The following is a 54,619-nucleotide window of genomic DNA, read 5'->3' as shown; positions in this document are numbered from 1 at the left end:
ATCCCCCCGCCGTGTCGTCGCCAGCCAGACCTGCGACTGGCAGCCATGGATGCGGCGGTCCTCGGTGCGCAGTGCATCAGGAAACGGCGGCAGGCTGCGGCCCATGTCGATCAGGTACTGGTAGCGGTCCATCCAGTTGTCGAAGGCCTGGAATTCGTCGATCAGCTCGCGCTCGGCCTGCTCGATCTCGTTCATGTTGGCATGGTCCGTCGGTGGCGATCAGCCGGAGCGGCGCCAGCGCGTGCCGTCCGGGCCATCCTCGATGCTGATGCCGGCCGCGGTCAGCTCGCCGCGGATGCGGTCCGCGGCGGCGAAGTCGCGGCGGGCACGGGCATCGCGCCGGGCAGCGAGCAGGCGCTCGACATCGGCATTGCTGAGCGCGGCTGCCGTGGCACCGGTGAACCAGGCTTCCGGCTGGGCGCCGAGCAGCCCGAGCAGCTCGCCGCTGGCGCGCAGGCTTGCGGCCAGCCGGCGCCGCTGCGCCTCGTCCCCGCTGCGGTTGGCGTCACGCGACAGGTCGAACAGCGCGGCGAGCGCCCGTGGCGTATTGAGGTCATCCTCCAGCGCGGCGAGGAAGGAGGCGTCGGGTTGCGCCTGCGGCCACTCGTCCTGCCAGCCCGCCACGTCACGCAGCGTGCCGTAGAGCCGGTCGAGGTTGCGCCGTGCCTGGCCCAGCAGCTCGCCGCTCCAGTCGAGCGGCTGGCGGTAATGCGCGGCGAGCAGCGCCAGGCGCACCGCCTCGCCGGGCGCCTGCTCCAGCAGCTCGCGCACCAGCAGCACGTTGCCCAGCGACTTCGACATCTTCTCGTGGTTCACGTTGAGGAAGCCGTTGTGCATCCAGTAGCGGCTGAAGGTGGCGCCCTGGTGCGCGCAGGTGCTCTGCGCCAGCTCGTTCTCGTGGTGCGGGAAAATCAGGTCGTTGCCGCCGCCGTGGATGTCGATGGTCTCGCCGAGGTGACGCGCCGCCATCGCCGAGCATTCGATGTGCCAGCCCGGCCGGCCGCGGCCCCAGGGGCTGTCCCAGCCCGGCTGCCCGGGATCCGAGGGCTTCCACAGCACGAAGTCGCCCGCACCCTCCTTGTAGGGAGCCACCTCGACGCGCGCGCCGGCGAGCAGCTCGCGCTGGCCGCGGCGCGAGAGCTGGCCGTAGCCCGGGAAGGACTTCACGCGGAACAGCACATGGCCCTCGGCGGCGTAGGCGTGGCCGCCGGCGAGCAGCGTGCCGATCATGGCCTGCATGTCGCCGATGTGGGCGGTGGCCGCCGGTTCCACGTCCGGAGGCAGCACGCCGAGCGCGGCCATGTCCTGGTGGTAGGCGGCGGCGAAGCGGCTGCTGATGTCGCCGATGCCGCAGCCGGCGGCGATGGCGGCGGCGTTGATCTTGTCGTCCACGTCGGTGATGTTGCGGGCGTAGACCAGCCGGTAGTGCCGGCGCAGCAGCCGCGCCAGCACGTCGAAGACCACCGCCGGGCGGGCGTTGCCGATATGCGGGTAGTTGTAGACCGTCGGGCCGCAGACGTAGAGGGTGACCCGCTCCGGGTTGCCCGGGACGAAGGTCTCCTTGCTCCGGGTCAGCGTGTTGTAGAAGGTGAGGGCCATGGCTGCGGCGCGGCCTGCGGGACTGCGGAATGGGCCCGCTATAATAGCAGCCGCCCCCCGGGGGCCGCCGGCCCGGCGGTCCCCGCCGGCGCCAGACGCGGGAACACCATGGACACCAGCAGGATTTTCGGGACGCGCCGCACCATCGAGCAGGTGGAGGAAGGCCATGAGCTCGCGCCGCGCTTCGACGCGGACGGGCTGATCCCCGCCGTCACCACCGACCACGCCACGGGCGAGCTGCTGATGGTCGGCTACATGAACCGCGAGGCGCTGGCCCGTACCATCGAGACCGGCGAGGCCCATTACTTCAGCCGCAGCCGCCAGGTGCTGTGGCACAAGGGTGGCACCAGCGGCCTGGTGCAGAAGGTCAGGGCATTGCTGATCGACGACGACCAGGACTGCGTCTGGCTGCGCGTGGAGACCGCCGGCGGCGCCAACTGCCATGTCGGCTACCGTTCCTGTTTCTACCGCGAGATACCGGTCGGTGCCGCTGCCGGCGATGCCAGCGGCCCGCTGCCCCTGACCTTCACCACCACCGAGAAGGTCTTCGATCCGAAGGACGTCTACGGGGACGCGCCCAACCCGACCAAGCTCTGATCAGGCGGGAGGCAGCGTGAAGCGCGGCTTTCCTCCGCCGCTCACTGCAGCAGGCTGAGCCGCCGGGTCACGTTGCCGACCATGTCGGCGGCGAGGCTGTCACGCAGCTGGTCCGCCTCGGCGCGCTTGCCGAGCACCGCGGTCTCGTCGTAGTTGTAGGACCGGCTGAGCGAGAGCTGCTGCGGTGGCAGCGCCTCCCTGCCACCCATGTCGACCGCGTAGCGCAGGATGTAGTAGACCTCGTACTCCACCGGCGTGTTGCGCGCCGAGACCGAGAGCACGCGCTGGCTGGTCTCGTCGTGCAGGATGCGGATCACGCCACCCGCCTCCGCCGGATTCGACGTCACCCGCAGGCCGCCGTCGCGCAGCGCCGCCTTCAGCTTGCGATAGAAGGGCGTGTAGTGATCGTCCGCCTGGATGTAGGTGACCGACAGGGCCGGCGGGTAGCTCAGGTCGCCGCGCAGGTGGAAGCCGCAGCCAGCGTTCAGGACGCTGCCGAGGACCACCAGCATCGACCAGGCGCCGCGGCGCCAGCGTCGTTCAGACCACCACATTGACGAGCTTCCCCGGCACGACGATGACCCGCCGCACCGGCTTGTCGCCGACGTGGCGGATGACATCGGCATGGGCCAGCGCGGCCTCGCGGACGGCCGCCTCGGCCGCCCCGGACGGGATGCCGATGCGGCCCCGCACCTTGCCGTTCACCTGGATCACCATCTCGATCGTGTCGGCGGCGAGCGCGTCCGCGTCGACCGCCGGCCAGCGCTCGTCGACCACCGCCCCGTCATGGCCCAGAACCCGCCACAGGCGGTGGCAGATGTGCGGGACCATGGGCGAGAGCATCAGCACCACGCCTTCCAGGACCTCCTGCACCACGGCGCGGTCGGCCGGCGTGGCGGGCTGGAAGCGGGCGAGCTCGTTGAGCAGCTCCATGTTGGCGGCAATGGCGGTGTTGAAGGTATAGCGGCGGCCGACGTCGTCGCTCACCTTGGCGATGGCCTGGTGCAGGCTGCGCCGCAGGGCCTTCTGCGCATCGCCCAGGGCGGCATGGTCGGCCGCATCCGTGGGCCCGCCGGCGGCGTGCTGGTGCACCGCACGCCACAGGCGCTTGAGGAACCGGAACGCCCCCTGCACGCCCTCGTCGGACCACTCCAGCGACTGCTCAGGCGGCGCGGCGAACATGATGAACAGCCGGGCGGTATCCGCACCGAACTCCTCCACCAGCCGGTTGGGGTCCACGCCGTTGGCCTTGGACTTGGACATGGTGCCGATGCCGCCGGACTCCACCGGCTGGCCGTCCGCCAGCAGCGTCGCGGCAATGCGCCGGCCGCGCTCGTCGTTCTCGACACGGACATCCGCCGGGTTGAAATACTCGATGCGCCCGGAAGCCGGCCGGCGGAAGAAGATCTCGTTGAGCACCATGCCCTGCGTCAGCAGGTTGGTGAAGGGCTCGTCGAGCTTCACCAGGCCGAGGTCGCGCATCACCCGCGTCCAGAAGCGCGAGTACAGCAGGTGCAGGATGGCGTGCTCGATGCCGCCGATGTACTGGTCCACCGGCAGCCAGTACGCCGCGCGCCCGTCGATCATGCGCTGGTGCTGGTCGGCACTGGCGTAGCGCAGGAAATACCAGGACGAGTCCACGAAGGTGTCCATGGTGTCGGTCTCGCGCCGCGCCGGCCCGCCGCACTTCGGGCAGGCGCAGTCGCGGAACGCCGCGAGCTTCGCCAGCGGGTTGCCGCTGCCATCCGGCACCAGGTCCTCGGGCAGGACCACCGGCAGCTGCTCGTCCGGCACCGCCACTTCGCCGCAGGCCGGGCAATGCACCAGCGGGATCGGGCAACCCCAGTAGCGCTGCCGCGAGATGCCCCAGTCGCGCAGGCGCCAGTGGGTGCGGCGCCTGCCGGTGGCCTGACCTTCCAGGTGGCGGGCGATGGCGTCGAAGGCGGCACGGAAGCCGAGGCCGTCGAAGGGTCCGGAATTGATGAGCACGCCGTGCTCGGTGTAGGCGGCACTCTCCAGGTCGGGTAGCGAGCCGTCCGCCGGCCGGATGACCTCGTGGATGGCCAGGCCATAGCGCCGGGCGAACTCCCAGTCGCGCTGGTCGTGGGCCGGCACCGACATGACCGCGCCGGTGCCGTAGGTCATGAGCACGAAATTGGCGACCCAGACCGGCAGGCGCTGCCCGGTCAATGGATGGATGGCGTGGAAACCGGTGGGCATGCCGCGCTTCTCGGCGGTCTCCATGGCGGCTTCCGTGACGGCCTGATGGCGGCACTCGTCGATGAATACGCGCAGCTCGACATTGTCCTGCGCGGCAGCCAGCGCCAGCGGGTGCTCGGCGGCGATGGCCATGTAGGTGACGCCATGGAGCGTGTCCGGCCGCGTGGTGAAGATGGTGAGACGCTCGTCGCGATCCTCGACGGGGAAGTCGATCTCCAGGCCCTCGGAGCGGCCGATCCAGTTGGCCTGCATGGTGCGCACCCGCTCGGGCCAGCCGGCGAGGCCGCCGAGCGCCTGCAGCAGCTCATCGGCGTAGGCGGTGATGCGCAGGTAGTACATCGGGATCTCGCGCTTCTCCACCAGCGCGCCGGTGCGCCAGCCGCGCCCGTCCACCACCTGCTCGTTGGCGAGCACGGTCTGGTCGACGGGGTCCCAGTTGACGACACCGGTGGTCTTGTAGGCGATGCCCCGCTCGCGCATGCGCAGGAACAGCCACTGGTTCCAGCGGTAATAGTCGGGCCTGCAGGTGGCGAGTTCGCGGTCCCAGTCGATGGCGAGCCCGAGGGACTTCAGCTGCCGGCGCATGTAGTCGATGTTGTCGTAGGTCCATCTGGCCGGCGGCACGCCGTTGGCCATGGCGGCGTTCTCCGCGGGCAGCCCGAAGGCGTCCCAGCCCATGGGCTGCAGCACGTTCCTGCCGCGCATGCGCTGGTAGCGGCTGATGACGTCGCCGATGGTGTAGTTGCGCACATGCCCCATGTGCAGCCGGCCGCTGGGGTACGGGAACATGGAGAGGCAATAGAACTTTTCCTTCGCGGCGTCTTCGGTGGCGCGGAAGGAGTGGTGTGCGTCCCAGTAGGCCTGGGCTTCGGCTTCGACCTCGGCGGGCCGGTAGGGTACTTCAGTCACGGGAGTCGTCGTCGGCATCGGCAGGCGGGACAGGATACACCAGCGGGCTGGGGGGCTGGCTTTGCCCGGGGCGGAGCGCCTGGCGGGCGCGCCTGGCGGGCGCGCCTGGCGTGAGCGCTTGGCGGGCGCCCTTGCGGCGGGGGCCTCCGAAGTCGCTCCCCGATACTCGCCTGGTTCGGAGGCCCCCGCCTCCGGGCGCTTCCAGCGCCGTGGGGAATCGGCGCCGGGTGGATCAGGCGGCTCTGCGGCGGGTGGTCAGCGCGGCGGCGATGCCGGCGAGGGCGAGGAGGATCACGGGGTAGTTGCCGGTGCGGACGTAGGGCGTGGCGCCTTCGTAGGGTTGCGCCTCGCCGTCCAGGACAGCGGGCTCGAACTGCGGTGCCACGGCGCGCAGCCGGCCGCGCTGGTCGATGATGGCGGTGATGCCGGTGTTGGTGCTGCGGACCAGGTAGCGGCCGGTTTCCAGCGCGCGCATGCGCGCGATCTGCAGGTGCTGGTGCGGCGCGATGGTGTCACCGAACCAGGCATCGTTGCTGACGCTGACGAGCAGCCGTGCCTCGGGCAGGAAATCGAGCTGCTCGGCGCCGTAGGCATCCTCGTAACAGATGGTGGGTGCCAGCGGCACGCCTGCGGCGAGCAGCGGACGTTGCTGGCGGCCACCGGCCTCGAGGTCGTCGAAGGGCAGGTTGGCCATGCGCATCCAGCTGCGCACGAACGACGGCACCGGAAAGAACTCGCCGAAGGGAACCAGATGCCGCTTGTGGTAGACGCCGGCCTCCGCACCCAGCGCCAGCAGCGAGTTGCGGTATTCGTCGCGCGCCGCATCGTGGGTCAGGATGCCGACCAGCAGCTGGGTGTGCAGGCCGGCAGCCAGTCCGCGCAGGGCCTGCAGGTATTCCGCGACACGGTCATCCGGCGCGGGGATGGCGGCTTCCGGCCAGATCACCAGGTCTCGGCCGGACAGCGGCGCGGTCATGTCGTAGTAGCGCTCCATGGTGGCCCGGCGTTCGCCCGGCAGCCACTTGAGCAGCTGCGGGACGGCGCCCTGCACCAGGCTCACCCGCAGCGGCGCACCGGCCGGCGTCGTCCAGTGATGGCCCGAGAGCAGCCAGGTGGCGAGCGTCAGCACCAGCAGCACTGCCGAGGCCGCGGTCCGGTCCCGCGTGCCGTCGCGAAACAGCGTCAGCACCGCGCCCGCCATCACGCCCGCCACCAGCGTCACCGCGTAGACGCCGCCGACGGGCGCCCAGGCGGCGAGGCGGCCGTCGACCATGGCGTAGCCGATGCTCAGCCAGGGAAAGCCGGTGAACACCCAGCCACGCAGCCACTCGGCCAGCAGCCACGACGCCGGCATCAGCACGCAGGCATCGAATGCCATCGAGCCCGTCGCCCAGCGTGCCGCCAGGTAACCGCTGGCCGCATACCAGGCGGCCATCAGCGCGACCAGGCCGGCGAGCAGCAGCACCGCCACCGGCAACGGCGTGCCGCCGACCAGCCGCACGCTGACGTAGAGCCACCAGGTCCCCGCGCCGAAGGCGCAGGCGCCGAACAGGAAGCCGCGCCGGGCCGCCTCGGCCGGCGCCGTGTCCCAGGTCGCGAACAAGCCGAGCATGGCCAGCGGCGCCAGCCAGTACCAGCCGAAGGGGGCGAATGCCAGTGGCAGCATCAGGCCGGCGAGCGCGGCGCCGAGGCGGCCGCGCGCCGTGGTGGAGCGGGACGGGCGCAACAGCAAGGCGCGGCGCCCCGTCAGTCCGCTGCGGGCGGTTCGGGCGTGACTTCCAGGGTGTGCAGCCGGCGGCGGTCGGCCTGCAGCACCCTGAAGCGGAAACCCTGGCAGCTCACCACCTCACCGCGGCGGGGAAGGCGGCCGAGTTCGTACATCACCAGGCCGCCGACCGTGTCGTAGTCCTCGTCGCTGATGCTGCAGCCGAAGTAGCGGTTGAAGTCCTCGACGCGGGTCAGGGCCAGCACCTGGAAGCGGTTGCCGTCCTGCTTCTGGATGGGTTCGGCCTCCTGGGCGTCGTACTCGTCGCCGATCTCGCCGACGATCTCCTCGAGCACGTCCTCGATGGTGAGCAGGCCAGCAGTGGCACCGTACTCGTCGACGACGATGGCGAGGTGGTTGCGGTTGATGCGGAACTCCTTGAGCAGCGTGTTCAGCCGCTTGCTCTCCGGGATGACGATGGCCGGGCGGATGAAGCGGCGCAGGTCGAATTCCTGCTCCGGTGTCTCCACGAAGTAATGCAGGATGTCCTTGGCGAGCAGCACGCCAACCACCTCGTCGCGGTCCTCGCCGATGACCGGATAGCGCGAATGGCCGCTGTCGACGATGGCGTGCAGGATCTCCGCCTTGGGGGCATCGCGTTCCAGCACCACCATCTGCGAGCGCGGCACCATGACGTCGCGCACCTGGGTCTCGGCCACCTCCAGGACACCCTGCAGCATCGCCACCTCGTCGGGATCGAGCACCGCGTTCCAGCGCCCCTCCCTGAGGATGTCGACGATGTCCTGGCGCGTCGCGGGCTCGCCCGTCATCAGGCGGCGCAGCCGGCCGTAAAGGGTGGGTTCCTCGTCCTCGGCCTCCGGGGCCGGCTGGTGTTCGTCTGTCATGCTCGTTTGCGTTTCCTGGCGGCGGCCGCGGGCACCGGTGCCTGGCGGTACGGGTCGGGAAACCCGAGCCGGCGCAGGATCCTCACCTCGCGATCCTCCATTTTACGGGCTGCGGCCGGCTTGTCGTGATCATGGCCCAGCAGGTGCAGGGTGCCGTGCACCACCAGGTGCGCCAGGTGGGCCCGCGGCGCCTTGCCCTGCTCGCGCGCTTCCCTCAGCACCAGGGGCAGGCAGATCACCAGGTCACCGAGTTCCGCAGCCGCAGCCTCGGCGGAAGCCGGGAATGCCAGCACGTTGGTGGCCCCGTCCCTGCCGCGGAAGCGCTGGTTCAGCCGCCTGCCCTCTCGCCAGCCGACCAGGCGCAGGGTGACCACGCGCCGCGGGCCGGCCCCGGCCGCCGCCGCCCAGCCCGCCAGGTCCGAGCCGCGCGGCAGTGCCGCCGCGCGGGTGGCCATCTGGAACTCGATGGCCGCCGGGCCCTCAGGCCGGCGGCGTACCGGGCTGCGGGTCATCGCTGCCGTTCCCGGGTCCGTCCCCGGCCTTCTCCGCCGCCTCGTAGGCCTCGACGATGCGCTGCACCAGCGCGTGGCGCACCACGTCGCGCGGGGAGAAAAAGGTGAAGCTCACGCCCTGGACACCCTGCAGCACCTGCATGACGTGGCGCAGGCCGGAGAGCTGGCGGCGCGGCAGGTCCACCTGGGTGACATCGCCGGTCACCACCGCCCGCGAGCCGAAGCCCATGCGCGTCAGGAACATCTTCATCTGCTCGACGCTGGTGTTCTGCGCCTCGTCGAGGAGGATGAAGCTCTCGTTGAGCGAGCGGCCGCGCATGTAGGCGAGCGGCGCCACCTCGATGATGTTGCGCTCCACCAGGCGGGCTACCCGGTCGAAACCCAGCATCTCGTAGAGGGCGTCGTACATCGGCCGCAGATAGGGATCCACCTTCTGCGCCAGGTCGCCGGGCAGGAAGCCCAGCCGCTCGCCCGCCTCCACCGCCGGACGCACCAGCACGATGCGGCGCACCCGCTCCTGCTCCAGCGCCTCGACGGCGCTCGCCACCGCGAGATAAGTCTTGCCGGTCCCCGCGGGGCCGATGCCGAAGCACAGGTCGTTGTCGCGGATGCTGGAAATGTAGGCACGCTGGTTGGGGCCGCGCGGCCGGATGTGGCTGCGGCGGGTGCGCAGCGCCTCGCCCTCCGCCGCGCCTGCCGCCCCGCCACCGGCCTCCTCCAGGTGCTCGTTCACCGCCGACTCCTGCAGGAAGACGTGCAGGCGCTGCGGATCGATGCGTTCGCTGCCCGCCATGACGAACAGTTCACGCAACAGCCTGGCGCCGAGGCGTGCGGCCTCCGCCGGGCCCATCACCCGGAAATGGTTGCCGCGGTTGCTGATCTGCACGCCGAGCCGCTGCTCGAGCTGGCGCAGGTGCTCGTCGCGCTGGCCACAGAGATTGGCGAGCACGCGGTTGTCGGCCGGCTCGAGCAGCAGCTCCTCGGTGGCGATGACGGCGTTCAAGCGGCCGCCACGCCGGCCACCAGCCGGCCGCGCAGGGAATTGGGCAGCGCCTCGGTGACGATCACGTCGACGAAGCGGCCGACCAGGCGTGGGTCGCCGTCGAAGTTGACCCAGCGGTTGTTCTCGCTGCGCCCGGCGAGCTGGCGCGGATCCTTCCGCGACGGGCCCTGCACCAGCACGCGCTGCCGGCCGCCGACCATGCCGGCGCTGATGGCCCGGGCCTGGGCATTGACCAGCGCCTGGAGCGCCTCCAGCCGGCGGTGCTTGATCTCGTCCGGCACCTGCCCGGGCATGTCCGCTGCCGGGGTGCCGGGCCGCGGGCTGTAGATGAAGCTGAAGGACTGGTCGAAGCCGACATCGGCGATGAGCGCCATGGTGGCCTCGAAATCCGCATCGGTCTCGCCGGGGAAGCCGACGATGAAATCGCTGGAGACACTGATGCCCGGGCGCACCGCGCGCAGCGCCGCGATCTTCTGCCGGTACTCCAGGCCGCTGTAGCCGCGGCGCATCAGGGCGAGGATGCGATCCGAGCCGCTCTGCACCGGGAGGTGCAGGAAGGTGGCGAGCTGCGGCACCTCGGCATAGGCCTGGATCAGGCGCTCGCCGAAATTCAGCGGATGGGAGGTGGTGAAGCGGATGCGCCCGATGCCATGGATGGCCGCCACCCGCCCGATGAGCGTCGCCAGGTCCGCCTTGCGCCCCGCGGCATCGATGCCACGGTAGGCGTTGACGTTCTGCCCCAGCAGGTTGACCTCGAGCACGCCCTGCCGGGCGAGGGTGCCGACCTCGCGCACCACGTCCTCCAGGGGCCGGCTGACTTCCCGGCCACGCGTGTAGGGCACCACGCAGAAGCTGCAGCGGCGGCTGCAGCCCTCCATGACGGAGACGAACGCGCTCGGGCCCTCGGCGCGCGGCTCGGGCAGGCAGTCGAATTTCTCGATCTCGGGGAAGCTGACGTCCACCTGCGGCAGGCCGCGGTCACGCAAGCCGTCGATCATCGCCGGCAGGCGGTGCAGCGTCTGCGGACCGAACACGAGGTCGACGAACGGCGCACGCGCCAGCAGCGCTTCGCCTTCCTGGCTGGCGACGCAGCCGCCGACGCCGATGACCACCTCCGGCCGCAGCGCCTTGAGCTCGCGCCAGACGCCCAGGTGGGAGAACACCTTCTCCTGGGCCTTCTCGCGAATGGAACAGGTATTGAGCAGCAGGACATCCGCCTCGGCGGGGTCCGCGGTGGGCAGCAGTCCGTGGCTCTCGCGCAGTACGTCCGCCATGCGGGCGGTGTCGTACTCGTTCATCTGGCAGCCGAAGGTCTTGATGTAGAGCTTGCCTGGCATGGGCGGGGCGCGACCGTCCCTCCGCTCAGAACGGGATGTCGTCATCGAGCTCCGCCGCGGGCTCGGCGGCCCGCGCCCTGGAGGCCGGCCGCTCGCGCGGCTCGGCGCCCGGCTCCATGCCGCCACCCATGCCGCCGCCCTTGCCGCCCAGCATCTGCATCTCGTTGGCGACGATCTCCGTCGAGTAGCGGTCCTGGCCCTGCTTGTCCTGCCACTTGCGCGTGCGCAGGCGGCCCTCGATGTACACCTGCGAGCCCTTGCGCAGGTACTCACCGGCGATTTCCGCCAGCCGACCGAACATGGCCACGCTGTGCCACTCGGTGCGCTCCTGCTGCTGCCCGGTTTCCTTGTCCTTGAACACCTCGCTGGTGGCGATGCGCAGGTTGGTGACCGCCGAACCGCTCGGCATGTACTTGGTTTCCGGATCCTGGCCGAGATTGCCGATCAGGATGACCTTGTTAATGCCTCTCGCCATGGGAGGATCCTCTTTAACGTGTTGATTTATATCAAGGTTGCAAGGGCTGACCACAGGCAAGCCGGAACCTCTCGGCTATTCTAGGGCCCGCCCCCGGAAAACACATCCTCGAATTCGCGGCGATGGCCCGGATTGGTCCGGCCCCCACGCTTGGGACCGCGCTGCCAGCCGCCCTATAGTGAGCGGTTTCCCCCCAGCCGAAGCCGCCATGACCCAGTTCCTCAGCATCCGCGGTGCGCGCACCCACAACCTCAGGAATGTCGACGTCGACATCCCCCGGGACCGCCTTGTCGTCATCACCGGTCTGTCGGGCTCGGGCAAGTCCTCGCTGGCTTTCGACACCATTTACGCCGAAGGCCAGCGGCGCTACGTGGAGTCGCTGTCGGCCTACGCCCGGCAGTTCCTGTCCATGATGGAGAAGCCCGACCTCGACCACATCGAGGGCCTGTCGCCGGCCATATCCATCGAGCAGAAGTCCACCTCCCACAACCCGCGCTCGACGGTGGGCACGGTGACGGAAATCTACGACTACCTGCGCCTGCTCTACGCCCGTGCCGGCGTGCCCCGCTGCCCGGACCATGGCACGGACCTGGCGGCGCAGACCGTGAGCCAGATGGTGGACCAGGTGCTGGCATTGCCCGAGGGCATGCGCCTGATGCTGCTGGCGCCCGTGGTGGATGACCGCAAGGGCGAGCACACGCAGCTGATCGCCGACCTGCGTGCACGCGGCTTCGTGCGCGCACGCATCGATGGCGTGGTGCACGAGCTCGATGCGCTGCCGAAGCTCGACCGGCGGCGCAAGCACAGCATCGAGGTGGTCGTGGACCGCTTGCGCGTCAGGCCGGACATCGCCACCCGGCTGGCGGAGTCCTTCGAGACGGCACTGGGCCTCTCGGGCGGCGTCGCCAGGACCGCGCCCCTGGAAGGCGGCGGGCCCGAGACGGTGTACTCGGCACGCTTCGCCTGCCCGACCTGCAACTACAGCGTGCCCGAGCTGGAGCCGCGCCTGTTCTCCTTCAACAACCCGGCGGGCGCCTGCCCGGCCTGCGACGGCCTAGGCGTGCGGGAATTCTTCGACGCCGAGCGTGTCGTCCACCACCGGCAGCTGTCGGTCGCCGGTGGCGCCATCCGCGGCTGGGACCGCCGCAACACGTACTACTTCCAGATGATGCAATCGCTGGCGGCGCACTATCGCTTCGACCTCGAAGTGCCGTTCGAGGAACTCCCGGAACGCATCCAGCGCCTGCTCCTCCAGGGCAGCAAGGGCGAGGAAATCCAGTTCCGCTACACCACCGGGCGCGGCACCACCGTCACCCGCCGCCACGCCTTCGAGGGCATCCTGCCGAACCTGGAGCGCCGCTACCGCGAGACCGAATCGGCCGTGGTGCGCGACGAGCTGGCCCGCTATCTCAGCTTCCAGCCCTGCCCCGACTGTGGCGGCACCCGGCTCAACGCCGCGGCACGCAACGTGTTCGTCGCCGGGCGTTCGCTGCCGGACGTCGCCGGGCTGTCGGTCAGCCAGGCGCTGGCCTTCTTCGATGGCCTGTCGCTCGGCGGCTGGCGGGGCGAGATCGCCACGCGCATCGTGCGCGAGATCGGCAGCCGGGTGCGTTTCCTGGCCGACGTGGGCCTGGAGTACCTGACGCTCGACCGCAGTGCCGAGACGCTCTCCGGGGGCGAGGCGCAGCGCATCCGCCTGGCCAGCCAGATCGGCTCGGGGCTGGTCGGCGTCCTGTATATCCTCGATGAGCCGTCCATCGGCCTGCACCAGCGGGACAACCAGCGCCTGCTCGGCACCCTCACCCATCTGCGCGACGTGGGCAACACGGTCATCGTGGTCGAGCACGACGAGGAAGCCATCCGCGCCGCCGACCACGTCATCGATCTCGGCCCCGGCGCCGGCACGCATGGCGGCGAGGTCATCGCCCAGGGCACGCCCGACGAGGTCATGCGCTCGCCGCGCTCGCTCACCGGCCAGTACCTCGCCGGCCGGCTGGGCATCCCGCTGCCGCAACAGCGCCAGCCGCCCGACCCGCAACTCGCCCTGACGCTGCGCGGTGCCCGGGGCAACAACCTGCGCGGCGTCACGGTGGCGATCCCGGTCGGCCTGATGACCTGCGTCACCGGCGTGTCGGGATCCGGCAAGTCGACGCTGGTGAACGACACCCTGTACCGGCATGCGGCGGAGCGGCTCAACGGCACCAGCCACGACGCCGCGCCCTGCGATGGCATCGACGGGCTGGAGCACATCGACCGTGTCATCGACATCGACCAGAGCCCGATCGGCCGCACCCCGCGCTCCAACCCGGCCACCTACACCGGCCTGTTCACGCCGATGCGCGAGCTCTATGCGGCAACCCAGGAAGCCCGCTCCCGCGGCTACGACGCCGGCCGCTTCAGCTTCAACGTCAAGGGCGGGCGATGCGAGGCCTGCCAGGGCGACGGCGTGATCCGCGTGGAAATGCATTTCCTGGCCGACGTGTACGTGCCCTGCGATGTCTGCCAGGGACGGCGCTACAACCGCGAGACACTGGAGATCCGCTACAAGGGACGCAGCATCAGCGAGGCGCTGGACATGACCGTCGAGGAGGCGCTCGGCTTCTTCGCCAACATCCCGGCCATTGCCGCCCGGCTCCAGACCCTTGCGGACGTCGGCCTGGGCTACCTGCGGCTTGGCCAGAATGCCACCACCCTGTCGGGTGGCGAGGCCCAGCGGGTGAAACTCGCCAGGGAACTGGCCAAGCGCGCCACCGGCAGGACGCTCTACATCCTCGACGAGCCGACCACCGGCCTGCACTTCCAGGATGTCGCGCAGCTGCTGGCCGTGCTGCTGCGCCTGCGCGAGCAGGGCAATACGGTGGTGGTGATCGAACACAACCTGGACGTGGTCAAGACCGCCGACTGGATCATCGACCTCGGCCCGGAGGGTGGCGATGGTGGCGGCGAGGTGGTGGCCATCGGCACACCGGAGTCGGTGGCCGCCAACCCGGGGTCGCACACCGGTCACTTCCTGGCGCCGGTGCTGGCACGCAGCCGCAGCGCCTGAACCGGCAGCGCCAGCGGGGCGGCAACAGAAAGGGCCGGGATCCTGCGATCCCGGCCCTTCCGGTGAACGTCCCGGGCAGAGGAGCGCAACGGCGCGCGCCAACCTGTCCCGGATTGTCCCTCTTCGCTTACTGCTGGGGCTTGGCAGCCTCGGCAGCGCTGTCTGCAGCCTGGCCGGCCGCATCGGCGGCAGCGCCGGCAGCCTCGCCCGCGGCATCAGCGGCAGCGCCGGCAGCCTGGCCGGCCGCATCAGCGGCAGCGCCGGCAGCCTCGCCCGCGGCCTGCGCGGCATCACCAGCGGCCTGCGCCGCCTCGCCCGCCTTGTCCGCAGCGTTCTGCATGGACTCGGCAGCCTTGTCCATCTGGGTTTCACCCGCCGGCTTGCCGCCACCGCAGCCCGCCAGCAGGAACACGGCGGCACCCAGCGCCGCCAGCAATTTCAGCATCCGCATATCAGCCCCCTGTTGGGTAAGTAAACCCGCTTAATATAGCGTCTGGCCGCCCGCAAGGAAATGCATGCAGCGCTGCGGCGTGCGCGAAAAACCCCTACGGCACCGGTACGCCGAGAGGCCGGATTCCCACCGCCCGGCGCACCGCGGACAGCAGGGGCGCCGCCATGGCCCGGGCTCGGCCGGCACCGGCACGCAGGATGGCCTCGACATCGCCCGGCGCCGCGACCAGCCGCTCGTACTCGGCCCGCGGGCCGGCGAGGTGGGCGTCCAGGTAGGCGAAAAGCTCCTCCTTGAGCTGGCCCCAGCCGGTGCCCTCGGCAAAGCGGCGCTTCATCGCCTCCGTCTCCGCCGGCGTGGCGAAGGCCCGGTAGATGTCGAACAGCGTCGAGCCTTCCGTGTCCTTGGGCTGGCCCGGCTCCAGCGAATTCGTCCTGATGCGCATGACGAGCTTGCGCAATTGCTTCTGCGGGGCGAACAGCGGGATGGTGTTGTCGTAGCTCTTGCTCATCTTGCGTCCGTCGAGGCCCTGCAGGATGGCCGTGCCCGCACCGATGTCGGCCTCGGGCAGCACGAAGTGCTCGCCGTAGTGGTGATTGAAGCGCTGGGCGATGTCCCGTGCCATCTCCACGTGCTGTTTCTGGTCCTGGCCGACCGGCACCCGGCTGGCACGGAACAGCAGGATGTCCGCCGCCATCAGCACCGGATAACAGAACAGCGCCATGGTGATGCCGCGATCCGGATCCGGCGAACCGGCCTCCTCGTTGGCCTGCACCGCGGCCTTGTAGGCGTGGGCGCGGTTCATGAGACCCTTGGCGGTGACCGACATCAGGATCCAGTTGAGCTCGGCGATCTCCGGCACGTCGGATTGCCGGTAGAACAGCGCCCTGTCTGCATCGAGACCCAGCGCCAGCCAGGTCGCGGCCACCTCCAGGCTCGAGCGGTGCACGGCATCGGGCTGCTGGGCCTTCACCAGCGCGTGGAGGTCGGCGAGGAAATAGACGGACTGCACGTCGTCACGCCTGCTGGCCGCCACGGCGGGCCGGATGGCGCCGACGTAGTTGCCCAGGTGCGGCGTGCCGGTGGTGGTGATGCCGGTGAGGACGATCTCTTTCTGCATGGTTCACGCGCGGCCGGGTCAGGCATCCGGCCGCATCCTGCGCGGTATCATGCCCGACCATGAGCCGTGATTTAAGCACTCAGCCCAGCTCACCGGCCTATGCCGCCCACGTCGCCGGCCTGTGTGCCCGCTACGAGGCGGCGGCGGCGCGTGGCGGCTTCGATGCCATCGCCGTGGGCAGCGGCCAGCTGGAATACCGTTTCCAGGACGACCAGGCCCACCCCTTCGTGGCCAGCGCGCATTTCCTGCAATGGGTGCCCCTCGGGGCGCATCCCGGTTCCGCGGTGCTGTTCGAGCCCGGCCGCCGCCCGGTGCTGGTGGTGCTGCAGCCCGAGGACTACTGGCACCAGCCGCCGGCGCTGCCGGCCGAGGAGTTCGCGCGGGAGTTCGAGTTGCGCGTGATCCGCGACCCCGGGGACCTGGCGGCCCTGCTGCCGGGCGCCGGCCAGCGGCTCGCCCTGCTGGGCCCGGAGGCGCAATGGGACGGACTCGGGCCCGTGGTCGAGGCGGCGGCGCGCAACCCGCCGGTGGTCGTCAATCATCTCCACTACCACCGCGCGACGAAGTCGTCGTGGGAGCTGGCCTGCATGCGCGGAGCGGCGGCCATCGCCGCGCCCGGCCACCAGGCCGCGCTGCGCGCCTTCCGCGCCGGCGCGAGCGAGTACGACATCCTCGCCGCCTTCCTCGCCGGCTGCCGGCAGACGGAACCCGAGCTGCCCTATGGCGCCATCGTCGCGCTGAACGGACATGGCGCCACCCTGCACTACCAGCATCGCGACCGGCAACCGCTGGCGGCGCGCGATGTCCACAGCCTGCTGATCGACGCAGGCTGCGCCTTCAACGGCTACGCCTGCGACATCACCCGCAGCCATGCCTTCCGCGACGACGAGTTCGCCGCGATGATCGCCGGCCTGGATGATCTCCAGCAGCAGCTCTGCGCCGCCGTGCGCCCCGGCCTGGCCTTCGCCGACCTGCATCGCTGCGCGCACCAGGGCGTGGCCGACCTGCTGCAAAGCTGGGGCCTGGTGCGGATGGCGCAGGAGGACATGATCCGCGAGCAGGTGACCTTCGCCTTCTTCCCCCACGGCCTGGGGCACCTGCTCGGCCTGCAGGTGCACGACGTCGGTGGCCACATGGCCGACGAGGCGGGCAACGCCCTGCAGGCGCCGCCCGACTTCCCGCGCCTGCGCTTCCTCCGCCGCCTGGAACCTGGCCAGGTGGTCACCATCGAGCCGGGCATCTACTTCATCGGGCCGCTGCTCGAGCGCCTGCGCGCCAGCCCGGCCGGCAGCCGCGTGGACTGGGATCGCATTGCCGGGCTCATGAAATACGGCGGCATCCGCATCGAGGACGATGTGCTGGTGACGGCCGGGGAGCCGGAAAACCTGACGCGGCCGCTGCTGGGCGACTGAGCCGGCGTGGCACCCTGCCGCATGACTGCGGCCCGGTCTCTGGGTTACGCTGCCGGGCTGATCCGCAACCCCCCAGAAGGCCCGCTCTTGTCCCCAGCTCCTGCCATCACCGCATCCGGGACCCGCCTCGCATTCCTCACTGCCGCCTTCCTGGCCCTCGCCGCCTGCGGTGGCAAGCCCGATACGGGATCCGCTCCGACAGGCCGGGCTGGTGCGCCCGCGCAACCCGGGCAGGCAGGACAACCGGGCGGTGCGCCGCGTGGTGGCCCGCCGGGTGCCGGCGCGCCGGGCCGCCCGGCGGCTGTCGCGGTGCTGGCAACCCGGGTGGCGCCGCGCGACTTCTTGGACCGCACCACGGCGCTGGGCACCGCGAAGGCGGCGGAGTCCATCGAGGTCACCTCGCGGATCTCCAGCACGGTGAGCGCGATCCACTTCCGCGAAGGGCAGGATGTGGCTGCCGGCACCCTGCTGGTCCAGCTCGACAACCGCGAGATCGGCGCCGCGCTGGCGCTGGCGGAGGCCTCGCTCCGGCAGAGCCGCAGCCAGTACGAGCGCAGCCTGCCGCTGGCGAAGACCGGCGTGCTGTCCACCTCGCAGATCGAGGAGCTGGAAGCCAAGATGAAGATGGACCAGGCGCAGGCGCAGTCCGCCCGCGCCCGGATGGCCGACACCTCCATCCGCGCCCCCTTCGCCGGCACCGTGGGCCTGCGCCGCGTCAGCATCGGCGACCTGGTGGGCCCCGATACCGTCATCACCACGCTGGACGACACCCGCGAGATCCGCCTCGAGTTCTCGGTGCCGGAGATCTTCCTCGGGGAAATCAGCACCGGCATGGCCATCCGTGCCCGCAGCAGCGTCTATCCCGAGCGCGACTTCACCGGCCGTGTCAGCAGCATCGACTCGCGGGTGGATCCCGCCACCCGGGCCGTTACCGTGGTTGCCGACATTCCCAATGGCGACCGGCGCCTGAAGCCCGGCATGTTCCTCACCGTCGCGCTGGAACGCTCGCGCAAGGACGTGCTGATGGTGCCGGAGGAAGCGCTGAGCCCGCGCCAGGGCAAGCAGTACGTGTATCTGGTGCAGGAGGGCCGCGCCCTCGAACGGCAGGTGGAGATCGGCGCGCGTTCACCCGGCCTCGTGGAGATCCGCGAGGGACTGGCCAGCGGCGACGTGATCGTCACCGAGGGCATCCAGCGGCTGCGTGACGGCCTGCCGGTCGAAGTCCTCCAGGGCGGCTGAGGCCAGGCACCATGTGGCTTTCCGACACCTCGGTCCAGCGCCCGGTCTTCGCCGCAGTCATCAGCCTGCTGCTCATCATCCTCGGACTGCTGGCGCTGGAACGCCTGCCGGTGCGCGAGTACCCCGACGTCAACCCGACCGTGGTCTCGGTGGATACCTTCTACCGCGGCGCCTCGGCCGAGGTCGTCGAGCGCCAGATCACCCAGATCCTCGAGGATGAGGTCGCCGGCATCGCCGGCGTGCAGAAGCTCACCTCCAGCAGCCAGGACGAGCGCGCCACCATCACGCTCGAGTTCGCCCTGGACCGTGATCCGGACGGAGCTGCCAACGATGTGCGCGAGCGGGTCTCCCGGGCCGTCAGCAAACTGCCCGACGAGGCCGACCCGCCGCAGATCACGAAGCAGGACTCCAACATGGACTCCACCATGTACGTCAACGTCTCGAGCAGCAGCCGCTCGATCATGGAGATCACCGACTTCGTGCGCCGCTACCTGGAGGACAAGCTGTCGGTGGTCGACGGCGTGGCCATGGTGCGCATGACTGGCACCCGGCAGTACGCCATGCGCATCTGGCTGGACCGCGAGGCCCTCGCCGCACGCCGCCTCACCGTGCAGGACGTCGAGGCGGCGCTGCGCAACGAGAACGTGGAGATCCCCTCGGGACGCATCGAATCCCAGCAGCGGGAGTTCACCCTGCGCACCGACACCGGCATGAAAACTGCCGCCGATTTTGCCTCGCTGGTGATCGGCCGCAGCCAGGACAACCGCGTGGTGCGCCTCGGCGAGGTGGCCGAGGTACGCCTCGACGCGGAGGACGACCGCTACGTGTCCCGTTCCGACGGCGTCCCCGGCATCAGCCTCGGCATCGTGCCCCAGTCCAAGGCCAACGTGCTGGCGGTGAATCAGGGGGTGATCGACGAGGTCGAGCGCCTCAAGGCCACGCTGCCCGACGACATCCATGTCGACGTCAACGTCGACTTCTCCATCTTCATCCGCGAGCAGCTCAAGGAAGTGCTGGAGACACTGGCCGTCGCCCTCGGCATGGTGCTGGTGGTGATCTTCGCCTTCCTCGGCTCGCTGCGCGCCACGCTCATCCCGGCCGTGACCATCCCGGTGGCGATCATCGCCTCGTTCATCGTCATGGCCATCATGGGTTACTCGGTGAATACGCTGACCCTGCTGGGTACGGTGCTGGCCATCGGCCTGGTGGTGGACGACGCCATCGTGGTGCTGGAGAACATCGTCCGGCGCATGGAACTCGGGCAACCGCCACTGCTGGCAGCCATCGACGGCAGCCGCGAGATCGGCTTCGCGGTGGTGGCGACCACCGCGGTGCTGGTGGCCGTGTTCGTGCCCATCTCCTTCATGCCCGGCAACGTCGGCCGGCTGTTCACCGAGTTCGGCATCACGCTGGCCGCGGCGATCGCCTTTTCCGGGCTGGTCTCCCTCACCCTGGTGCCGATGATGGCGTCGAAGATGTTCGCCGCCGGCATCCGGCGCCGGCGCCTGGCGGATGGCATCGACCGCTTCTTCAAGCAGGTCTCGGCCCGCTACCGCCGGGCACTGGAACCTGTGGTGCGTCGGCCCTGGATCGCCATCGCCGCGCTCGTCGGCACCGCCGTCGTCGGCGCGCTGCTGTTCCTGCGGCTGCCCTCCGAGTACGCCCCCACCGAGGACCGCGGCATGGTGGTGATGATGCTGCGCGGCCCGGAAGGAGCCACACCGAACTACATGGACCGCCAGCTGCGCCTGGTGGAGCGCACGCTGGCACCCTACGTCGAGGCGGGCATCGCCAAGCGGGTCGTGTCCCGCACCGGCATGTGGGGCGCCGGTGGTGACGTCAGCTCGGGTTTCATCTACATGCCGCTCAACGACTGGAGCAAGCGCTCGGTGTCGTCGCCGCAGATCGCGCAGGAACTGCGCCGCAAGTTCGATCGCATCCCCGGGGTCACTGTGCAGGTATTCCTGCCACCGAGCCTCGGCGTGCGCGGTGGCGGCCAGCCGCTGCAGGTGGTGCTGGGCGGCACCAGCTACGAGGAACTGGTGCAGTGGCGCGACAAGGTCATGGACCGGGTGCGGCGCGAGAATCCGCGCATCGTCGGGCTGCGCTCGGATTTCTTCGAGCAGAAGCCGAAGATCCGCGTCTCCGTGGACCGCGAGCGGGCCTCCGATCTCGGAGTCTCCGTCACCGCCGTCGGCCGCACGCTGGAGACCATGCTGGGTTCGCGCATCGTCACCACCTTCGTCGACCGGGGCGAGGAGTACAACGTGGTCCTGCAGGCGCGGCCCGAGGACCGGGCGAGCCCATCGGACCTGGGCGACATCTACGCCCGTTCGGCAGCCTCTGGCCAGCTCATCCCGCTGGCAAGCCTGGTGACGCTGGAGGAGACCGCCGGCCCGCGCGAGTTCAAGCGCTTCAACCGGCTGCGGGCCATCACGCTGATTGGCGGGCTGGCGCCCGGCTATTCGCTCGGCGACGCCCTGAAGTACATGGACAGCATCATCGCCGAGGAGCTGCCGCCCGAGGCCAGGGTGGACTACGATGGCGAATCGCGCGAATTCAAGAGCACGGGCAACGCCATCTACTTCACTTTCCTGCTGGCGCTGGTGATCTGCTTCCTGGTGCTCTCGGCGCAGTTCGAGAGCTTCCGCCACCCGCTGATCATCATGCTCACCGTGCCCATGGCCATTGCCGGCGGCCTGTTCGGCCTGTGGCTGACGGGCTCATCCATCAATGTCTACAGCCAGATCGGCGCGGTGATGCTCATCGGCCTGGCCGCGAAGAATGGCATCCTCATCGTGGAGTTTGCCAACCAGCTGCGTGATCGTGGCGTGGAGTTCACCGAGGCGATCATCTCCTCGGCTGCCATCCGCCTGCGGCCGGTCGTCATGACCAGCCTCTGCACCGCCTTCGGCGCCATGCCACTGCTCCTGGCCCGTGGCGCCGGCGCCGAAGCCCGCCAGACACTGGGTGCCGAGGTGTTCTTCGGCGTGCTGGTCTCGGTGTTCCTCACGCTGTTCCTGATTCCGGCGGTCTATGCGCTGCTGGCCCGCCAGACGCAGTCGCCGGAGCACATCGCACGGCAGGTCGAGGAACTGAAGAAGGCGGCCGGCAACACGGCGTAGGCCGCCACGAGAGCGGCTCAACCGCCCTCAACCATCCTCCTGCCGGTTCCGGAGGTAGGCCAGCACGTAGGCGTCGAGTTCGGCACGATCACGCACCCAGGACCATGGCTCGCCGGGCCTGGCCACGACGTCCTTCTGCAGATCGAGGCCGTAGGGCAGCAGGCCATCGATACGCGAGCGGTACTGACGGTCCGCCAGCTCGCCATGGAACAGGTGCAGGAGGGTCCCGTCACCGCACGCGACCCTGGGCCAGCCATGCCACGGGATCGCCGCGGCCCACTCGCGGTAGCCCGCCCCGCCATAGAAGTCCCAACCCACCGACTGGTGGTTGCCGATGAGCGCCTCGGCCTGCCCGGCGATGCCGTAGGCGAAGAACAGGTCGCCGCCGCCGAGAACGCAGCGGTCGTACCAGCCGATGCGGGCCATGAGTTCGCGGCGTGCGGCCCAGGCATGGCCGTAGGCCGGGCGGGCCATGATCTGGTAGCGACCGGATCCCGGCGCGGGTTCGAAGCGCCGCCCGAGGTCGAGCTCCGCCGTGCGCTCGCCGAGCGCAGAGTGGACGTCGAGGAACGAAGGGCGCCTGTCGAGCGTGGACGGCGACAACTGCTCCTCCGGCCGGCCACCAGCCGTGACCCGGCAGGTCGCAGCCTGGTCGAGGTACGCGACCTGCCGGAACGGCTGCACGATATCGCTGGTCTCGAGCTGGCTGCGGGTACGCTCCTGCCAGCCGGGATCGGCAAACACCACGTCGCAATCCAGCCAGGCCACGTGGCGTACATGGGCCGGCAACGCCGCCAGCGCAATGCCGAGCAGGCGCTCCTTCTGCCACATGTGATCGCCTCCCGGGATCTGCACCAGGACATCCGCGTCCGTGGCGCCGAGCGAGAAACGGCCGGCGGGATCCCACTCCACGGTCAGCAGCGGCGCAGCCAGCTCGCGGCGGAATGCCCGGTAGTTATCGAGGCGCGATGACCAGCGCACCGGGTTGTAGTACGCGGTGATTGCCCAGAAGTCGGAGTCGCGGGCCCTCATGCGCCATCCCGCGACGTCGCTGCGCGCAGTTCGAGCCATTCGAGGCGCGAGCAGGCGTCGCTGCCGTCACCGGCGGCGAGATCGGCAACACCGAAGGCCCTCACGCGGTCGAGGCTGACGGCAGCCACGGGTTCTCCGATGATGACGGCGCCGATATCGAGGTGGTGCCAGGCGACGCTGTGCAGATCGAGCGCGAATTCCCGCCAGCCGTCCGTCGCGCCGTGGGCCTGCCTCGACACCAGCCAGCCCTGCGTCTCGTGCTCCAGCACAAGGCGCAGGCGGTGGCTGCCGGACTGCCGGGCGCGCCAGCACACGGCTGCCCCACCGCCAAGGTCGGGCAGATCCGTGGCAGGCCGGAAGCTCACCGCCCAGGCGCCGCGGCAGGTGCCGGACCACAGGTACCAGGGATCATCGGCCAGCTCGTCGTGGTGGCTCTTCTTGAGGTCCATGCCACCCGGGCCGTGGAGCGCGAGCGCCAGGCCAGCCGTGGCAAGCTGCTCCTGCGTGAGCGGCCGTGCCGCAGGGGTCTTCGCCCAGCTGACGCGATACAGGCAGTCGCTGCCCACCAGCCCGGATGGTTGCGGCTCATCGCCGGCGCTGCGCCCGTTGGCGGTCATGCAGCGCAGCCGGCCCTGTCAGGGCCGCTCCTGCCGACCCTCGATCAGCGGCTCGTCGTCACTGCCTCCGCAGCGGCGCATCAGCGTCAGGCCGGTGCCGAATGGCAGGTCGAGGAGCTGCAGCGAGGGGTCGCGCTTCAGCTCGTCGATGTAGCGCGACACGCTGACTTCGTATGTCGCCTGCTCGCCGTACAGGGTGGACCGCCGGCTCAGCATGCTGTCATGGAACATGACGATGGCCCGCGGAGCCAGGCGCGCCGCGAAGGCCTCGTAGTCGAAGCGTGCCTGCTCGGCCGTGTGGTAACCGTCGATGAACAGCAGTCCCACCCCATGGAGCGCGGCGTAGGCGGGTGTCCGCACGAAGGCCTGCGTGGTCGCGAGATGGTGCTCGATGTTCGCCAGCCCGAAGCCCTGGAACCACTCTGCGCTGCGGGTGCCGTCGCGCCAGAAATCGTCCACCAGCGAGGGATCGATGAAGATGACCCGGCCCGGGCGCCGGTTCTCCTGGCAGGCCCGCGCGATGACCAGCGGCACGAAGCCCCGCCACGAGCCGATGACCACCGCCCGCGCCGGCTGCAGCAGCCGCGCCAGGCCGTAGTAGATCCAGCCGAGCCCGAGGTTGAGGTCTTCCTCGTGCTGGTTGTGACCCATGCGCAGCAGCTCGGGGTGCGCGTAGAGCCGGGCGATCCAGCCGCCGAGATCTTCCTGTTGCTGCGGGCCAATACCCATCGTCGATGAGTATGCCGGAACCGCGGAAGCCGCTATTTGGCCGCTTCAGCCTTCGGCTTCGCCGGCTGGTCCATCAGCATGACGAGCGCCATCGGCGCGGAGTCGCCGGCGCGATAGCCCATCTTGAGGATGCGCAGGTAGCCACCCGGCCGGTTCTTGAACCGGGGGCCCAGCTCATTGAAGAGCTTGGTGACGCCGTCGCGATCACGCAGCCGGTCGAAGGCCAGCCGGCGGCGGGACACGGCATCTTCCTTGGCCAGCGTGATCAGCGGCTCGACCACCCGGCGCAGCTCCTTCGCCTTCGGCACGGTGGTGCGCACCGTCTCGTGGCGGATCAGCGATGCCGCCATGTTGCGGTACATCGCCGTGCGGTGGCTGCTCTTGCGGCCGAGGATGCGGCCAGCCTTCTTGTGTCGCATGCTTGCTCTTTCCTGCCTGCGAAGTGCGCTGCTCAGGCAGCCTTTTCGTCGTGGACCAGGCCCGCGGGCGGCCAGCCCTCGACGCGCATGCCCAGCGAAAGGCCGTGGCTCTCCAGCACTTCCTTGATTTCCGTGAGTGACTTCTTGCCGAGGTTCGGCGTGCGCAGCAGCTCGACTTCGGTGCGCTGCACGAGGTCGCCGATGTAGTTGATGTTCTCGGCCTTGAGGCAGTTGGCCGAGCGCACCGTCAGCTCCAGCTCGTCCACCGGGCGCAGGAGGATCGGGTCGATCTGGGTCTCGGTCGCGGCGGTGCTCGCCTCGTCCTTGCCCCGCAGTTCGACGAAGACCTCCAGCTGGTCGGTGAGGATGTTGCCGGCGCGGCGCACGGCCTCTTCGGCATCGATGGTGCCGTTGGTCTCGACATCCAGGATCAGCTTGTCCAGGTCGGTGCGCTGCTCGACCCGCGCTGCCTCGACGTTGTAGCTGACACGACGGATCGGACTGAAGGAGGCGTCGAGCTGCAGGCGGCCGATGGGACCGGAGGCCTGCCCTTCGAAATTGAGCCGCTGGGTCGCGGGACGATAGCCGCGGCCGCGCTCGATGGTGAGCATCATCCGCAGCTCGCCGGCACTGGTCAGGTTGGCGATGACCAGCTCGGGATTGACGATCTCGACATCGTGGTCCACCGCGATGTCGCCGGCACGGACCGGGCCCGGTCCCTTCTTGGCGAGGGTCAGCTCGGCACGGTCGCGGCTGTGCATGCGGATCGCCAGCAGCTTGAGGTTGAGCAGGATCTCGACCACGTCTTCCTGCACGCCCTCGATGGCCGTGTACTCGTGGAGCACGCCGTCGATTTCCACCTCGGTGACCGCCGCCCCAGGCATGCTGGAGAGCAGGATACGGCGCAGCGCGTTGCCCAGGGTATGCCCGAAGCCGCGCTCGAACGGCTCGATGACGATGCGCGCACGGGTGGCGCTCTCGGGCTTGACCCCGACGCTGCGCGGCTTCAGGAACTCACTGATCTTGTCCGGCATGAACAGATGCCTCCCGCTTACTTGGAATAGAGCTCGACGACGAGGTTCTCGTTGATGTCGGGCAGGATGTCTTCTCGGGCAGGCACCTGCTTGAGGATGCCGACCATCTTCTTCTCATCGACGCTGACCCATTCCGGGAAGCCGACCTGGCTGGCGATGGACAGGGCGCTCTGGATGCGGGTCTGCTTCTTGGCCTTCTCCCTGATCTCCACGGTGTCGCCGGCAGCGACCTGGTAGGAGGGGATGTTGACCACCTTGTTGTTGACCAGCACCGCACAGTGGCTGACCAGCTGGCGTGCCTCGGCGCGCGTCGCGGCAAATCCCATGCGATACACGCAGTTGTCGAGGCGGCCCTCGAGGATCTTCAACAGGTTCTGGCCCGTGGATCCCTTCATCTGCGTGGCCTTCCGGTAGTAGGTGCGGAACTGCCGCTCGAGGATGCCGTACATGCGCCGCAGCTTCTGCTTCTCGCGCAGCTGCAGGCCGTAATCCGACAGCCTGCCCTTGCGGGCACCCTGGGCGGCGCCCGGGGGCGATTCGAGCTTGCACTTCTGCTCGAGCGGCTTGATGCCGCTCTTCAGGAAGAGGTCGGTGCCCTCCCGGCGGGAAAGCTTGCAGGTGGGTCCAAGATATCTGGCCATGCGTAACTACCTTCTAGACGCGCCGCTTCTTGGGCGGGCGGCAGCCGTTGTGCGGGATCGGGGTGACGTCCTCGATGTTCGTGATCTTGAAGCCGACGGAGTTGAGCGAACGCACGGCCGACTCGCGGCCGGGGCCGGGACCCTGCACCCTGACTTCCAGCGACTTCACACCGTGCTCCAGTGCCGCAACGCCCGCCTTCTCCGCCGCCACCTGGGCCGCGAAGGGCGTGCTCTTGCGCGAGCCGCGGAAGCCGCAGCCCCCAGCGGATGCCCAGGACAGTACATTACCCTGGCGATCGCTGATGGTGACGATCGTGTTGTTGAAGGAGGCATGCACGTGGGCGATGCCGTCCACGACGTGCTTCCTGGTCTTCTTGCGCGCCTTCTGCGGCGTGACTGGCTGCTGGTTGCTCATGTTGTGTCGCGACTCCGCCTGCAGGCTTTACTTCTTGATGGCGCGCCGCGGCCCCTTGCGGGTGCGGGCATTGGTACGGGTGCGCTGGCCACGCAAGGGCAGGCCCTTGCGATGGCGCAGCCCGCGGTAGGTGCCGAGATCCATGAGGCGCTTGATGCTCATGGACACCTGCCGGCGCAGGTCACCCTCCACCGGGAATCGGCCGATTTCCACGCGCAGACGCTCGACCTCCGGCTCGGTGAGGTCCTTGACCTTGGCTTCCGGGGGGATGCCCGTGGCCTCGCAAAGCCTGGCGGCGCGGCTGCGGCCGATGCCGTAGATGCTGGTCAGGGCGATGACCACGTGCTTGTTCGCCGGAATATTGATGCCCGCTATACGCGCCATCGATGGGTTCTCCGTTGTCTCCGATAACTGCCGGGATCAGCCCTGGCGCTGCTTGTGCCGCGGATCCGAGCAGATGACCCGGACCCTGCCGTTGCGCCGGATCACCTTGCAGTTCCTGCAGATCCGCTTGATTGACGGCCGAACTTTCATGTCGAACTCCTGCTTCTCTCCATGGTGACAGGCCGCCTCAGCGGACCTGCCCGGCGCGGCCGTAACCGCGCAGATTGGCCTTCTCCAGAAGGCCCTTGTACTGGTGCGACATCATGTGGGCCTGCAATTGCGCCATGAAATCCATGGTTGCCACGACGATGATGAGCAGCGAGGTACCACCGAAATAGAACGGTACCTTCCAGTAGGTGATCATGAACTGGGGCAGCAGGCAGACGGCGGCGATGTACAGCGCACCCCAGAAGGTGAGGCGCGTCAGCACCTTGTCGATGTACTCGGCGGTCTGCTGGCCGGGCCGGATGCCTGGCAGGAAGGCACCGGAGCGCTTGAGGTTGTCGGCGGTCTCGCGCGAATCGAACACCAGCGCCGTGTAGAAGAAGCAGAAGAACAGGATCAGGATGCCGTACAGCAGGTCGTACATCAGCTGTCCGGGCGACAGCTCCGCGGCGATGATCTGCAGCCAGCCCATGTTCTGGCTGGTACCGAACCAGCTGGCGATCGTGGCCGGGAAGAGGATGATGCTGGAGGCGAAAATCGGCGGAATGACGCCGGACATGTTGATCTTGAACGGCAGATGGGTCGCCTGCGCGGCGTACATGCGGCGGCCCTGCTGCCGCTTGGCGTAGTGCACCGGAATGCGGCGCTGGCCGCGCTCCATGAAGACGACCGCCGCGGTGACCGCCAGCACCAGCGCGATCAGCACCAGCACCAGCAGGACGGACAGCTCGCCGGTGTTGACGAGTTCCAGGGTGCTGCCGATGGCGGACGGCACGCCGGCGACGATGCTCGCCAGGATGATCATGGTGATGCCATTGCCCACGCCGCGCTCCGTGATCTGCTCACCGAGCCACATGAGGAACATGGTGCCGGTCACCAGGGTGACGGTCGCCGTGAAGATGAAGTTGAAGCCGGGGCTGATGGCCAGGCCCTGGTTCTGCAGCGCCACGGCAGCACCCACCGACTGCACGAGCGCCAGCACCACGGTGCCGTAGCGCGTCCACTGCATGATCTTGCGCCGCCCCGCCTCGCCTTCCTTCTTGACCAGGTTCAGCGACGGCACCACCGCGCTCGCCATCTGCAGGATGATGGACGCGGAGATGTAAGGCATCACGCCGAGCGCAAACATGCTCATCCGCTCCAGCGCACCGCCGGAGAACATGTTGAACATCGAGAGGATGGTGCCGGCCTGCTGCTGGAAGAACCGGGCCATCGCCTGCGGATCGATCCCGGGCACGGGGATGAAGGTGCCGATTCGATAGACGACCAGCGCTCCGGCCAGAAACAGCAGGCGCTGCCGCAGCTCGGCAAAGCGCGTCGCTTCCGATAGCGCTGCAGCCGGATTGACCAGACCGCCTTTTGCCACGACTTTGCCTCGCCTTGCCCTTGGTGCAGCCCTTGGACCGGGCCGCCCTCAATTCATTCCTGGATGGAGCCGCCGGCGGCCTCGATCGCCTTGCGGGCACCGGCCGTCAGGCCGAGGCCGCGCACGCGCACGGGCTTCGCCAGGGTCCCTGAAAGCACGACCTTTGCACGCAGCGCTTGCTGGTGCACGATTCCGGCACGCTTCAGCGCATCGAGGTCGATCACATCATCGGCCGGAATCGCCAGCTCGTGCAGGCGCACCTCGGCGGTCTCGGCCGCCTTGGCCGAGATGAAGCCGATCTTCGGCAGCCTGCGCTGCAGCGGCATCTGGCCGCCCTCGAAGCCGACCTTGTGGTAGCCGCCCGCCCGCGCACGCTGGCCCTTGTGACCGCGGCCGCAGGTCTTGCCCTGGCCGGCGGAACTGCCGCGGCCCAGGCGCTTGGGCGCCTTGCGGCTGCCCGGCTTCATGTCATTCAGACGCATCAGGCCTCCTCGACCCGCAGGAGATACGACACCCTGCCGATCATGCCCCGGTTCTCCGGCGTATCAGCCACCACCACGGACTGGCGGATCGTGCGCAGCCCCAGGCCGGTGACGCAGGCCCGGTGCGCGGCGATGCGGCCGAACGGGCTCTTCACCAGCGTGACCTTGAGCTTCTTGGCGGCAGCCATGGTTTCAACCCCGGATTTCGCTGAGGGACTTGCCGCGCTTGGCGGCGATCATCTCGGGCGAGCGCGAGTCCTGCAGCGCATTGATGGTAGCCCGCACCACATTGATCGGGTTGCGCGAGCCGTAGATCTTTGCCAGGACGTTGCGCACGCCGGCACATTCCAGTACCGCGCGCATGGCACCACCGGCGATGATGCCGGTACCCTCGAAGGCAGGCTGCATGTAGACGCGGGTCGCTCCATGGGAGCCCGTGAGCGCGCTATGCAGCGTGTCCTTGTGCAGATCCACGCGCCGCATGTTCTTGCGGGCCGCCTGCATGGCCTTCTGGATGGCGTTGGGTACTTCGCGCGCCTTGCCATAGCCGAATGCGACCTGGCCCTTGCCATCGCCGACCACCGTCAGCGCGGTGAAACCGAACTGGCGGCCGCCCTTGACGACCTTGGCGACCCGATTCACCGCCACCAGCTTCTCCATGAAGTCATCGGGAGAAGTGGACGGCCCCTGATCAAATCTTGCCATGCTGCATCACCCTGTTAGAACTCGAGGCCCGCCTCGCGGGCTGCATCGGCCAGCGCCTTGACGCGGCCATGGAAGCGGAAACCCGACCTGTCGAAGGCCACGCGGGTCACACCGGCCGCCTTGGCCTTCTCGGCAATGGCCTTGCCGACCGCAGCCGCGGCCGCGATGTTGCCAGTACCCTTCAGCCCGGCCCTGACCTGCTCCTGCACCGTGGAGGCCGCTGCCACCACCGTGCCGCCATCCGGCCCGATCACCTGGGCATAGATGTGGCGCGGCGTCCGGTGCACGGAAAGGCGTGCCACCGCCAGGCTGCGGATCTGGGCGCGCACCTTGCGGGCGCGGCGCATTCTGGCTTCAGTCTTTCTCATGACATATTCCGTTCAGTACCGATGGGCGTGCGCTACTTCTTCTTCGCTTCCTTGAGCACGACCTTCTCTCCAGCGAAGCGTACGCCCTTGCCCTTGTAAGGCTCAGGGGCGCGGTAACGGCGGATCTCGGCCGCCACCTGGCCAACCTTCTGCCGATCAATCCCCTTGATGACGATTTCCGTCTGGCTCGGCGTTTCCACCGTGATGCCCTCGGGCACCGGATAGGCCACCGGATGCGAGAAGCCCAGCGTCAGGTTCAGCTTCCTGCCCTGTGCCTGGGCGCGATAGCCGACGCCGACCAGCTCCAGCTTGCGCTCGAAGCCCTTGGTGACGCCGGTGACCATGTTGGCGAGCAGCGCCCGAGTGGTACCGGAGACCACGCGAGCGGTGGGTGCCGTCGAGACGGTTCCCACCCGCGCCTTGCCGTCGGCGACGTTGACCTGCACCTGCGGATTCAGCGCCATGGTCAGCTCGCCCTTGGGTCCCTTGACCTTGACTGAACTGGCGGCGGCGGTGACCTCCACTCCCTTGGGCAGTTCGACCGGGTTCTTTCCGACTCTAGACATGGCGTTGATCCGTTTGACGGCTCTGGTTTGCGACCAGGTGGCTTATGAAACGATGCAGATGACTTCGCCGCCGAAGCCCCTGGCGCGGGCGACGCGATCGCTCATGACGCCCGCAGGAGTCGAAACGATCGCCACGCCGAGACCGCCCATCACGCTGGGCAGCTTGTCCTTGCGGCGGTAGTTGCGCAGCCCCGGCCGGCTGATCCGGCGCAGGTGCTCGATCACCGGCTTGCCATCGAAATACTTGAGCTCCACGGTCAGCTCGCGCTTGTTGCCCGGCTTGTCGGTCACCTGGAAGCCAGCGATGTAGCCTTCATCGCGCAGCACGGCGGCGATGGCCTCCTTGCGATGCGACGATGGCATGGTGACGCTCGGCAACCCGGCGGTCTGGCCGTTGCGGATGCGAGTCAGCATGTCGGCAATGGGATCGGTCATGCTCATGGCTTGCTCCTGTCCCCTTACCAGCTGGCCTTGGTGAGGCCGGGAATGTTGCCGGCCATGGCCTGCTCCCGCAGCTTGTTGCGGGCGAGGCCAAACTTGCGGAAGTAACCCTTGGGCCGGCCGGTCACAGCGCAGCGATTGCGCAGGCGGATCGGGTTGGCATCACGCGGCAGCGCCTGCAGCCGGGCCAATGCGTCCTGGCGCTCCTCGTCGCTGCTCGCCGGGCTCTGGATGATGGCCTTGAGCTCGGTGCGCTTCTTCGCGTAGCGCTTCACCGTGCGGAGCCGATGCTCCTCACGCAGAACCATGGATTTCTTTGCCATTTGTAGCCGCTCGCCTTGCCGTACTAGGGGGTCACTTGCGGAAGGGAAAATTGAATGCCTCGAGCAGCGCCCGCGCATGGGCGTCGCTCATGGCCGTGGTCGTGATGGTCACATCCAGCCCGCGTACCGCATCCACCTGGCTGAAGTCGATCTCCGGGAAGATGATCTGCTCCTGGATGCCGAGGCTGTAGTTTCCCTGGCCGTCGAACGAACGCGGGTTCAGCCCGCGGAAATCGCGGATGCGGGGAATCGCCACGTTGATCAGGCGATCCAGGAACTCGTACATGCGGCGCTGGCGCAGGGTTACCTTGCAGCCGATCAGCTGCCCCTGGCGGATCTTGAAAGTGGCGACGGACTTGCGGGCCTTGGTGGCCACCGGCTTCTGGCCGGAGATCATCATCAGGTCCTGCATGGCCTTGTCGACGATCTTCTTGTCGTTGATGGCCTCGCCCACGCCCATGTTGAGGGTGATCTTGGTGATGCGCGGCACTTCCTGCGCATTCGTCAGCCCGAGCTGCTGCTGGAGCTTGCCGATCACTTCCTGCTGGTAATACTGCTGCAACCTGGCCATGACTTGCGCTCTGCTCCGCGGACTAGATGTCCACGACCTCGTTGTTCGACCGGAATACCCGCACGCGGCGGCCGTTCTCCAGGGCCTTCACACCGACGCGGTCGCCCTTCTTGGTGACCGGGTTGAAGAGCATGACGTTGGAGAGGTGCAACGGCGCCTCCCGCTCGACGATGCCACCGGGCACATTCTTCGCCGGATTCGGCTTCTGGTGCTTCTTCACGACGTTGACGTTCTCGACGGCAACACGGTCGCCTTCCACGCGCAGGACGGTGCCGCGGCGGCCCTTGTCCTTGCCGGAAATCACGATGACCTCGTCGCCCTTCCTGATGTTCTTCATGTCCGTCCTGCCTGCCCCGCCCCTACAGCACTTCCGGCGCGAGGGAGATGATCTTCATGAAATTCTCTGTGCGCAGCTCGCGGGTCACGGGCCCGAAGATGCGTGTGCCGACGGGCTCCAGCTTGCTGGTCAACAGCACCGCCGCGTTGTCGTCGAAGCGGATCAGCGAGCCATCCGGCCGCCGCACGCCCTTGGTCGTCCGCACCACGACAGCGCTGTAGACCTCACCCTTCTTGACGCGCCCCTTGGGGATGGCGTCCTTGATGCTGACCTTGATGATGTCACCGACGCCCGCATAACGGCGCTTGGACCCGCCCAGCACCTTGATGCACATCAGGCGCCGTGCGCCGCTGTTGTCGGCGGCGTTGAGCATTGTCCGCATCTGAATCATGGTCGTTTCCCGGCAATCCGTTTGGTTCTACTGGCCCAGACCGTGCCCGTCACTCGGACTCGGCGCGCTGCAGGATCTCCGCCACCCGCCACGACTTGTGCCGCGAGATGGGTCGACACTCGACGATGGACACCAGGTCCCCCTCGCGGCAGGCGCCGGCCTCGTCATGCGCCAGCAGCCTGGTCGTGCGGCGGACGTACTTGCCGAACACGGGATGGCGCACCATGCGCTCGATCGCCACGGCGACCGTCTTCTGCATCTTGTTGCTGACGACACGGCCGGTCATGGCCCGGCCACCTGCGGCTTCCTTCTGCTCGCTCATGCTTTCGTCCCTGCTGCCTGGCCGGCCAGCTCACGTTCACGCAACACCGTCTTCACGCGGGCGATATCGCGCCGCACCCGCGCCACCTGGTCGGCCTTGGCCTGCTGGCCAGTGGCCTGCTGCACCCTCAGGTTGAACTGCTCGCGACGCAGAGCGAGCAGCTGCTCGACGAGTTCTGCGCTGCCCTTCTCGCGGATTTCCCTGGCGCTCATCAGATCACCTGCCGGGTCACGACAACCGTCGCCAGGGGCAGCTTGGCCGCAGCCAGCTTGAATGCCTCCCGGGCGATCTCCTCGGTGACACCGTCCATCTCGTAAAGGATCTTCCCGGGCTGCACCCGGGCAGCCCAGTACTCCACGTTGCCCTTGCCCTTGCCCTGCCGGACTTCGAGCGGCTTCTGGGTGATCGGCTTGTCGGGGAACACCCGGATCCAGACCTTGCCACCACGCTTGATGAAGCGCGTCATGGCGCGCCGCGCGGCCTCGATCTGGCGGGCCGTCAGCAGGCCACGCTCCGTGACCTTCAGGCCAAAGTCGCCGAAGGCGACGCTGCTGCCACGGTGGGCAAGACCGCGGTTGCGTCCCTTGAACTGCTTGCGGAACTTGGTGCGCTTGGGCTGCATCATGGCGTGCTGATCCGCTAGTTGGCCGCAGCCTGCTCGGCGGCAGGCTCGGCGGCGGCGACGGTCTCGGCCTTGTCGAAGACCTCACCGCGGAAAATCCAGACCTTGACACCGATGACCCCGTAGGTGGTACGGGCCTCGGCAAGGCCGTAGTCGATGTCAGCACGGAAGGTATGCAGGGGAACACGCCCCTCCCGGTACCACTCCGAGCGGGCGATCTCCGAGCCATTCAGGCGGCCCGACACGCGGATCTTCACGCCCAGGGCGCCCAGGCGCATGGTATTGGTGACCGCGCGCTTCATGGCACGGCGGAACATGACCCGGCGCTCGAGCTGCTGCGCAATGCCCTCGGCGACGAGGAAGGCGTCGAGCTCGGGCTTGCGGATCTCGGCGATGTTGAGGCGCACGTCTGTGGTGGGCATGCGCAGCATGCGCGCCACGCCTACTCGCAGGCTCTCGATATCCTCGCCCTTCTTGCCGATCACCACGCCCGGCCGTGCGGTATGGATGGTGATGTGGGCCTTGCGGGCCGGGCGCTCGATCTGGATCAGGCTCACCGAGGCCTCGGTCAGGCGCTGGCGCAGATACTTGCGGATGCGGAAGTCGGCATCCAGGTACGCCGGGAAGATCCGCGAATCGGCATACCACTTCGATGCCCAGTCACGGGTGATGCCCAGGCGGATTCCGATCGGGTTGACTTTGTGACCCATTACAAGAATTCCTTACTTGTCGGCGACCTGGACGGTGATGTGGCTGTTGCGCTTGGTGATGCGATTGCCACGGCCCTTGGCGCGTGCGTGAAACCGCTTCAGCGTGGGAGCCTCGTCTACCATGATGCAGGCAACCTTCAATTCGTCGATGTCTGCGCCGTGGTTGTGCTCGGCATTGGCGACAGCGGCCTCCAACACCTTCTTCACCATGCGGGCGCCCTTCTTCGGCATGAATTCCAGCGTCTGCAGCGCCTTGCCAACCGGGGCGCCGCGGACGGCGTCGGCCACCAGCCGGCACTTCTGCGGCGAGATGCGTGCATTGCGCAATGTTGAGGTTACCTGCATGACGACTAGCCTCCGGCAGCCTCGGCGGGCTTGGCCTTGCGGTCGCCGGAGTGGCCCTTGAAGGTCCGCGTCGCGGCGAATTCGCCCAGCTTGTGGCCGACCATGTTCTCGGTCACCAGCACGGGCACGTGGTCGCGCCCGTTGTGCACGGCGAGCGTGAGACCGATCATTTCCGGCAGGATCATCGAACGCCGCGACCAGGTCTTGATCGGGCGACGGCTGTTGGTCTGCACCGCCTGCCGGACCTTGGCAGCGAGGTGAGCGTCCACGAAGGGACCCTTTTTTACGGAACGTGGCACCTGTCAGGCCTCCAAGCGGCGCTGCTGAACGTTTACTTCTTGCGACGATCCCGGACGATCATCCGGTTCGTGCGCTTGTTGTTGCGGGTCTTGTAGCCCTTGGTGGGCTGGCCCCACGGAGACACCGGGTGACGGCCGCCCGAGGTCTTGCCCTCGCCGCCGCCGAGCGGATGGTCCACCGGGTTCATGGCCACGCCACGAACGGTCGGGCGGACACCGCGCCAGCGGCTGGCACCGGCCTTGCCGAGGCTCTCCAGGTTGTGCTCGCCATGGCCAACCTCGCCGATGGTGGCGCGGCACTCCACATGCACCTTGCGCATCTCGCCGGAGCGCATGCGGATGGTGGCGTAGGCGCCCTCGCGGGCGACGATCTGCACGCCACAGCCGGCAGCCCGGGCAAGCTGGGCGCCCTTGCCCGGCTTCAGCTCCAGGCAGTGGATCAGCGTGCCAACCGGGATGTTGCGCAACGGCAGGCTGTTGCCGGTCTTGATGGCGGCATCCCGTCCCGACATGACCACATCGCCAGCAGCCAGACCTTTCGGAGCCACGATGTAGCGACGCTCGCCGTCGGCATACAGCAGCAGCGCCAGGTGGGCGGAGCGGTTCGGATCGTACTCCAGGCGCTCGACGCGTCCCTGGACGCCATCCTTGTCGCGCAGGAAATCGATCATGCGATAGCGTCGCTTGTGACCACCGCCACGGTGGCGCGTGGTGATGCGGCCATGGTTGTTGCGGCCGGTTCCGGTATCCAGCTTCGCGACGAGCCCCGCGAAAGGCTTGCCCTTGTGGAGCTCCGGAGTGGTCACGCGGACTGCGAAGCGGCGTCCGGGCGAGGTGGGCTTGAATTGCTGCAGAGGCATGGCGTTTCCCTACTCGGCCGTCACTCGTTGCCCATGAAACTGATGTCGCTGCCTTCGGCAAGGCTGACGTAAGCCTTCTTCCAGTCCTGGCGGCGCCCCGGGGTGCGGCCAAACCGCTTCACCTTCCCCATGACGTTGACCACCTGGACGCCCTCGACCTTGACCTCGAAGAGCATTTCCACGGCGCGGCGAATCTCCGCCTTCGTGGCATCGCGCCGCACGCGGAAGACGACCTGCTTGTCACGATCCCCGGCAACGGTGGCCTTCTCGGACAGGTGCGGGCCAATGACCACGGACATCAGCCGTTCCTTGGCATGGGCGGCACTCATGAAAGGCGCTCCTCGATGCTGCGCACGGCCGCGGCAGTGGCCAGCACCTTGTCGAAACGGACCAGGCTCAGGGGATCCACCTCGCTGGCAGCGAGGACATCCACACCGGGGATGTTGCGGGCCGCCAGGCACAGCTTCTCGTCGTGCTTGTCCACGAGGATGAGCACCTGCACCAGGCCGAGGCCCTTCAGTCGGGCTGCCAGCTCGCGCGTCTTCGGCTGGTCGAGGCTGAGGCCGTCGATCACCATCAGGCGATCGTCGCGTACCAGCTCGGACAGCACGCTGCGCAGGGCGGCACGGTACATCTTGCGGTTGACCTTCTGCGCGAAATCACGGGGCCGGGCAGCAAAGGCACGCCCGCCACCCACCCAGATGGGCCCACGGGTGGTGCCGGCACGGGCCTGGCCCGTGCCCTTCTGGCGCCAGGGCTTGGCGCCGCCGCCACGCACTTCCGCGCGGGTCTTCTGCGCCTTGGTACCGGCCCTGGCGGCCGCGCGGTACGCCGTCAGCACCTGGTGCACCAGGGCTTCGTTGAAGGGCGCGCCGAAGTTCTGGTCGGAGACCTCGATCCCGGCGGTACCGCCTTGAATTGCAAGCTTCATCGTCTCACCTAAGCCTTGGCCTGTGCATTGGCACTGGCCGCCTTGCGGTTCTTGACGGTGGGAGTCACCACCAGGCGCCCGTCGCGGTGGCCGGGCACCGAGCCGCGGACCAGCACGAGGCCGCGGTCAGCATCGACGCGCACGACTTCCAGGCTCTGGACGGTACGATGGGCGGCACCCAGATGACCTGACATGCGCTTGCCGGGGAAGACACGGCCGGGGAACTGGCGCTGGCCAATGGAGCCCGGTGCACGGTGGGACACCGAGTTGCCGTGGCTGGCGTCCTGCGCCCTGAAGTGATGGCGCTTGATGGTGCCGGCGTAGCCCTTGCCGATCGTGGTGCCCGCGACATCCACGTACTGGCCCGGCTGGAATCGGTCCGCCTTGAGTTCAGCCCCTGGCTGGAGGTTGGCCAGCTCGGCCGCAGTGGCCCGGAATTCCCAGAGGCCCTCGCCCGGCTCGACCCCGGCCTTGGCAAAACTGCCGGCCACGGGCTTGCCCAGCCGGGTGGGGCTGCGCTGCCCGGTGGTCACCTGGACCGCCGAATAGCCGTTGCTCTCCGCCGTCAGCACCCGCGTGACCCGGTTGGGCAACACCTCGATGACGGTCACGGGCACAGCCGCGCCATCCTCGGTGAACACGCGGGTCATCCCGCACTTGCGACCTACAAGACCGATGGTCATGTCGACTATCTCTTGACTGTCTTTCGGCCCGACCCCTACGCAGGGGCGGGCGCAATGGATTCCAACGCTTCGACGGCCTGGGCCACCGAGAGGCTTTTCCCGGGCCACCCTCGGTGGGCAGCCTGACTTGTGAGGTCCTTCCCCCTCGGCTTCCTGGGCGGACCCCGGGCCTGCGGGCTAGCCCCTGTCGGCACGACGCCCGACGCAGGCCATCCTTGATGGAACTGCCCCGGGCGGCGGCGAGCCGGCAATTATAGTGCAGCTTCGGGCATCAGTTCAATTTGATCTGAACATCCACCCCGGCCGGCAGTTCCAGCTTCATCAGGGCATCCACGGTCTTGTCCGTGGGTTCGAGGATGTCCATCAGGCGCTTGTGGGTCCGCAGCTCGTACTGGTCCCGGGCGTCCTTGTCCGCATGGGGCGAGATCAGGATGGTAAAGCGCTCCATCTTGGTCGGCAGCGGCACCGGTCCGCGCACCTGGGCCCCGGTGCGCTTGGCCGTCTCGACGATCTCCCGGGCCGAGTTGTCGATCAGCCGGTGGTCGAAGGCCTTGAGGCGGATACGGATATTCTGGTTCTTGGCCATGTTGGTCACCTTACTCGATGATCTTCGCCACCACGCCGGCGCCCACGGTGCGGCCGCCCTCGCGGATGGCAAACCGCAGCCCGTTCTCCATCGCGATCGGGCTGATCAGCTTGACCTTCATCTTGATGTTGTCCCCGGGCATCACCATCTCGGTGCCCTCAGGCAACTCCACCGCACCGGTCACGTCCGTCGTGCGGAAATAAAACTGCGGGCGGTAGCCCTTGAAGAACGGCGTGTGCCGACCACCCTCTTCCTTCGTCAGGATGTACACCTCCGCCTCGAAGTGCGTGTGCGGCGTGATCGAACCGGGCTTCGCCAGCACCTGGCCACGCTCCACTTCCTCACGCTTCGTGCCGCGCAGCAGGATGCCGACGTTGTCACCCGCCTGACCCTCGTCAAGCAGCTTCCTGAACATCTCCACACCCGTGCAGATCGTCTTCGTCGTCGCCTTGATGCCGACGATCTCGATCTCGTCACCCACCTTGACCTTGCCCCGCTCGGCACGCCCCGTGACCACCGTGCCACGGCCGGAAATCGAGAACACGTCCTCGATCGGCATCAGAAACGGCCCGTCAATGGCACGCACCGGCTCGGGAATGTACTCGTCGAGCGCCGCCACCAGCTTCTCGATCGACGGCACCCCGATGTCGCTCTTGTCGCCTTCCAGCGCCTTGAGTGCCGAACCAATGATGATCGGCGTCTTGTCTCCCGGAAACTCGTAGGTCGACAGCAGGTCGCGTACCTCCATCTCCACCAGCTCCAGCAGCTCCTTGTCATCCACCATGTCCGCCTTGTTCAGGTAGGCCACGATGTAGGGAACACCCACCTGGCGCGCCAGCAAAATGTGCTCGCGCGTCTGCGGCATCGGGCCGTCGGCCGCCGATACCACCAGAATCGCGCCGTCCATCTGCGCCGCGCCCGTGATCATGTTCTTGATGTAGTCCGCGTGCCCGGGGCAGTCCACGTGCGCGTAGTGCCGCTTCGGGCTCTCGTACTCCACGTGCGCCGTCGCAATCGTGATGCCGCGCGCCTTCTCCTCCGGCGCCGCGTCAATCTGGTCGTACGCCCGGTACTCGCCGCCGAACTTCTCACCCATCACCTTCGTCAGCGCAGACGTCAGCGTCGTCTTGCCGTGGTCAACGTGACCAATCGTCCCAACGTTCACGTGCGGCTTCTTGCGTTCAAATTTGGCTTTTGACATCGTCCCTATCTCCAGGCGTTCCGAACATCCCGGCCCGTGTTCGCGGGCTCGGGAACCGAATAATCACTCACGCTTGATCACAGCCTCCGCCACATTCGGCGGCACCTGCATGTACTTGGCGAACTCCATCGAATACGTGGCCCGCCCCTGGCTCATCGACCGCAGGCTCGTGGCGTAGCCGAACATCTCGGCCAGCGGCACTTCCGCGCGAATGATGCGGCCCGCGGGTGACTCGTCCATGCCGCGCAGCACGCCGCGCCGGCGGCTCAGGTCCCCGTTCACATCGCCCATGAACTGCTCGGGCGTCACGACCTCGACATTCATGATCGGCTCGAGGAGCACCGGTCGGGCTTTGGCAAAGCCCTCCCTGAAGGCCATGGAACCGGCAATCTTGAACGCCATTTCGCTGGAGTCGACGTCATGGTACGAGCCATCGAACATCGTGACCTTGACGTCGACAACGGGATAGCCGGCCAGGATGCCGTTCTCCATCTGCTCCCTGACGCCCTTGTCGACGGCAGGGATGAATTCCTTGGGCACGACACCGCCGACGATGGCGTTCTCGAACTCGTAGCCGGTGCCAGGCGGCAGGGGCTCCAGGCGCAGGAACACGTGGCCGAACTGGCCTCGGCCGCCGGACTGGCGCACGAAACGACCCTCCTGCTCGACACTGGCGCGGATGGTTTCCCGATAAGCCACCTGCGGCCGCCCGACGTTGGCCTCGACCTTGAACTCCCGCTTCATCCGGTCGACGATGATCTCGAGGTGCAGCTCGCCCATCCCGGCGATGATGGTCTGCGCGGACTCCTCGTCCGTATGCACGCGAAAGGAAGGGTCCTCCTTGGCAAGCTTCTGCAACGCAAGGCCCATTTTCTCCTGGTCCGCCTTGGTCTTCGGCTCCAGGGCCACCGAAATCACCGGCTCGGGGAACTCCATCTTCTCCAGCGTAATGACCGCCTTCTCGCTGGTCAGCGTGTCGCCGGTGGTCACGTCCTTGAGACCGACCGCCGCGGCAATGTCACCGGCGCGCACTTCCTTTATTTCTGCGCGCTCGTTGGCGTGCATCTGCAGGAGGCGCCCGATTCGCTCGCGCTTGTCCTTGACCGGGTTGTAGACACTGTCACCCGATTGCAGCACTCCCGAGTAGACGCGCACGAAAGTCAGGTTGCCGACAAAAGGATCGGTGGCGATCTTGAATGCCAGGGCCGAGAACGGCTCGCTGTCGTCGGCGTGGCGCTCGCCGGGTTCGCCATTCTCCAGGATGCCCCTGACTGGAGGCTTGTCCACGGGTGACGGCAGGAACTCGACTACGGCATCCAGCATTGCCTGGACACCCTTGTTCTTGAATGCCGATCCGCAGGTGACCAGGACGATCTGGCCCTTCAGGACCCGGGACCGCAGGCCATTCCTGATCTCGGCTTCATCGAGCTCGCCCTTCTCGAGGTACTTGTTGAGCAGAGCCTCGTCACCCTCCGCAGCGGCTTCCAGCATCTTCTCGCGATACTCGCCGGCGACGGCCTCGATTTCCGCCGGAATGTCCTTGAGCTGGAAGCGCACGCCCTGGGTTTCCTCGTCCCAGTAGACGGCCTTCATGCGCACCAGGTCGACGATGCCCTTGAAACCCTCCTCGGCGCCGACCGGCACCTGGATGGGGATCGCGGTGGCGCCGAGCCGCTCGCCGATCTGCCTCACCACACGAAAAAAATCAGCGCCGGTCCGGTCCATCTTGTTGACGAAGCAGATGCGCGGAACGCCGTACTTGTTGGCCTGGCGCCAGACCGTCTCGGACTGCGGCTCCACGCCGCCGACGGCACAGAACACGGTCACGCCGCCATCGAGCACCCGCAGGGAACGCTCCACCTCGATGGTGAAGTCGACGTGCCCCGGGGTATCGATGATATTGATGCGGTGCTCGGGGAACTGCTGGTCCATCCCCTTCCAGAAGCAGGTCGTGGCCGCGGAGGTGATGGTGATGCCACGCTCCTGCTCCTGCTCCATCCAGTCCATGATGGCGGCGCCATCGTGGACTTCGCCGATCTTGTGCGAAACCCCGGTGTAGAAGAGGATCCGCTCAGTAGTCGTAGTCTTGCCGGCATCGATATGCGCGGAAATGCCGATGTTCCGGTAGCGCTCGATGGGGGTGCTGCGTGACACGGCTGCAAGACCTGGGATCCGGCTGGGAAGGCAACGGAACCCGGCCGTCCTACCAGCGGTAGTGGGCGAAGGCCTTGTTGGCGTCCGCCATGCGATGCGTGTCCTCGCGCTTCTTCACCGCCGTACCGCGGTTCTCCGCGGCGTCGAGCAGCTCGTTGGCCAGCCGGTGCGCCATGGACTTCTCGCCTCGCCCCTTGGCGGCATCGATGACCCAGCGCATTGCCAGGGTCTGGCGTCGCTGCGGGCGCACCTCGACAGGCACCTGGTAGGTGGCGCCACCGACCCGGCGCGACTTCACCTCGACCATGGGCTTGACGTTGTCGAGTGCCTTCTGGAGGGTTTCCAGCGCCGCCGTCTCGGGCTGGCCGGTGCGCTCGGAAATGCGCTCGATCGCTCCGTAGACGATGCCCTCGGCTGCCGATTTCTTGCCCTTGCGCATGACCATGTTGATGAACTTGGCCAGCATCTCGCTGTCGTGCTTCGGGTCTGGAAGGATCTCGCGCCGCGGGGCCTGGGCTCGTCTGGACATGATCTGCTCGCCGTACTGGTGATCGGGTTACTGCTTGGGACGCTTGGCGCCGTATTTGGAACGGCTCTTCTTGCGGTCGGACACGCCGGCGCAGTCGAGGGTGCCGCGCACCGTGTGGTAGCGCACGCCCGGCAGGTCCTTGACGCGGCCGCCGCGGATCAGCACCACCGAGTGTTCCTGGAGGTTGTGGCCTTCGCCGCCGATGTAGCTGCTGACCTCGTAGCCGTTGGTCAGGCGCACACGCGCCACCTTGCGCAGGGCGGAGTTCGGCTTCTTGGGGGTGGTGGTGTACACGCGGGTGCAGACTCCGCGCTTCTGCGGGCTGCCCTGGAGCGCCGGTACGTTGGTCTTGTATGCGTTCGGGCGGCGAGACCGGCGGACAAGCTGATTGATGGTGGCCATGCGGCAACTCTCGGGGCTACAACAAAAAAGGCAGATAGGCATCAGCCCGCATGCGGCTCATCGACTCGATGACATCCAGCATCCGGGCTGACCGTGTCTGCGGGCAAGCAGGCCCGCGCTCGATTGGGCTCGCGGCGCTTTGCGCGCTCTGGCGAGGGCCGTGAATTTTATTGGTGCGGCCAAATCGCTGTCAAGCGAGACGGGGCCGGCCCTCCGGCCCCGTCTGTAGCCAGCACCCCACACGGGCTACTCGGCGGCGGCCTCTTCAGCCTCGCCGGCACCCGTCTCGGTCGTTTCCGCGGCGGCGGATACCTGCTCCAGGTTCTGCAATTCCTCGGCGAGTTCCTGCTCCCGGGTACGACGCTTGTCCGCGTGGTACCGGTAGCCGGTACCGGCCGGGATCAGCCTGCCGACGATGACGTTTTCCTTCAGGCCGCGCAGGTCGTCCTGCATGCCCCGAACCGCGGCTTCGGTCAGCACCCGGGTAGTTTCCTGGAAGGAGGCCGCCGAGATGAACGACTCCGTCGCCAGCGATGCCTTGGTGATGCCAAGCAGCAGCGGATCCCATGCAGCGGGCTCCTTGGACTGGCGGATCACGGTCTCATTCAGGTCGATGACCCGCGACCGCTCGACCTGCTCGCCACGCAGCAACGTGGTGGCTCCCGGATTGGCGACCTCCACCTTGCGCAGCATCTGCCGGATGATGACCTCGATGTGCTTGTCGTTGATCTTCACGCCCTGCAGGCGGTAGACGTCCTGGATCTCGCGCACCAGGAACTCGGCCAGCCTGTCGACGCCCTGCAGGCGCAGGATGTCGTGGGGATTGGGCTCGCCATCGGCGATGACCTCGCCGCGCTCGATCTGCTCGCCCTCGAACACGGAGAGGTGACGCCACTTCGGGATCAGTTCCTCGTGCTTGTTGCCCTGCTCGTCGGTGATGACCAGGCGACGCTTGCCCTTGGTCTCCTTGCCGAAGCTGACCGTGCCGCTGTGCTCGGCCAGGATCGCCGGCTCCTTTGGCCGCCGCGCCTCGAAGAGGTCCGCCACCCGCGGCAGGCCGCCGGTGATGTCGCGGGTCTTCGAACTCTCCTGCGGGATACGGGCGATGACGTCGCCTATGGTGATCTTCGCACCGTCCGTCATGTTGACGATGGCACCGGCAGGCAGCGCATAGACCGCAGGAATGTCGGTATTGGCGAAGCAGATTTCCTTGCCCTTGCCGTCCACGAGACGCGCCCGCGGGCGCAGCTCCTTGCCGCTGAAGCCGCGCTGCTTCGGGTCCATGATGACGATGCTGGAGAGGCCCGTCACGTCATCGACCTGCTCCGTGACGCTCACGCCATCGACGAAGTCCTCGAACTTGAGGAAACCGGCAACCTCGGCCACCACCGGGTGGGTATGCGGATCCCAGGTCGCCACGATCTGGCCGGCCTTGACGCCGTCGCCGTCATTGACCGAGATCGTTGCGCCGTACGGCATCTTGTAGCGCTCGCGCTCGCGGCCCTGTGCATCCATGATGCCGATCTCGCCGGAGCGGCTGACCGCCACCAGATAGCCTTTCTCGTGGCTGACGGTCTTGATGTTGTGCAGGCGGATCACGCCGTCGCGCTTGACCTCGACGCTGCTTGCCGCCGCTGCCCGCGAGGCCGCGCCACCGATGTGGAACGTGCGCATGGTGAGCTGGGTACCCGGCTCGCCGATGGACTGGGCGGCAATGACGCCGACGGCCTCGCCGATGTTCACGCGGTGCCCGCGCGCCAGGTCGCGGCCGTAGCACTGGGCACAGACACCGTAGCGCGTCTCGCAGGTGATGGGCGAGCGCACCCGCACCTGGTCGATGCTGAAGTCCTCCAGGTGACGAACCTTGCGCTCGTCGAGGAGCACCCCGGCCTCGAGGATGAGCGTGCCATCGGCGGGATTGCGCACGTCGTCGGCCAGCACCCGGCCGAGCACGCGCTCCCGCAGCGGCTCGACCACGTCACCGCCCTCGACGAGCGGCGTCATGAGCAGGCCACCCTGGGTGCCGCAATCGGACTCGGTGACCACGAGGTCCTGGGCTACGTCAACCAGGCGGCGGGTGAGGTAGCCGGAGTTGGCGGTCTTCAGCGCCGTGTCGGCGAGGCCCTTGCGCGCGCCATGGGTCGAAATGAAGTACTGCAGAACGTCCAGGCCTTCGCGGAAGTTGGCGGTGATGGGGGTTTCGATGATGGAGCCGTCCGGCTTGGCCATCAGCCCGCGCATTCCGGCCAGCTGGCGGATCTGTGCGGCAGAACCACGCGCCCCGGAATCGGCCATCATGAAGATGGAATTGAAGGACGGCTGCTGGACCTTCTGGCCGGCGGCATTGGCCACCTCTTCCTTGCCCAGCTTCTCCATCATCGCCTTCGCCACCAGGTCATTGGTGCGAGACCAGATGTCGACAACACGGTTGTAGCGCTCGCCGTTGGTCACCAGGCCGTTGGCAAACTGGTCCTGGATCTCCTTGACCTCCTTGTCCGCGGCCTGCAGGATCGCGCCCTTCTCCTCGGGCACATACATGTCGTTGACGCCAATGGAGATACCGGCCCGGGTGGCGTAGTTGAAACCCGTGTACATGAGCTGGTCGGCGAACACCACGGTCTTCTTCAGGCCCACCTGCCGGTAGCAGTGGTTGATGCAGGCCGAGATGGACTTCTTGTCCATGTTGCGGTTGATCAGCTCGAAGGGCAGGCCCTCCGGCAGGATGTCGGAGAGCAGGGCGCGGCCAACCGTCGTCGCCAGCAGGCGCGTACGGTAGGTGATGTTGCCGTCCTCGCCCATCTCGCTGTCGGCGATGCGCACCCGGATGCGGGCGTGCAGGTCCACCAGCCTGTTCTCGTAGGCACGGTGCACTTCGCGCACGTCGGAGAAGATCATGCCCTCGCCGCGGGCGTTGATGCGCTCCCGGGTCATGTAATACAGGCCGAGCACGACGTCCTGTGACGGCACGATGATCGGGTCGCCATTGGCCGGCGAGAGGATGTTGTTGGTGGACATCATCAGCGCCCGGGCCTCGAGCTGGGCCTCCAGTGACAGCGGCACGTGCACCGCCATCTGGTCGCCATCGAAGTCCGCGTTGAACGCCGTGCACACCAGCGGGTGCAGCTGGATCGCCTTGCCCTCGATCAGTACCGGCTCGAAGGCCTGGATTCCCAGCCGGTGCAGGGTCGGGGCGCGGTTGAGCATGACGGGATGTTCGCGGATCACGTCCTCGAGAATGTCCCAGACTTCCGGACCCTCACGCTCCACCAGCCGCTTGGCAGCCTTGATGGTGGTGGCCTCGCCCCGCAGCTGCAGCTTGGAGAAGATGAACGGCTTGAAGAGCTCCAGGGCCATCTTCTTCGGCAGGCCGCACTGGTGCAGCTTCAGCGTCGGGCCAACGACGATGACCGAGCGCCCGGAGTAATCCACGCGCTTGCCAAGCAGGTTCTGGCGGAAGCGCCCCTGCTTGCCCTTGATCATGTCGGCCAGCGACTTCAGCGGCCGGCGGTTGGTGCCGGTGATTGCGCGACCGCGGCGGCCGTTGTCCAGCAGGGCGTCGACGGCCTCCTGCAGCATGCGCTTCTCGTTGCGCACGATGATGTCCGGCGCATTGAGCTCCAGCAGGCGCCGCAGGCGGTTGTTGCGGTTGATGACCCGGCGGTAGAGGTCATTGAGGTCCGAGGTGGCGAAGCGGCCGCCATCCAGCGGCACCAGTGGCCGCAGGTCGGGTGGCAGTACCGGCAGGACGGTCATGACCATCCACTCCGGGCGGTTGCCCGACTCGATGAAAGCCTCGATGAGCTTCAGGCGCTTCGACAGGCGCTTGATCTTGGCCTCGGAGGACGTGCCATCGATACCCTCTCGGACCAGCACCACTTCCTTCTGCAGGTCGAGGGTGCGCAGCATCTCGTGGATGGCCTCGGCGCCCATGCGCGCATCGAATTCGTCACCGTAGGACTCGATGGCCTCCAGGTACTGCTCGTCCGTCATGAGCTGCCCGCGCTCCAGCGGGGTCATGCCCGGATCGACGACGACGAATGCCTCGAAATACAGGATGCGCTCGATCTCGCGCAGGGTCATGTCGAGCATCAGGCCGATGCGCGATGGCAGCGACTTCAGGAACCAGATGTGGGCTACGGGGCTGGCCAGCTCGATGTGGCCCATGCGCTCGCGGCGCACCTTGGTCTGGGTAACTTCGACACCGCATTTCTCGCAGACCACGCCACGATGCTTCAGGCGCTTGTACTTGCCGCACAGGCACTCGTAGTCCTTGATGGGACCGAAGATCTTGGCGCAGAACAGCCCATCCCGCTCCGGCTTGAAGGTGCGGTAGTTGATGGTCTCTGGCTTCTTCACCTCGCCAAACGACCAGGACCGGATCATGTCCGGCGAGGCCAGCGCGATGCGAATGGCATCGAAGTCCTCGACCGTGCTCTGCTGCTTGAATAGCTTCAGTAAGTCTTTCATGAGCCACCTGCGCCTGGTTGTCTAGTTCTGCTCGAGTTCGACGTTGATGCCGAGGGAACGCACTTCCTTCACCAGCACGTTGAAGGACTCCGGCATGCCGGCGTCCATCTCGTGGGTGCCATCCACGATGTTCTTGTACATCTTGGTGCGGCCCTGGACGTCGTCCGACTTGACGGTGAGCATCTCCTGCAGCGTATAGGAGGCACCGTATGCCTCCAGCGCCCAGACCTCCATTTCGCCGAACCGCTGTCCGCCGAACTGCGCCTTGCCGCCCAGAGGCTGCTGGGTAACCAGGCTGTAGGGGCCAGTGGAGCGCGCATGCATCTTGTCGTCGACCAGGTGGTTGAGCTTCATCATGTACATGTAGCCCACCGTGGTCTGCCGGTCGAAGGGTTCACCGGTCCGGCCATCGACCAGCGTCGTCTGACCATTGACCGGCAGCTGTGCAAGCTCCAGCAGTTGCTTGATCTCGCCCTCGGTCGCGCCATCGAACACCGGCGTGGCGATGGGTACGCCGGCACTCAGGTTGCGCGCCAGCTCGGTGACCTCGTCATCCGTGAGCGAGCGGATGTCTTCCTTCTGGCCGCCGGTGCGGTTGTAGATCTGGTCGAGGAACTCGCGGACCTTCTCGACCTGCGCATGCGCCTCCAGCAACTCGCCGATTCGCCGGCCAAGCCCCTTGGCGGCCCAGCCGAGGTGGGTCTCCAGGACCTGTCCGACGTTCATGCGCGAAGGCACGCCTAGCGGGTTGAGCACGATGTCCACCGGGGTGCCGTCGGGCAGGTACGGCATGTCCTCCACCGGGACGATGGTGGAGATGACGCCCTTGTTGCCGTGGCGACCGGCCATCTTGTCACCGGGCTGGATGCGGCGCTTCACGGCCAGGTAGACCTTGACCATCTTCAGCACGCCGGGCGGCAGGTCGTCGCCAGCCGTGATCTTGCGCTTCTTTTCCTCGAAGCGACGGTCGAACTGGTCGCGCTGCTCCCGCAGGCGAATGGCGGCCTGCTCGAGCTGGGCGTTGGCCTCATCGTTGTGCAGGCGGATATCGAACCACTTCTCGCGCGGCACGCCATCCAGGTAGGCACGGGTGACCCGGCTGCCCGATTCCAGCTTGTTGGGACCGCCTTCGGCCTGTTTGCCGACCAGCAGGCGCTCCACGCGCTGGAAGATGTCGTTCTCGAGAATGCGCTGCTGGTCGTCGAGATCCTTGCGGACCGACTCCAGCTCGGCCGACTCGATGGCGAGCGCACGGCTGTCCTTGTCGACACCATCGCGAGTGAAGACCCGCACGTCGATCACGGTGCCGTCCATGCCGGGCGGCACCCGCAAGGACGTATCCTTCACGTCGGAGGCCTTCTCGCCGAAGATGGCGCGCAGCAGCTTCTCCTCCGGGGTGAGCTGCGTCTCGCCCTTCGGCGTGACCTTGCCCACGAGGATGTCGCCTGCGCGGACCTCGGCGCCGATGAAGGCGATGCCCGCCTCGTCGAGCTTGGCCAGTGCCACTTCGCCCACATTGGGGATGTCGGCGGTGATCTCCTCGGGCCCGAGCTTGGTATCACGGGCGACGCAGGACAGCTCTTCGATGTGGATGGTGGTGAAGCGGTCTTCCTCCACCAGTCGCTCGGAGAGGAGGATGGAATCCTCGAAGTTGTAGCCGTTCCACGGCATGAAGGCGACCAGCAGGTTCTGGCCCAGGGCCAGCTCGCCGAGGCTGGTGGAGGCACCGTCGGCGAGCACGTCGCCGCGGGAGATGACGTTGCCCGCCTGCACCAGCGGCCGCTGGTTGATGCAGGTGTTCTGGTTGGAGCGCGTGTACTTGGTCAGGTTGTAGATGTCCACGCCCGGCTCGCCGGCGCGGGTTTCCTCATCGTTGACGCGGACCACGATGCGTGAGGCATCGACTGAATCGACGGTGCCTCCGCGCTTGGCCACCACGGTGACGCCGGAATCGATGGCCACCGGCCGTTCCATGCCGGTTCCAACCAGGGGCACATCGGACTTCAGGGTAGGCACCGCCTGGCGCTGCATGTTCGAGCCCATGAGCGCGCGGTTGGCATCGTCGTGCTCCAGGAACGGGATCAGGGCGGCAGCCACCGAAACGATCTGCCTCGGCGAGATGTCCATGTACTGGATCTGCTCGCGAGGCATGATGGTGAACTCGTTCTGGTGACGTACAGACACCAGCTCATCCTCGAACTCGCCCTTCGGGCTCAGTGAAGCGTTTGCCTGGGCGATGACGTACTGGCCCTCCTCGATGGCCGAGAGGTACGCGATCTCGTCGCTCACCCGACCGTTCTTGATGCGGCGGTAGGGTGTCTCCAGGAAGCCATACTCGTTGGTGCGGGCGTAGACTGACAGCGAGTTGATCAGGCCGATGTTCGGGCCTTCCGGGGTCTCGATCGGGCACACGCGGCCGTAGTGCGTGGGGTGCACGTCGCGGACCTCGAATCCTGCCCGCTCCCTGGTCAGGCCGCCAGGGCCAAGGGCCGAGACACGGCGCTTGTGGGTGACCTCCGACAGCGGATTGTTCTGGTCCATGAACTGGGAAAGCTGGCTGGATCCGAAGAACTCCTTGACGGCTGCCGCCACCGGCTTGGCGTTGATCAGTTCCTGCGGCATCAGCCCTTCGGACTCGGCCAGCGTCAGCCGCTCCTTCACGGCACGCTCGACGCGCACCAGGCCAACGCGGAACGCATTCTCGGCCATCTCCCCGACGCAACGCACCCGGCGGTTGCCGAGGTGGTCGATGTCGTCCACCTCGCCGCGGCCGTTGCGGATCTCCATCAGCACCTTGAGGACATCGATGATGTCCACCTTGTCCAGGACGCCGGAGCCGGTGATCTCGCTGCGGCCGACACGGCGGTTGAACTTCATGCGGCCGACTGGCGAGAGGTCGTAGCGCTCGGTGTTGAAGAAGAGGTTGGCGAACAGGTTCTCCGCCGCGTCCTTCGTCGGCGGTTCGCCCGGGCGCATCATGCGGTAGATCTCCACCAGTGCTTCCAGGCGCGTGGTGGTGGCATCGATCTTCAGGGTATTGGAAATGTACGGGCCCTGGTCGAGATCATTCACGTACAGGGCGCGCACATGGTCGATTCCCTTGTCGACAAGGCGCTGCAGCAGATCGCTGGTCAATTCATCGTTGGACTTCGCCAGCAGCTCGCCGGTCGATGTGTCGATCACATCGTGCGCGAGGATCTTGCCGTGGAGGTAGGCAACCGGCACGACCAGGCTCTTGACCCCGGCCTTCTCCAGTTCCATGACGTGGCGCGCCGTGACGCGCTTGCCTTCCTCGACAATGACCCGCGTGCCCACCTTGATGTCGAAGGCCGCAGTCTCGCCCTTGAGACGCTGGGCCACCAGGCCCATCTTGATTTCCTTCTTCGAGAGGAAGAGGTCCACCTTGTCGAAGAAGATATCGAGCATCTCCTGGTTGCTGTAGCCCAGGGCGCGCAGGATCACGCTCACCGGCAGCTTGCGCCGCCGGTCGATGCGCGCGAAGACGCAGTCCTTCGGGTCGAACTCGAAATCCAGCCAGGAACCCCGATACGGGATCACGCGGGCGGAGAACAGCAGCTTGCCGGAGGAGTGGGTCTTGCCTTTGTCGTGGTCGTAGAAGACACCCGGCGAGCGGTGCAGCTGCGAGACGATGACCCGTTCCGTGCCGTTGATCACGAAGGTGCCGTGATCGGTCATCAGCGGCATCTCGCCGAGATAGACCTCCTGCTCACGGACCTCCTTGACGGCTTTCTTGGGGCCGGTGACCTCGCGATCGAAAATCACCAGGCGGACCTTCACCCGCAGCGGGGCGGCGTAGGTCAGTCCACGGAGCTGACATTCCTTGACGTCGAAGACCGGTTCACCGAGCCGGTAATTCAGGTACTCGAGCGCGGCATTCCCCGAGTAGCTGATGATCGGGAACACGCTCTTGAAGGCGGCATGCAGCCCGAGGTCCTGCCGGTTGTCCAGGTCGGCGCCTTCCTGCAGGAATTGCCGGTAGGAGTCCAGCTGGATCGACAGGAGGTAGGGCACCTCCAGGATGCTGGGCCGCTTGCCGAAATCCTTGCGGATCCGCTTCTTCTCGGTGAAGGAGTACGCCATGTAGTTGTACCTCTACGAAAGCTGCATCCGGGCCGGGGTCACCGCCCGGGAATAGGTCGATGCGGGCCGGCAGCAACACGCCACCGGCCCCTGCATCGGCGCGAACAGGCGAAAGCCGCCTGCGCCTGCTCTCCTCGCGCTGGGCGAGAGGTCCACGACAGCCTTGCGGCTACTTGACCTCTACCTTGGCGCCGGCGTCCTCGAGTTCCTTCTTGATCTTGGCGGCGTCATCCTTGGAAACGCCTTCCTTGACCGTCGAGGGCACGCCCTCCACCAGGTCCTTGGCCTCCTTGAGGCCCAGGCCGGTGATGGTGCGGATCGCCTTGATCACGCCCACCTTGTTCTCGCCGAACGCGGTCATGATCACGTTGAACTCGGTCTTCTCCTCAGCGGCCGGAGCGGCAGCGCCACCGGCAGCCACGGCTGCCACGGCAACCGGAGCGGCGGCGGATACGCCCCATTCCTCTTCGAGCTCCTTGATGAGGCCGACCAGCTCCATGACGGGCATCTTGCCCAGCGCTTCCTTGATTTCCTGACGTGAAACTGACATTTCGTGTTCTCCTGAAAAGCTATAACCGAATCATGTTGGGAATGCGGCTTCAGGCTTCGCCGCCCTGCCTGTCGCGGTAGGCCGCGAGCAGGCGGGCAAACTTCGCCTGAGGCTCGGCGATGGTGCGCACGAACTGCGACATCGGTGCCTGCAACAGCCCCAGCAGTTGTGCCCGCGCCTCGTTCAGCGTCGGCAGGCTGGCAACGCGGCCGAGCTCGCTACCCGGATAGACCTGGCCGCCAATGGCAACAGCCACCGGCACCAGCTTCTCGTTATCCTTGGCAAACTCCTTGATGACACGCGCTGCGGCGCCGGGCTCCTCGCGGGAAAACGCGAGGACCGTCGGCCCCTTGAGCGAGTCATGCAGGCACGCGAAGTCCGTGCCTTCCACCGCCTTGCGGGCCAGCGTGTTCTTGACGACCCGCATGTAGACACCCTGCTTGCGCGCCCTGGCGCGCAGGCTGGTGATCTGCGTGACGCTAAGTCCGCGATAATGCGCGGCCACGGCCGACTGTGCCGACGCGGCAACAGCGTTGACTTCCGCCACCACCGTCTTCTTGTCGTCCAGCTTTAAGCCCATTTCTCCTCCTGGCAGTCATCCAATCCGCAGCTGCCCGGCACTCCTGCGCCCGGCAGCCACGCCACCCCTGGCGGGATGGAACCTCGACGGGCGACCGCACCAGAAAGATCTGACTCGGCATGCACCGTCTGCGCTGGCAGGCTGCGGGTGCAGCCCATTAAGTCCCGGCCTGCATGGCTGGCAGGGACACCGGCGGTCTTCGACGCCGGCCGCTCACGCGGCCGTCTCCTGTGTTACCGGTGCCGCATCCTGCGGCACCGGCAGCATTCGTCCTGGCTACTACTGCACCTCGCCCTCGATGGATGCCTGGTCGACACCGACCCCGGGCCCCATCGTGGATGAAAGCGTGAGCCGCTTGATGTACTGGCCCTTCGCCTGAGCCGGGCGCGCCCTGCGGATGTCCGTGAGCAGCGCCATGAGGTTCTCGCGCAATGCGCCAACCTCGAAATCGGCCTTGCCGATCGTGCAGTGCACGATCCCGGCCTTGTCCGTGCGATAGCGTACCTGGCCGGACTTGGCGTTCTTCACCGCCGCCTCCACGTCCGTGGTCACGGTGCCGACCTTCGGGTTCGGCATCAGACCGCGCGGCCCGAGCACGCGGCCGAGCTGGCCAACGATGCGCATGGCATCGGGGGTGGCGATGACGGTGTCGTAGTTGGTTTCGCCACCTTTCATACGCTCGGCGAGGTCATCGAAACCCACGGTGTCCGCGCCGGCTGCCTTGGCCTTGGCGGCATTGTCACCCTGCGCGAAGACGGCGACCCGCACCTGCTTGCCGATGCCGTTCGGCAACACGGTCGAACCGCGTACCGCCTGATCGGACTTGGATGCGTCGATGCCAAGGTTGATGGCGACATCAACCGATTCGCGGAATTTGGCGCTGGCCATCTGCTTGACCATGCCGATCGCATCGTCCAGCGGCCGCAGGTTGGTTCGCGTCACGCTCTCGCGGTGGCGCTTGATGCGCTTGGATTCGGTAGCCATGCTCTAGAGTCCTTCCACGTCCACGCCCATGCTGCGGGCGCTACCGGCAATGGTGCGCACCGCGGCGTCCATGTCCGCAGCCGTCAGGTCCGGCATCTTCGTCCTGGCGATGTCCTCGACCTGCTGGCGGGTCACCTTGCCGACCTTGTTCTTGTTCGGCACGCCACTGCCCTTGTCGATGCGCGCGGCCTTGCGCAGCAGCACCGACGCCGGTGGTGTCTTGGTGACGAAAGTGAAACTGCGGTCGTTGTAGACGGTGATTACCACCGGAATCGGCGTGCCGGCCTCCAGACCCTGGGTCTGGGCGTTGAACGCCTTGCAGAATTCCATGATGTTGACGCCAGCCTGCCCCAGCGCCGGACCCACCGGGGGCGCCGGATTCGCCTGGCCTGCCGAAACCTGCAGCTTGATGTATTTGTCGACTTTCTTGGCCATTTCAGTTTCCCGTAGGCCGCACCACCGCCGGGCGGTGGTGCGCCGTTAAACCCTCAGCTCTTCTCGACCTGGCTGAAATCCAGCTCCACCGGCGTGGACCGGCCCAGGATCTGCACGGCAACCCGCAACTTGTTCTTCTCGTAGTTGACGTTCTCGACCACGCCGCTGAAGTCGTTGAACGGCCCGTCGACCACCCGCACCACTTCACCGGGCTCGAACAGCACCTTGGGCCGCGGCTTGTCGGCGCCTTCCTCGACCCTTTGCAGGATGAACTCCGCCTCCTGATCCGTGATGGGCGCCGGGCGGTCACTGGAGCCGCCGATGAACCCAAGCACCTTTGGCACTTCCTTGACCAGGTGCCAGGTCTCCTCGTCGAGTTCCATCTGCACCAGGACATAGCCGGGGAAGAACTTGCGCTCGCTACGGCGCTTCTGCCCTTCCTTCATCTCCACGACTTCTTCGGTCGGCACCATGATCTTGCCGAACTTGTCCTGCAGGCCCTTGAGCTTGATCCGCTCCTCGAGCGAGGTCTTCACCTTGTTCTCGAAATTCGAGTAGGCATGAACCACGTACCATCTCAGCGCCATGGCTCAGCCTCCCTGCCCGGTGACGAACTGGGTGAGCTTCAGCAGGATGGCGTCCACCGCGAGGAAGAAAATCGCCACCACCGCCGTCAGCCCCAGCACGATCAGTGTCGTATTCAGTGTTTCCCTGCTGTCCGGCCAGACGACCTTGCGAAGCTCGACCTGCGAGCCCTGGATGAACTCCCAGACCTGGCGTCCCTGCACGGTCATGAACGCGATGCCCAGGCCCGCGAACAGACACACCAGCAGTCCAAGGATGCGCAACAGCAGGGACACATCCTCGAAAAGATAGTAGCCAACGATGCCGCCGACGAAGACCGCAACGGCGGCAACGAGCTTGACCGTGTCCAGGATGCCCGGACTCGCCTCTGCCTTGGTGTTCATCCCGCCTGTAACCGTCTAGTCCGATGCTCTGGCAGGCCAGGAGGGTCTCGAACCCCCAACCTTCGGTTTTGGAGACCGACGCTCTGCCAATTGAGCTACTGGCCTGTGCTGCTGTTGCACCTCATCCGTGCCGCAACCACGGCACAGGCGAAGCGCAACCCAACGTGAAACTGCTTACCGCTAGCCTTACTCGATGATCTTCGCCACCACGCCGGCGCCCACGGTGCGGCCGCCCTCGCGGATGGCAAACCT

Annotated in this window: 61 protein-coding genes and 1 tRNA gene (1 of these 62 cut by a window edge); 5 read left to right on the top strand and 57 right to left on the bottom strand. The window is 67.3% G+C overall.

Annotation, left to right across the window (positions count from 1 at the left end):
- On the bottom strand, nucleotides 1–195 hold the start of the coding sequence (locus HRU81_00310) for a SufE family protein (protein ID QOJ30678.1). 219 nt of this gene lie to the left of the window's left edge; 195 of the gene's 414 nt are visible here — the first part of the coding sequence; the start codon lies at nucleotides 193–195; its stop codon lies off the left edge, out of view.
- A 24-nt stretch (nucleotides 196–219) separates the two neighbouring features.
- Nucleotides 220–1,599 carry a cysteine--tRNA ligase gene (locus tag HRU81_00305; GenBank protein ID QOJ30677.1) on the bottom strand — a complete coding sequence of 460 codons (1,380 nt, stop codon included), beginning with the start codon at nucleotides 1,597–1,599 and terminating at the stop codon, nucleotides 220–222.
- A 108-nt stretch (nucleotides 1,600–1,707) separates the two neighbouring features.
- On the opposite strand from HRU81_00305, the gene hisI reads away from it, so the two are divergent.
- Nucleotides 1,708–2,196, top strand: a complete 489-nt coding sequence (gene hisI, locus HRU81_00300) for a phosphoribosyl-AMP cyclohydrolase (GenBank protein ID QOJ30676.1) — start codon at nucleotides 1,708–1,710, stop codon at nucleotides 2,194–2,196.
- A 41-nt stretch (nucleotides 2,197–2,237) separates the two neighbouring features.
- Here hisI and HRU81_00295 read toward each other — a convergent pair whose 3' ends face one another.
- The 8 genes from HRU81_00295 to ssb form a co-directional block, all read right to left on the bottom strand.
- Nucleotides 2,238–2,750 carry a hypothetical protein gene (locus tag HRU81_00295; GenBank protein ID QOJ30675.1) on the bottom strand — a complete coding sequence of 171 codons (513 nt, stop codon included), beginning with the start codon at nucleotides 2,748–2,750 and terminating at the stop codon, nucleotides 2,238–2,240.
- Nucleotides 2,737–5,343: a leucine--tRNA ligase gene (locus tag HRU81_00290; GenBank protein ID QOJ30674.1), complete on the bottom strand. Its 2,607-nt coding sequence runs from the start codon at nucleotides 5,341–5,343 to the stop codon at nucleotides 2,737–2,739. The genes HRU81_00295 and HRU81_00290 overlap by 14 nt, the downstream gene beginning before the upstream one ends.
- A 214-nt stretch (nucleotides 5,344–5,557) precedes the next feature.
- Nucleotides 5,558–7,057, bottom strand: coding sequence for an apolipoprotein N-acyltransferase (lnt, locus tag HRU81_00285; GenBank protein QOJ30673.1), 1,500 nt, complete (start codon nucleotides 7,055–7,057; stop codon nucleotides 5,558–5,560).
- Nucleotides 7,058–7,071: 14 nt separating this feature from the next.
- Nucleotides 7,072–7,935 (bottom strand): CBS domain-containing protein, encoded by an 864-nt coding sequence (locus HRU81_00280; protein ID QOJ30672.1) that lies wholly within the window; start codon nucleotides 7,933–7,935, stop codon nucleotides 7,072–7,074.
- Nucleotides 7,932–8,390, bottom strand: a complete 459-nt coding sequence (ybeY, locus tag HRU81_00275; GenBank protein QOJ33211.1) for an rRNA maturation RNase YbeY — start codon at nucleotides 8,388–8,390, stop codon at nucleotides 7,932–7,934. Before ybeY ends, HRU81_00280 begins: the two co-directional genes overlap by 4 nt.
- A 25-nt stretch (nucleotides 8,391–8,415) precedes the next feature.
- Entirely contained in the window at nucleotides 8,416–9,450 is a 1,035-nt protein-coding gene (locus HRU81_00270; GenBank protein QOJ30671.1) for a PhoH family protein, read from the bottom strand.
- The gene (miaB, locus tag HRU81_00265) at nucleotides 9,447–10,787 is read right to left on the bottom strand and encodes a tRNA (N6-isopentenyl adenosine(37)-C2)-methylthiotransferase MiaB (protein QOJ30670.1); all 1,341 of its coding nucleotides are present in this window, start codon (nucleotides 10,785–10,787) and stop codon (nucleotides 9,447–9,449) included. Before miaB ends, HRU81_00270 begins: the two co-directional genes overlap by 4 nt.
- 25 nt (nucleotides 10,788–10,812) lie before the next feature.
- Nucleotides 10,813–11,262, bottom strand: coding sequence for a single-stranded DNA-binding protein (gene ssb / locus HRU81_00260; GenBank protein QOJ30669.1), 450 nt, complete (start codon nucleotides 11,260–11,262; stop codon nucleotides 10,813–10,815).
- A 208-nt stretch (nucleotides 11,263–11,470) separates the two neighbouring features.
- Here ssb and uvrA point away from each other — a divergent pair, with 208 nt between their 5' ends.
- Nucleotides 11,471–14,308: an excinuclease ABC subunit UvrA gene (uvrA, locus tag HRU81_00255; protein QOJ30668.1), complete on the top strand. Its 2,838-nt coding sequence runs from the start codon at nucleotides 11,471–11,473 to the stop codon at nucleotides 14,306–14,308.
- 127 nt (nucleotides 14,309–14,435) lie between these two features.
- Here the strand turns inward: uvrA and HRU81_00250 are convergent, their stop codons facing one another.
- Nucleotides 14,436–14,759: a hypothetical protein gene (locus HRU81_00250; GenBank protein ID QOJ30667.1), complete on the bottom strand. Its 324-nt coding sequence runs from the start codon at nucleotides 14,757–14,759 to the stop codon at nucleotides 14,436–14,438.
- A gap of 94 nt (nucleotides 14,760–14,853) precedes the next feature.
- Nucleotides 14,854–15,876 (bottom strand): tryptophan--tRNA ligase, encoded by a 1,023-nt coding sequence (trpS, locus tag HRU81_00245; GenBank protein ID QOJ30666.1) that lies wholly within the window; start codon nucleotides 15,874–15,876, stop codon nucleotides 14,854–14,856.
- Nucleotides 15,877–15,935: 59 nt separating this feature from the next.
- On the opposite strand from trpS, the gene pepQ reads away from it, so the two are divergent.
- From pepQ to HRU81_00230, 3 genes are all read left to right on the top strand, one after another.
- Nucleotides 15,936–17,288 (top strand): Xaa-Pro dipeptidase, encoded by a 1,353-nt coding sequence (gene pepQ, locus HRU81_00240; GenBank protein QOJ30665.1) that lies wholly within the window; start codon nucleotides 15,936–15,938, stop codon nucleotides 17,286–17,288.
- An 87-nt stretch (nucleotides 17,289–17,375) separates the two neighbouring features.
- Nucleotides 17,376–18,527, top strand: coding sequence for an efflux RND transporter periplasmic adaptor subunit (locus HRU81_00235; GenBank protein ID QOJ30664.1), 1,152 nt, complete (start codon nucleotides 17,376–17,378; stop codon nucleotides 18,525–18,527).
- 11 nt (nucleotides 18,528–18,538) lie between these two features.
- Nucleotides 18,539–21,652, top strand: coding sequence for an efflux RND transporter permease subunit (locus tag HRU81_00230; GenBank protein ID QOJ30663.1), 3,114 nt, complete (start codon nucleotides 18,539–18,541; stop codon nucleotides 21,650–21,652).
- A 27-nt stretch (nucleotides 21,653–21,679) separates the two neighbouring features.
- On the opposite strand, the gene HRU81_00225 is transcribed toward HRU81_00230, so the two are convergent.
- From HRU81_00225 to HRU81_00005, 45 genes are all read right to left on the bottom strand, one after another.
- Nucleotides 21,680–22,684: a hypothetical protein gene (locus HRU81_00225; protein QOJ30662.1), complete on the bottom strand. Its 1,005-nt coding sequence runs from the start codon at nucleotides 22,682–22,684 to the stop codon at nucleotides 21,680–21,682.
- Nucleotides 22,681–23,301, bottom strand: coding sequence for a hypothetical protein (locus HRU81_00220; GenBank protein QOJ30661.1), 621 nt, complete (start codon nucleotides 23,299–23,301; stop codon nucleotides 22,681–22,683). Before HRU81_00220 ends, HRU81_00225 begins: the two co-directional genes overlap by 4 nt.
- An 18-nt stretch (nucleotides 23,302–23,319) precedes the next feature.
- On the bottom strand, nucleotides 23,320–24,030 hold the full coding sequence (locus HRU81_00215) for a class I SAM-dependent methyltransferase (protein ID QOJ30660.1): 711 nt from the start codon (nucleotides 24,028–24,030) through the stop codon (nucleotides 23,320–23,322).
- A gap of 32 nt (nucleotides 24,031–24,062) precedes the next feature.
- Nucleotides 24,063–24,449, bottom strand: coding sequence for a 50S ribosomal protein L17 (gene rplQ / locus HRU81_00210; GenBank protein ID QOJ30659.1), 387 nt, complete (start codon nucleotides 24,447–24,449; stop codon nucleotides 24,063–24,065).
- Nucleotides 24,450–24,481: 32 nt separating this feature from the next.
- The gene (gene rpoA, locus HRU81_00205) at nucleotides 24,482–25,483 is read right to left on the bottom strand and encodes a DNA-directed RNA polymerase subunit alpha (protein QOJ30658.1); all 1,002 of its coding nucleotides are present in this window, start codon (nucleotides 25,481–25,483) and stop codon (nucleotides 24,482–24,484) included.
- A 17-nt stretch (nucleotides 25,484–25,500) separates the two neighbouring features.
- Complete coding sequence (gene rpsD, locus HRU81_00200; GenBank protein QOJ30657.1) at nucleotides 25,501–26,124, bottom strand: 30S ribosomal protein S4; 624 nt, start codon at nucleotides 26,122–26,124, stop codon at nucleotides 25,501–25,503.
- Between the two features lie 13 nt (nucleotides 26,125–26,137).
- Nucleotides 26,138–26,539: a 30S ribosomal protein S11 gene (gene rpsK / locus HRU81_00195; protein ID QOJ30656.1), complete on the bottom strand. Its 402-nt coding sequence runs from the start codon at nucleotides 26,537–26,539 to the stop codon at nucleotides 26,138–26,140.
- A gap of 27 nt (nucleotides 26,540–26,566) precedes the next feature.
- A complete protein-coding gene (gene rpsM / locus HRU81_00190; GenBank protein QOJ30655.1) occupies nucleotides 26,567–26,923 on the bottom strand; it encodes a 30S ribosomal protein S13 in 357 nt (118 codons plus the stop codon).
- 36 nt (nucleotides 26,924–26,959) lie between these two features.
- Nucleotides 26,960–27,073, bottom strand: coding sequence for a 50S ribosomal protein L36 (gene rpmJ / locus HRU81_00185; GenBank protein QOJ30654.1), 114 nt, complete (start codon nucleotides 27,071–27,073; stop codon nucleotides 26,960–26,962).
- Nucleotides 27,074–27,110: 37 nt separating this feature from the next.
- Entirely contained in the window at nucleotides 27,111–28,439 is a 1,329-nt protein-coding gene (gene secY, locus HRU81_00180; protein ID QOJ33210.1) for a preprotein translocase subunit SecY, read from the bottom strand.
- A 68-nt stretch (nucleotides 28,440–28,507) separates the two neighbouring features.
- Nucleotides 28,508–28,936, bottom strand: coding sequence for a 50S ribosomal protein L15 (gene rplO, locus HRU81_00175; GenBank protein ID QOJ30653.1), 429 nt, complete (start codon nucleotides 28,934–28,936; stop codon nucleotides 28,508–28,510).
- Nucleotides 28,936–29,124: a 50S ribosomal protein L30 gene (gene rpmD / locus HRU81_00170; protein QOJ30652.1), complete on the bottom strand. Its 189-nt coding sequence runs from the start codon at nucleotides 29,122–29,124 to the stop codon at nucleotides 28,936–28,938. Before rpmD ends, rplO begins: the two co-directional genes overlap by 1 nt.
- A gap of 4 nt (nucleotides 29,125–29,128) precedes the next feature.
- On the bottom strand, nucleotides 29,129–29,641 hold the full coding sequence (gene rpsE / locus HRU81_00165) for a 30S ribosomal protein S5 (GenBank protein QOJ30651.1): 513 nt from the start codon (nucleotides 29,639–29,641) through the stop codon (nucleotides 29,129–29,131).
- Between the two features lie 14 nt (nucleotides 29,642–29,655).
- The gene (rplR, locus tag HRU81_00160; protein ID QOJ30650.1) at nucleotides 29,656–30,009 is read right to left on the bottom strand and encodes a 50S ribosomal protein L18; all 354 of its coding nucleotides are present in this window, start codon (nucleotides 30,007–30,009) and stop codon (nucleotides 29,656–29,658) included.
- A 32-nt stretch (nucleotides 30,010–30,041) separates the two neighbouring features.
- A complete protein-coding gene (gene rplF / locus HRU81_00155) occupies nucleotides 30,042–30,575 on the bottom strand; it encodes a 50S ribosomal protein L6 (GenBank protein ID QOJ30649.1) in 534 nt (177 codons plus the stop codon).
- A gap of 42 nt (nucleotides 30,576–30,617) precedes the next feature.
- The gene (gene rpsH / locus HRU81_00150) at nucleotides 30,618–31,016 is read right to left on the bottom strand and encodes a 30S ribosomal protein S8 (protein ID QOJ30648.1); all 399 of its coding nucleotides are present in this window, start codon (nucleotides 31,014–31,016) and stop codon (nucleotides 30,618–30,620) included.
- A 17-nt stretch (nucleotides 31,017–31,033) separates the two neighbouring features.
- The gene (gene rpsN / locus HRU81_00145; GenBank protein QOJ30647.1) at nucleotides 31,034–31,339 is read right to left on the bottom strand and encodes a 30S ribosomal protein S14; all 306 of its coding nucleotides are present in this window, start codon (nucleotides 31,337–31,339) and stop codon (nucleotides 31,034–31,036) included.
- Between the two features lie 31 nt (nucleotides 31,340–31,370).
- Nucleotides 31,371–31,910, bottom strand: a complete 540-nt coding sequence (gene rplE / locus HRU81_00140; protein QOJ30646.1) for a 50S ribosomal protein L5 — start codon at nucleotides 31,908–31,910, stop codon at nucleotides 31,371–31,373.
- A gap of 22 nt (nucleotides 31,911–31,932) precedes the next feature.
- Nucleotides 31,933–32,247, bottom strand: coding sequence for a 50S ribosomal protein L24 (rplX, locus tag HRU81_00135; GenBank protein QOJ30645.1), 315 nt, complete (start codon nucleotides 32,245–32,247; stop codon nucleotides 31,933–31,935).
- 22 nt (nucleotides 32,248–32,269) lie between these two features.
- Nucleotides 32,270–32,638 carry a 50S ribosomal protein L14 gene (gene rplN / locus HRU81_00130; protein ID QOJ30644.1) on the bottom strand — a complete coding sequence of 123 codons (369 nt, stop codon included), beginning with the start codon at nucleotides 32,636–32,638 and terminating at the stop codon, nucleotides 32,270–32,272.
- Between the two features lie 49 nt (nucleotides 32,639–32,687).
- Nucleotides 32,688–32,960 (bottom strand): 30S ribosomal protein S17, encoded by a 273-nt coding sequence (rpsQ, locus tag HRU81_00125; GenBank protein QOJ30643.1) that lies wholly within the window; start codon nucleotides 32,958–32,960, stop codon nucleotides 32,688–32,690.
- Entirely contained in the window at nucleotides 32,957–33,172 is a 216-nt protein-coding gene (gene rpmC, locus HRU81_00120; GenBank protein ID QOJ30642.1) for a 50S ribosomal protein L29, read from the bottom strand. The genes rpsQ and rpmC overlap by 4 nt, the downstream gene beginning before the upstream one ends.
- The gene (gene rplP / locus HRU81_00115; GenBank protein ID QOJ30641.1) at nucleotides 33,172–33,585 is read right to left on the bottom strand and encodes a 50S ribosomal protein L16; all 414 of its coding nucleotides are present in this window, start codon (nucleotides 33,583–33,585) and stop codon (nucleotides 33,172–33,174) included. The genes rpmC and rplP overlap by 1 nt, the downstream gene beginning before the upstream one ends.
- A gap of 14 nt (nucleotides 33,586–33,599) precedes the next feature.
- Nucleotides 33,600–34,292, bottom strand: a complete 693-nt coding sequence (rpsC, locus tag HRU81_00110) for a 30S ribosomal protein S3 (protein ID QOJ30640.1) — start codon at nucleotides 34,290–34,292, stop codon at nucleotides 33,600–33,602.
- Between the two features lie 12 nt (nucleotides 34,293–34,304).
- On the bottom strand, nucleotides 34,305–34,637 hold the full coding sequence (gene rplV, locus HRU81_00105; GenBank protein ID QOJ30639.1) for a 50S ribosomal protein L22: 333 nt from the start codon (nucleotides 34,635–34,637) through the stop codon (nucleotides 34,305–34,307).
- Between the two features lie 5 nt (nucleotides 34,638–34,642).
- Entirely contained in the window at nucleotides 34,643–34,936 is a 294-nt protein-coding gene (gene rpsS / locus HRU81_00100; GenBank protein ID QOJ30638.1) for a 30S ribosomal protein S19, read from the bottom strand.
- A gap of 32 nt (nucleotides 34,937–34,968) precedes the next feature.
- Nucleotides 34,969–35,796 carry a 50S ribosomal protein L2 gene (rplB, locus tag HRU81_00095; protein ID QOJ30637.1) on the bottom strand — a complete coding sequence of 276 codons (828 nt, stop codon included), beginning with the start codon at nucleotides 35,794–35,796 and terminating at the stop codon, nucleotides 34,969–34,971.
- A 20-nt stretch (nucleotides 35,797–35,816) separates the two neighbouring features.
- Nucleotides 35,817–36,125: a 50S ribosomal protein L23 gene (gene rplW, locus HRU81_00090; GenBank protein ID QOJ30636.1), complete on the bottom strand. Its 309-nt coding sequence runs from the start codon at nucleotides 36,123–36,125 to the stop codon at nucleotides 35,817–35,819.
- Nucleotides 36,122–36,727, bottom strand: a complete 606-nt coding sequence (gene rplD / locus HRU81_00085; protein QOJ30635.1) for a 50S ribosomal protein L4 — start codon at nucleotides 36,725–36,727, stop codon at nucleotides 36,122–36,124. The genes rplW and rplD overlap by 4 nt, the downstream gene beginning before the upstream one ends.
- Before the next feature lie 8 nt (nucleotides 36,728–36,735).
- Nucleotides 36,736–37,410, bottom strand: a complete 675-nt coding sequence (gene rplC / locus HRU81_00080; protein ID QOJ30634.1) for a 50S ribosomal protein L3 — start codon at nucleotides 37,408–37,410, stop codon at nucleotides 36,736–36,738.
- A gap of 271 nt (nucleotides 37,411–37,681) precedes the next feature.
- Nucleotides 37,682–37,996, bottom strand: coding sequence for a 30S ribosomal protein S10 (gene rpsJ, locus HRU81_00075; GenBank protein ID QOJ30633.1), 315 nt, complete (start codon nucleotides 37,994–37,996; stop codon nucleotides 37,682–37,684).
- A gap of 10 nt (nucleotides 37,997–38,006) precedes the next feature.
- Nucleotides 38,007–39,197, bottom strand: a complete 1,191-nt coding sequence (tuf, locus tag HRU81_00070; protein QOJ30632.1) for an elongation factor Tu — start codon at nucleotides 39,195–39,197, stop codon at nucleotides 38,007–38,009.
- Nucleotides 39,198–39,260: 63 nt separating this feature from the next.
- The gene (fusA, locus tag HRU81_00065; protein QOJ30631.1) at nucleotides 39,261–41,351 is read right to left on the bottom strand and encodes an elongation factor G; all 2,091 of its coding nucleotides are present in this window, start codon (nucleotides 41,349–41,351) and stop codon (nucleotides 39,261–39,263) included.
- 49 nt (nucleotides 41,352–41,400) lie between these two features.
- The gene (gene rpsG / locus HRU81_00060; protein ID QOJ30630.1) at nucleotides 41,401–41,880 is read right to left on the bottom strand and encodes a 30S ribosomal protein S7; all 480 of its coding nucleotides are present in this window, start codon (nucleotides 41,878–41,880) and stop codon (nucleotides 41,401–41,403) included.
- Nucleotides 41,881–41,907: 27 nt separating this feature from the next.
- Nucleotides 41,908–42,282, bottom strand: coding sequence for a 30S ribosomal protein S12 (gene rpsL / locus HRU81_00055; protein QOJ30629.1), 375 nt, complete (start codon nucleotides 42,280–42,282; stop codon nucleotides 41,908–41,910).
- A gap of 246 nt (nucleotides 42,283–42,528) precedes the next feature.
- Nucleotides 42,529–46,749 carry a DNA-directed RNA polymerase subunit beta' gene (gene rpoC / locus HRU81_00050; protein ID QOJ30628.1) on the bottom strand — a complete coding sequence of 1,407 codons (4,221 nt, stop codon included), beginning with the start codon at nucleotides 46,747–46,749 and terminating at the stop codon, nucleotides 42,529–42,531.
- Nucleotides 46,750–46,770: 21 nt separating this feature from the next.
- Nucleotides 46,771–50,850, bottom strand: a complete 4,080-nt coding sequence (gene rpoB, locus HRU81_00045; protein ID QOJ30627.1) for a DNA-directed RNA polymerase subunit beta — start codon at nucleotides 50,848–50,850, stop codon at nucleotides 46,771–46,773.
- Between the two features lie 169 nt (nucleotides 50,851–51,019).
- On the bottom strand, nucleotides 51,020–51,400 hold the full coding sequence (gene rplL / locus HRU81_00040; GenBank protein ID QOJ30626.1) for a 50S ribosomal protein L7/L12: 381 nt from the start codon (nucleotides 51,398–51,400) through the stop codon (nucleotides 51,020–51,022).
- A 49-nt stretch (nucleotides 51,401–51,449) separates the two neighbouring features.
- Complete coding sequence (gene rplJ, locus HRU81_00035; protein QOJ30625.1) at nucleotides 51,450–51,980, bottom strand: 50S ribosomal protein L10; 531 nt, start codon at nucleotides 51,978–51,980, stop codon at nucleotides 51,450–51,452.
- A gap of 279 nt (nucleotides 51,981–52,259) precedes the next feature.
- The gene (gene rplA / locus HRU81_00030; GenBank protein ID QOJ30624.1) at nucleotides 52,260–52,964 is read right to left on the bottom strand and encodes a 50S ribosomal protein L1; all 705 of its coding nucleotides are present in this window, start codon (nucleotides 52,962–52,964) and stop codon (nucleotides 52,260–52,262) included.
- 3 nt (nucleotides 52,965–52,967) lie between these two features.
- Nucleotides 52,968–53,399 (bottom strand): 50S ribosomal protein L11, encoded by a 432-nt coding sequence (gene rplK / locus HRU81_00025; GenBank protein ID QOJ30623.1) that lies wholly within the window; start codon nucleotides 53,397–53,399, stop codon nucleotides 52,968–52,970.
- A 53-nt stretch (nucleotides 53,400–53,452) separates the two neighbouring features.
- Nucleotides 53,453–53,986: a transcription termination/antitermination protein NusG gene (gene nusG / locus HRU81_00020; protein ID QOJ30622.1), complete on the bottom strand. Its 534-nt coding sequence runs from the start codon at nucleotides 53,984–53,986 to the stop codon at nucleotides 53,453–53,455.
- 3 nt (nucleotides 53,987–53,989) lie between these two features.
- The gene (secE, locus tag HRU81_00015) at nucleotides 53,990–54,367 is read right to left on the bottom strand and encodes a preprotein translocase subunit SecE (protein ID QOJ30621.1); all 378 of its coding nucleotides are present in this window, start codon (nucleotides 54,365–54,367) and stop codon (nucleotides 53,990–53,992) included.
- Between the two features lie 29 nt (nucleotides 54,368–54,396).
- Nucleotides 54,397–54,472, bottom strand: a tRNA-Trp gene (locus HRU81_00010).
- A gap of 81 nt (nucleotides 54,473–54,553) precedes the next feature.
- A partial coding sequence (locus HRU81_00005; protein ID QOJ33424.1) for an elongation factor Tu occupies nucleotides 54,554–54,619 on the bottom strand: 66 nt, incomplete at its 5' end.

This window comes from Gammaproteobacteria bacterium (assembly GCA_015709695.1).
Taxonomy (GTDB): domain Bacteria; phylum Pseudomonadota; class Gammaproteobacteria; order Steroidobacterales.
This window is presented reverse-complemented; position numbering and strand designations above follow the sequence as displayed.

Bases quoted from the DNA above. Each gene is read 5' to 3' on its own strand.
- HRU81_00305 (QOJ30677.1), bottom strand. From the start codon at position 1,599: ATGGCCCTCACCTTCTACAACACGCTGACCCGGAGCAAGGAGACCTTC.
- hisI (QOJ30676.1), top strand. From the start codon at position 1,708: ATGGACACCAGCAGGATTTTCGGGACGCGCCGCACCATCGAGCAGGTG.
- HRU81_00295 (QOJ30675.1), bottom strand. From the start codon at position 2,750: ATGTGGTGGTCTGAACGACGCTGGCGCCGCGGCGCCTGGTCGATGCTG.
- HRU81_00290 (QOJ30674.1), bottom strand. From the start codon at position 5,343: ATGCCGACGACGACTCCCGTGACTGAAGTACCCTACCGGCCCGCCGAG.
- HRU81_00280 (QOJ30672.1), bottom strand. From the start codon at position 7,935: ATGACAGACGAACACCAGCCGGCCCCGGAGGCCGAGGACGAGGAACCC.
- ybeY (QOJ33211.1), bottom strand. From the start codon at position 8,390: ATGGCCACCCGCGCGGCGGCACTGCCGCGCGGCTCGGACCTGGCGGGC.
- miaB (QOJ30670.1), bottom strand. From the start codon at position 10,787: ATGCCAGGCAAGCTCTACATCAAGACCTTCGGCTGCCAGATGAACGAG.
- ssb (QOJ30669.1), bottom strand. From the start codon at position 11,262: ATGGCGAGAGGCATTAACAAGGTCATCCTGATCGGCAATCTCGGCCAG.
- uvrA (QOJ30668.1), top strand. From the start codon at position 11,471: ATGACCCAGTTCCTCAGCATCCGCGGTGCGCGCACCCACAACCTCAGG.
- HRU81_00250 (QOJ30667.1), bottom strand. From the start codon at position 14,759: ATGCGGATGCTGAAATTGCTGGCGGCGCTGGGTGCCGCCGTGTTCCTG.
- trpS (QOJ30666.1), bottom strand. From the start codon at position 15,876: ATGCAGAAAGAGATCGTCCTCACCGGCATCACCACCACCGGCACGCCG.
- pepQ (QOJ30665.1), top strand. From the start codon at position 15,936: ATGAGCCGTGATTTAAGCACTCAGCCCAGCTCACCGGCCTATGCCGCC.
- HRU81_00230 (QOJ30663.1), top strand. From the start codon at position 18,539: ATGTGGCTTTCCGACACCTCGGTCCAGCGCCCGGTCTTCGCCGCAGTC.
- HRU81_00225 (QOJ30662.1), bottom strand. From the start codon at position 22,684: ATGAGGGCCCGCGACTCCGACTTCTGGGCAATCACCGCGTACTACAAC.
- HRU81_00220 (QOJ30661.1), bottom strand. From the start codon at position 23,301: ATGACCGCCAACGGGCGCAGCGCCGGCGATGAGCCGCAACCATCCGGG.
- HRU81_00215 (QOJ30660.1), bottom strand. From the start codon at position 24,030: ATGGGTATTGGCCCGCAGCAACAGGAAGATCTCGGCGGCTGGATCGCC.
- rplQ (QOJ30659.1), bottom strand. From the start codon at position 24,449: ATGCGACACAAGAAGGCTGGCCGCATCCTCGGCCGCAAGAGCAGCCAC.
- rpoA (QOJ30658.1), bottom strand. From the start codon at position 25,483: ATGCCGGACAAGATCAGTGAGTTCCTGAAGCCGCGCAGCGTCGGGGTC.
- rpsD (QOJ30657.1), bottom strand. From the start codon at position 26,124: ATGGCCAGATATCTTGGACCCACCTGCAAGCTTTCCCGCCGGGAGGGC.
- rpsK (QOJ30656.1), bottom strand. From the start codon at position 26,539: ATGAGCAACCAGCAGCCAGTCACGCCGCAGAAGGCGCGCAAGAAGACC.
- rpsM (QOJ30655.1), bottom strand. From the start codon at position 26,923: ATGGCGCGTATAGCGGGCATCAATATTCCGGCGAACAAGCACGTGGTC.
- rpmJ (QOJ30654.1), bottom strand. From the start codon at position 27,073: ATGAAAGTTCGGCCGTCAATCAAGCGGATCTGCAGGAACTGCAAGGTG.
- rplO (QOJ30653.1), bottom strand. From the start codon at position 28,936: ATGCGTCTGAATGACATGAAGCCGGGCAGCCGCAAGGCGCCCAAGCGC.
- rpmD (QOJ30652.1), bottom strand. From the start codon at position 29,124: ATGGCTGCCGCCAAGAAGCTCAAGGTCACGCTGGTGAAGAGCCCGTTC.
- rpsE (QOJ30651.1), bottom strand. From the start codon at position 29,641: ATGGCAAGATTTGATCAGGGGCCGTCCACTTCTCCCGATGACTTCATG.
- rplR (QOJ30650.1), bottom strand. From the start codon at position 30,009: ATGAGAAAGACTGAAGCCAGAATGCGCCGCGCCCGCAAGGTGCGCGCC.
- rplF (QOJ30649.1), bottom strand. From the start codon at position 30,575: ATGTCTAGAGTCGGAAAGAACCCGGTCGAACTGCCCAAGGGAGTGGAG.
- rpsH (QOJ30648.1), bottom strand. From the start codon at position 31,016: ATGAGCATGACCGATCCCATTGCCGACATGCTGACTCGCATCCGCAAC.
- rpsN (QOJ30647.1), bottom strand. From the start codon at position 31,339: ATGGCAAAGAAATCCATGGTTCTGCGTGAGGAGCATCGGCTCCGCACG.
- rplE (QOJ30646.1), bottom strand. From the start codon at position 31,910: ATGGCCAGGTTGCAGCAGTATTACCAGCAGGAAGTGATCGGCAAGCTC.
- rplX (QOJ30645.1), bottom strand. From the start codon at position 32,247: ATGAAGAACATCAGGAAGGGCGACGAGGTCATCGTGATTTCCGGCAAG.
- rplN (QOJ30644.1), bottom strand. From the start codon at position 32,638: ATGATTCAGATGCGGACAATGCTCAACGCCGCCGACAACAGCGGCGCA.
- rpsQ (QOJ30643.1), bottom strand. From the start codon at position 32,960: ATGAGCGAGCAGAAGGAAGCCGCAGGTGGCCGGGCCATGACCGGCCGT.
- rpmC (QOJ30642.1), bottom strand. From the start codon at position 33,172: ATGAGCGCCAGGGAAATCCGCGAGAAGGGCAGCGCAGAACTCGTCGAG.
- rplP (QOJ30641.1), bottom strand. From the start codon at position 33,585: ATGATGCAGCCCAAGCGCACCAAGTTCCGCAAGCAGTTCAAGGGACGC.
- rpsC (QOJ30640.1), bottom strand. From the start codon at position 34,292: ATGGGTCACAAAGTCAACCCGATCGGAATCCGCCTGGGCATCACCCGT.
- rplV (QOJ30639.1), bottom strand. From the start codon at position 34,637: ATGCAGGTAACCTCAACATTGCGCAATGCACGCATCTCGCCGCAGAAG.
- rplB (QOJ30637.1), bottom strand. From the start codon at position 35,796: ATGCCTCTGCAGCAATTCAAGCCCACCTCGCCCGGACGCCGCTTCGCA.
- rplW (QOJ30636.1), bottom strand. From the start codon at position 36,125: ATGAGTGCCGCCCATGCCAAGGAACGGCTGATGTCCGTGGTCATTGGC.
- rplD (QOJ30635.1), bottom strand. From the start codon at position 36,727: ATGAAGCTTGCAATTCAAGGCGGTACCGCCGGGATCGAGGTCTCCGAC.
- rplC (QOJ30634.1), bottom strand. From the start codon at position 37,410: ATGACCATCGGTCTTGTAGGTCGCAAGTGCGGGATGACCCGCGTGTTC.
- rpsJ (QOJ30633.1), bottom strand. From the start codon at position 37,996: ATGGCCAAGAACCAGAATATCCGTATCCGCCTCAAGGCCTTCGACCAC.
- tuf (QOJ30632.1), bottom strand. From the start codon at position 39,197: ATGTCAAAAGCCAAATTTGAACGCAAGAAGCCGCACGTGAACGTTGGG.
- rpsG (QOJ30630.1), bottom strand. From the start codon at position 41,880: ATGTCCAGACGAGCCCAGGCCCCGCGGCGCGAGATCCTTCCAGACCCG.
- rpsL (QOJ30629.1), bottom strand. From the start codon at position 42,282: ATGGCCACCATCAATCAGCTTGTCCGCCGGTCTCGCCGCCCGAACGCA.
- rpoC (QOJ30628.1), bottom strand. From the start codon at position 46,749: ATGAAAGACTTACTGAAGCTATTCAAGCAGCAGAGCACGGTCGAGGAC.
- rpoB (QOJ30627.1), bottom strand. From the start codon at position 50,850: ATGGCGTACTCCTTCACCGAGAAGAAGCGGATCCGCAAGGATTTCGGC.
- rplL (QOJ30626.1), bottom strand. From the start codon at position 51,400: ATGTCAGTTTCACGTCAGGAAATCAAGGAAGCGCTGGGCAAGATGCCC.
- rplJ (QOJ30625.1), bottom strand. From the start codon at position 51,980: ATGGGCTTAAAGCTGGACGACAAGAAGACGGTGGTGGCGGAAGTCAAC.
- rplA (QOJ30624.1), bottom strand. From the start codon at position 52,964: ATGGCTACCGAATCCAAGCGCATCAAGCGCCACCGCGAGAGCGTGACG.
- rplK (QOJ30623.1), bottom strand. From the start codon at position 53,399: ATGGCCAAGAAAGTCGACAAATACATCAAGCTGCAGGTTTCGGCAGGC.
- nusG (QOJ30622.1), bottom strand. From the start codon at position 53,986: ATGGCGCTGAGATGGTACGTGGTTCATGCCTACTCGAATTTCGAGAAC.
- secE (QOJ30621.1), bottom strand. From the start codon at position 54,367: ATGAACACCAAGGCAGAGGCGAGTCCGGGCATCCTGGACACGGTCAAG.